This is a genomic window from Sphingorhabdus sp., assembly GCF_046292425.1.
Lineage (GTDB): Bacteria > Pseudomonadota > Alphaproteobacteria > Sphingomonadales > Sphingomonadaceae > Sphingorhabdus_B.
On record NZ_JBKBQV010000009.1, the window covers coordinates 1 to 56,059 of the forward strand.

57 protein-coding genes and 1 pseudogene (1 of these 58 cut by a window edge) are annotated in these 56,059 nt (G+C 56.1%); 23 read left to right on the plus strand and 35 right to left on the minus strand.

All coding sequences use genetic code 11. The features are described from left to right. The 3 genes from ACK4S7_RS03310 to ACK4S7_RS03320 all read left to right on the plus strand — a co-directional run. Positions 1-93 (plus strand): 30S ribosomal protein S20 (locus ACK4S7_RS03310; RefSeq protein ID WP_409644597.1); only part of this gene is annotated, 93 nt, incomplete at its 5' end. Positions 94-603: 510 nt separating this feature from the next. Then, on the plus strand, positions 604-1,968 hold the full coding sequence (gene dnaA, locus ACK4S7_RS03315) for a chromosomal replication initiator protein DnaA (RefSeq protein ID WP_409644529.1): 1,365 nt from the start codon (positions 604-606) through the stop codon (positions 1,966-1,968). A 197-nt stretch (positions 1,969-2,165) separates the two neighbouring features. Beyond that, the gene (locus ACK4S7_RS03320; protein ID WP_409644531.1) at positions 2,166-3,137 is read left to right on the plus strand and encodes an SH3 domain-containing protein; all 972 of its coding nucleotides are present in this window, start codon (positions 2,166-2,168) and stop codon (positions 3,135-3,137) included. A gap of 22 nt (positions 3,138-3,159) precedes the next feature. Here the strand turns inward: ACK4S7_RS03320 and ACK4S7_RS03325 are convergent, their stop codons facing one another. The 4 genes from ACK4S7_RS03325 to secB all read right to left on the minus strand — a co-directional run bounded on the left by ACK4S7_RS03325 (position 3,160) and on the right by secB (position 7,057). Next, a complete protein-coding gene (locus ACK4S7_RS03325; RefSeq protein ID WP_409644532.1) occupies positions 3,160-3,813 on the minus strand; it encodes a DUF4136 domain-containing protein in 654 nt (217 codons plus the stop codon). A 102-nt stretch (positions 3,814-3,915) separates the two neighbouring features. Then, positions 3,916-4,914 carry a tryptophan--tRNA ligase gene (gene trpS / locus ACK4S7_RS03330; protein ID WP_409644534.1) on the minus strand — a complete coding sequence of 333 codons (999 nt, stop codon included), beginning with the start codon at positions 4,912-4,914 and terminating at the stop codon, positions 3,916-3,918. Between the two features lie 5 nt (positions 4,915-4,919). Further along, positions 4,920-6,524 carry a murein biosynthesis integral membrane protein MurJ gene (gene murJ, locus ACK4S7_RS03335; protein ID WP_409644535.1) on the minus strand — a complete coding sequence of 535 codons (1,605 nt, stop codon included), beginning with the start codon at positions 6,522-6,524 and terminating at the stop codon, positions 4,920-4,922. 23 nt (positions 6,525-6,547) lie between these two features. After that, positions 6,548-7,057: a protein-export chaperone SecB gene (gene secB, locus ACK4S7_RS03340; RefSeq protein WP_409644537.1), complete on the minus strand. Its 510-nt coding sequence runs from the start codon at positions 7,055-7,057 to the stop codon at positions 6,548-6,550. 238 nt (positions 7,058-7,295) lie between these two features. Between secB and ACK4S7_RS03345 the strand changes: the two genes are divergently transcribed. Genes ACK4S7_RS03345 through ACK4S7_RS03355 form a run of 3 tightly spaced genes read left to right on the plus strand, consistent with a single transcriptional unit; the run spans position 7,296 to position 9,774 of the window. Then, a complete protein-coding gene (locus ACK4S7_RS03345; RefSeq protein ID WP_409644538.1) occupies positions 7,296-7,955 on the plus strand; it encodes a Tim44/TimA family putative adaptor protein in 660 nt (219 codons plus the stop codon). Positions 7,956-7,967: 12 nt separating this feature from the next. Further along, positions 7,968-9,212 carry a murein transglycosylase A gene (locus ACK4S7_RS03350; protein WP_409644539.1) on the plus strand — a complete coding sequence of 415 codons (1,245 nt, stop codon included), beginning with the start codon at positions 7,968-7,970 and terminating at the stop codon, positions 9,210-9,212. A 7-nt stretch (positions 9,213-9,219) separates the two neighbouring features. Further along, positions 9,220-9,774 (plus strand): Smr/MutS family protein, encoded by a 555-nt coding sequence (locus tag ACK4S7_RS03355; protein ID WP_409644540.1) that lies wholly within the window; start codon positions 9,220-9,222, stop codon positions 9,772-9,774. 9 nt (positions 9,775-9,783) lie between these two features. On the opposite strand, the gene dapE is transcribed toward ACK4S7_RS03355, so the two are convergent. The 4 genes from dapE to ACK4S7_RS03375 form a co-directional block, all read right to left on the minus strand. Continuing rightward, on the minus strand, positions 9,784-10,923 hold the full coding sequence (gene dapE, locus ACK4S7_RS03360) for a succinyl-diaminopimelate desuccinylase (protein ID WP_409644542.1): 1,140 nt from the start codon (positions 10,921-10,923) through the stop codon (positions 9,784-9,786). A 39-nt stretch (positions 10,924-10,962) separates the two neighbouring features. Then, the gene (locus tag ACK4S7_RS03365) at positions 10,963-12,303 is read right to left on the minus strand and encodes a hypothetical protein (RefSeq protein ID WP_409644543.1); all 1,341 of its coding nucleotides are present in this window, start codon (positions 12,301-12,303) and stop codon (positions 10,963-10,965) included. Positions 12,304-12,423: 120 nt separating this feature from the next. Further along, positions 12,424-13,893 carry a glycerol kinase gene (locus ACK4S7_RS03370; RefSeq protein WP_409644544.1) on the minus strand — a complete coding sequence of 490 codons (1,470 nt, stop codon included), beginning with the start codon at positions 13,891-13,893 and terminating at the stop codon, positions 12,424-12,426. After that, positions 13,890-15,419, minus strand: a complete 1,530-nt coding sequence (locus ACK4S7_RS03375) for an SLC5 family protein (protein WP_409644546.1) — start codon at positions 15,417-15,419, stop codon at positions 13,890-13,892. Before ACK4S7_RS03375 ends, ACK4S7_RS03370 begins: the two co-directional genes overlap by 4 nt. A gap of 46 nt (positions 15,420-15,465) precedes the next feature. On the opposite strand from ACK4S7_RS03375, the gene ACK4S7_RS03380 reads away from it, so the two are divergent. Continuing rightward, positions 15,466-17,685 (plus strand): alpha-galactosidase, encoded by a 2,220-nt coding sequence (locus ACK4S7_RS03380; RefSeq protein ID WP_409644547.1) that lies wholly within the window; start codon positions 15,466-15,468, stop codon positions 17,683-17,685. On the opposite strand, the gene ACK4S7_RS03385 is transcribed toward ACK4S7_RS03380, so the two are convergent. Then, positions 17,667-19,055, minus strand: coding sequence for a UdgX family uracil-DNA binding protein (locus tag ACK4S7_RS03385; protein WP_409644548.1), 1,389 nt, complete (start codon positions 19,053-19,055; stop codon positions 17,667-17,669). The genes ACK4S7_RS03380 and ACK4S7_RS03385 overlap by 19 nt on opposite strands. Continuing rightward, complete coding sequence (locus ACK4S7_RS03390) at positions 19,052-20,293, minus strand: putative DNA modification/repair radical SAM protein (protein ID WP_409644549.1); 1,242 nt, start codon at positions 20,291-20,293, stop codon at positions 19,052-19,054. The genes ACK4S7_RS03385 and ACK4S7_RS03390 overlap by 4 nt, the downstream gene beginning before the upstream one ends. Before the next feature lie 138 nt (positions 20,294-20,431). Between ACK4S7_RS03390 and ACK4S7_RS03395 the strand changes: the two genes are divergently transcribed. Both ACK4S7_RS03395 and ACK4S7_RS03400 read left to right on the plus strand, forming a co-directional pair. Then, a complete protein-coding gene (locus tag ACK4S7_RS03395; RefSeq protein WP_409644598.1) occupies positions 20,432-21,442 on the plus strand; it encodes a ligase-associated DNA damage response exonuclease in 1,011 nt (336 codons plus the stop codon). Then, complete coding sequence (locus tag ACK4S7_RS03400) at positions 21,442-23,010, plus strand: cisplatin damage response ATP-dependent DNA ligase (RefSeq protein WP_409644550.1); 1,569 nt, start codon at positions 21,442-21,444, stop codon at positions 23,008-23,010. Before ACK4S7_RS03395 ends, ACK4S7_RS03400 begins: the two co-directional genes overlap by 1 nt. Here the strand turns inward: ACK4S7_RS03400 and ACK4S7_RS03405 are convergent. The 5 genes from ACK4S7_RS03405 to ACK4S7_RS03425 are packed head-to-tail and all read right to left on the minus strand — an operon-like array spanning position 23,007 to position 29,383. Next, positions 23,007-23,876 carry an alpha/beta fold hydrolase gene (locus tag ACK4S7_RS03405; RefSeq protein WP_409644552.1) on the minus strand — a complete coding sequence of 290 codons (870 nt, stop codon included), beginning with the start codon at positions 23,874-23,876 and terminating at the stop codon, positions 23,007-23,009. The two genes, ACK4S7_RS03400 and ACK4S7_RS03405, sit on opposite strands and share 4 nt — an antisense overlap. Then, the gene (locus ACK4S7_RS03410) at positions 23,873-27,286 is read right to left on the minus strand and encodes a chromosome segregation SMC family protein (protein WP_409644554.1); all 3,414 of its coding nucleotides are present in this window, start codon (positions 27,284-27,286) and stop codon (positions 23,873-23,875) included. Before ACK4S7_RS03410 ends, ACK4S7_RS03405 begins: the two co-directional genes overlap by 4 nt. 52 nt (positions 27,287-27,338) lie before the next feature. After that, the gene (locus ACK4S7_RS03415; protein WP_409644556.1) at positions 27,339-28,076 is read right to left on the minus strand and encodes a DsbA family protein; all 738 of its coding nucleotides are present in this window, start codon (positions 28,074-28,076) and stop codon (positions 27,339-27,341) included. Positions 28,077-28,104: 28 nt separating this feature from the next. Then, positions 28,105-28,788: a thioredoxin domain-containing protein gene (locus ACK4S7_RS03420; RefSeq protein WP_409644558.1), complete on the minus strand. Its 684-nt coding sequence runs from the start codon at positions 28,786-28,788 to the stop codon at positions 28,105-28,107. Between the two features lie 43 nt (positions 28,789-28,831). Continuing rightward, positions 28,832-29,383 carry a DUF721 domain-containing protein gene (locus tag ACK4S7_RS03425; protein ID WP_409644559.1) on the minus strand — a complete coding sequence of 184 codons (552 nt, stop codon included), beginning with the start codon at positions 29,381-29,383 and terminating at the stop codon, positions 28,832-28,834. 10 nt (positions 29,384-29,393) lie between these two features. On the opposite strand from ACK4S7_RS03425, the gene ACK4S7_RS03430 reads away from it, so the two are divergent. From ACK4S7_RS03430 to ACK4S7_RS03445, 4 genes are read left to right on the plus strand one after another with little or no spacing between them, the layout of a single operon-like run. Beyond that, complete coding sequence (locus ACK4S7_RS03430; RefSeq protein ID WP_409644561.1) at positions 29,394-30,470, plus strand: A/G-specific adenine glycosylase; 1,077 nt, start codon at positions 29,394-29,396, stop codon at positions 30,468-30,470. Beyond that, the gene (locus ACK4S7_RS03435; RefSeq protein ID WP_409644562.1) at positions 30,467-31,768 is read left to right on the plus strand and encodes a serine hydrolase domain-containing protein; all 1,302 of its coding nucleotides are present in this window, start codon (positions 30,467-30,469) and stop codon (positions 31,766-31,768) included. The genes ACK4S7_RS03430 and ACK4S7_RS03435 overlap by 4 nt, the downstream gene beginning before the upstream one ends. A gap of 4 nt (positions 31,769-31,772) precedes the next feature. Further along, positions 31,773-32,642: an NAD(+) diphosphatase gene (nudC, locus tag ACK4S7_RS03440; protein WP_409644563.1), complete on the plus strand. Its 870-nt coding sequence runs from the start codon at positions 31,773-31,775 to the stop codon at positions 32,640-32,642. Next, positions 32,639-33,313, plus strand: a complete 675-nt coding sequence (locus ACK4S7_RS03445; protein WP_409644564.1) for a DsbA family oxidoreductase — start codon at positions 32,639-32,641, stop codon at positions 33,311-33,313. Before nudC ends, ACK4S7_RS03445 begins: the two co-directional genes overlap by 4 nt. On the opposite strand, the gene ACK4S7_RS03450 is transcribed toward ACK4S7_RS03445, so the two are convergent. Beyond that, positions 33,310-33,714: a DUF1489 domain-containing protein gene (locus ACK4S7_RS03450; RefSeq protein ID WP_409644565.1), complete on the minus strand. Its 405-nt coding sequence runs from the start codon at positions 33,712-33,714 to the stop codon at positions 33,310-33,312. The two genes, ACK4S7_RS03445 and ACK4S7_RS03450, sit on opposite strands and share 4 nt — an antisense overlap. A 24-nt stretch (positions 33,715-33,738) precedes the next feature. Beyond that, entirely contained in the window at positions 33,739-35,148 is a 1,410-nt protein-coding gene (gene mgtE, locus ACK4S7_RS03455) for a magnesium transporter (RefSeq protein WP_409644566.1), read from the minus strand. 155 nt (positions 35,149-35,303) lie between these two features. Here mgtE and ACK4S7_RS03460 point away from each other — a divergent pair, with 155 nt between their 5' ends. Next, positions 35,304-35,753, plus strand: a complete 450-nt coding sequence (locus ACK4S7_RS03460) for a peptidylprolyl isomerase (RefSeq protein WP_409644567.1) — start codon at positions 35,304-35,306, stop codon at positions 35,751-35,753. A gap of 63 nt (positions 35,754-35,816) precedes the next feature. Here the strand turns inward: ACK4S7_RS03460 and ACK4S7_RS03465 are convergent, their stop codons facing one another. Genes ACK4S7_RS03465 through pdxH form a run of 4 tightly spaced genes read right to left on the minus strand, consistent with a single transcriptional unit; the run spans position 35,817 to position 38,493 of the window. Continuing rightward, the gene (locus ACK4S7_RS03465) at positions 35,817-36,107 is read right to left on the minus strand and encodes a hypothetical protein (RefSeq protein ID WP_409644568.1); all 291 of its coding nucleotides are present in this window, start codon (positions 36,105-36,107) and stop codon (positions 35,817-35,819) included. 35 nt (positions 36,108-36,142) lie between these two features. Further along, positions 36,143-36,940 carry a PhzF family phenazine biosynthesis protein gene (locus ACK4S7_RS03470; protein ID WP_409644569.1) on the minus strand — a complete coding sequence of 266 codons (798 nt, stop codon included), beginning with the start codon at positions 36,938-36,940 and terminating at the stop codon, positions 36,143-36,145. After that, on the minus strand, positions 36,933-37,886 hold the full coding sequence (locus ACK4S7_RS03475; RefSeq protein WP_409644570.1) for a cation diffusion facilitator family transporter: 954 nt from the start codon (positions 37,884-37,886) through the stop codon (positions 36,933-36,935). Before ACK4S7_RS03475 ends, ACK4S7_RS03470 begins: the two co-directional genes overlap by 8 nt. 10 nt (positions 37,887-37,896) lie before the next feature. After that, the gene (gene pdxH, locus ACK4S7_RS03480; protein WP_409644571.1) at positions 37,897-38,493 is read right to left on the minus strand and encodes a pyridoxamine 5'-phosphate oxidase; all 597 of its coding nucleotides are present in this window, start codon (positions 38,491-38,493) and stop codon (positions 37,897-37,899) included. Between the two features lie 51 nt (positions 38,494-38,544). Between pdxH and ACK4S7_RS03485 the strand changes: the two genes are divergently transcribed. Genes ACK4S7_RS03485 through ACK4S7_RS03515 form a run of 7 tightly spaced genes read left to right on the plus strand, consistent with a single transcriptional unit; the run spans position 38,545 to position 43,652 of the window. Further along, positions 38,545-39,012 (plus strand): ABA4-like family protein, encoded by a 468-nt coding sequence (locus ACK4S7_RS03485; protein WP_409644572.1) that lies wholly within the window; start codon positions 38,545-38,547, stop codon positions 39,010-39,012. 56 nt (positions 39,013-39,068) lie between these two features. Continuing rightward, a complete protein-coding gene (locus ACK4S7_RS03490; protein WP_409644573.1) occupies positions 39,069-39,986 on the plus strand; it encodes a DnaJ C-terminal domain-containing protein in 918 nt (305 codons plus the stop codon). After that, on the plus strand, positions 39,979-40,935 hold the full coding sequence (locus tag ACK4S7_RS03495) for a YihY/virulence factor BrkB family protein (protein WP_409644574.1): 957 nt from the start codon (positions 39,979-39,981) through the stop codon (positions 40,933-40,935). The genes ACK4S7_RS03490 and ACK4S7_RS03495 overlap by 8 nt, the downstream gene beginning before the upstream one ends. A 14-nt stretch (positions 40,936-40,949) precedes the next feature. Further along, a complete protein-coding gene (fabI, locus tag ACK4S7_RS03500; protein ID WP_409644575.1) occupies positions 40,950-41,777 on the plus strand; it encodes an enoyl-ACP reductase FabI in 828 nt (275 codons plus the stop codon). Continuing rightward, on the plus strand, positions 41,777-42,112 hold the full coding sequence (locus ACK4S7_RS03505; protein ID WP_409644576.1) for a hypothetical protein: 336 nt from the start codon (positions 41,777-41,779) through the stop codon (positions 42,110-42,112). The genes fabI and ACK4S7_RS03505 overlap by 1 nt, the downstream gene beginning before the upstream one ends. After that, complete coding sequence (gene aroC, locus ACK4S7_RS03510) at positions 42,102-43,178, plus strand: chorismate synthase (protein ID WP_409644578.1); 1,077 nt, start codon at positions 42,102-42,104, stop codon at positions 43,176-43,178. The genes ACK4S7_RS03505 and aroC overlap by 11 nt, the downstream gene beginning before the upstream one ends. Before the next feature lie 9 nt (positions 43,179-43,187). Further along, the gene (locus tag ACK4S7_RS03515) at positions 43,188-43,652 is read left to right on the plus strand and encodes a cupin domain-containing protein (protein WP_409644579.1); all 465 of its coding nucleotides are present in this window, start codon (positions 43,188-43,190) and stop codon (positions 43,650-43,652) included. Here ACK4S7_RS03515 and ACK4S7_RS03520 read toward each other — a convergent pair. From ACK4S7_RS03520 to ACK4S7_RS03550, 7 genes are all read right to left on the minus strand, one after another. Beyond that, positions 43,645-44,307, minus strand: a complete 663-nt coding sequence (locus ACK4S7_RS03520; protein ID WP_409644599.1) for a glutathione S-transferase family protein — start codon at positions 44,305-44,307, stop codon at positions 43,645-43,647. The genes ACK4S7_RS03515 and ACK4S7_RS03520 overlap by 8 nt on opposite strands. Before the next feature lie 74 nt (positions 44,308-44,381). Next, on the minus strand, positions 44,382-45,002 hold the full coding sequence (yihA, locus tag ACK4S7_RS03525) for a ribosome biogenesis GTP-binding protein YihA/YsxC (protein WP_409644581.1): 621 nt from the start codon (positions 45,000-45,002) through the stop codon (positions 44,382-44,384). Then, positions 44,999-46,762, minus strand: coding sequence for a membrane protein insertase YidC (gene yidC, locus ACK4S7_RS03530; RefSeq protein WP_409644582.1), 1,764 nt, complete (start codon positions 46,760-46,762; stop codon positions 44,999-45,001). The genes yihA and yidC overlap by 4 nt, the downstream gene beginning before the upstream one ends. A gap of 34 nt (positions 46,763-46,796) precedes the next feature. After that, the gene (yidD, locus tag ACK4S7_RS03535) at positions 46,797-47,009 is read right to left on the minus strand and encodes a membrane protein insertion efficiency factor YidD (protein WP_409644583.1); all 213 of its coding nucleotides are present in this window, start codon (positions 47,007-47,009) and stop codon (positions 46,797-46,799) included. After that, positions 47,006-47,416, minus strand: coding sequence for a ribonuclease P protein component (gene rnpA, locus ACK4S7_RS03540; protein ID WP_409644584.1), 411 nt, complete (start codon positions 47,414-47,416; stop codon positions 47,006-47,008). The genes yidD and rnpA overlap by 4 nt, the downstream gene beginning before the upstream one ends. A gap of 23 nt (positions 47,417-47,439) precedes the next feature. Next, positions 47,440-47,574 carry a 50S ribosomal protein L34 gene (gene rpmH, locus ACK4S7_RS03545; RefSeq protein ID WP_125230634.1) on the minus strand — a complete coding sequence of 45 codons (135 nt, stop codon included), beginning with the start codon at positions 47,572-47,574 and terminating at the stop codon, positions 47,440-47,442. Between the two features lie 115 nt (positions 47,575-47,689). After that, complete coding sequence (locus ACK4S7_RS03550) at positions 47,690-48,031, minus strand: hypothetical protein (protein WP_409644585.1); 342 nt, start codon at positions 48,029-48,031, stop codon at positions 47,690-47,692. Positions 48,032-48,168: 137 nt separating this feature from the next. Here ACK4S7_RS03550 and ACK4S7_RS03555 point away from each other — a divergent pair, with 137 nt between their 5' ends. After that, positions 48,169-48,588: an acyl-CoA thioesterase gene (locus ACK4S7_RS03555; protein WP_409644586.1), complete on the plus strand. Its 420-nt coding sequence runs from the start codon at positions 48,169-48,171 to the stop codon at positions 48,586-48,588. Positions 48,589-48,660: 72 nt separating this feature from the next. Here the strand turns inward: ACK4S7_RS03555 and ACK4S7_RS03560 are convergent, their stop codons facing one another. From ACK4S7_RS03560 to ACK4S7_RS03590, 7 genes and pseudogenes are all read right to left on the minus strand, one after another. Further along, positions 48,661-49,428: a phosphoadenylyl-sulfate reductase gene (locus ACK4S7_RS03560; protein ID WP_409644587.1), complete on the minus strand. Its 768-nt coding sequence runs from the start codon at positions 49,426-49,428 to the stop codon at positions 48,661-48,663. Further along, complete coding sequence (locus ACK4S7_RS03565; protein ID WP_409644589.1) at positions 49,421-49,843, minus strand: DUF934 domain-containing protein; 423 nt, start codon at positions 49,841-49,843, stop codon at positions 49,421-49,423. The genes ACK4S7_RS03560 and ACK4S7_RS03565 overlap by 8 nt, the downstream gene beginning before the upstream one ends. Continuing rightward, positions 49,836-51,464, minus strand: a complete 1,629-nt coding sequence (locus ACK4S7_RS03570; RefSeq protein ID WP_409644590.1) for a nitrite/sulfite reductase — start codon at positions 51,462-51,464, stop codon at positions 49,836-49,838. The genes ACK4S7_RS03565 and ACK4S7_RS03570 overlap by 8 nt, the downstream gene beginning before the upstream one ends. Before the next feature lies 1 nt (position 51,465). Beyond that, the gene (locus tag ACK4S7_RS03575) at positions 51,466-51,762 is read right to left on the minus strand and encodes a DUF2849 domain-containing protein (RefSeq protein WP_409644591.1); all 297 of its coding nucleotides are present in this window, start codon (positions 51,760-51,762) and stop codon (positions 51,466-51,468) included. Further along, on the minus strand, positions 51,759-52,526 hold the full coding sequence (cobA, locus tag ACK4S7_RS03580) for a uroporphyrinogen-III C-methyltransferase (RefSeq protein WP_409644592.1): 768 nt from the start codon (positions 52,524-52,526) through the stop codon (positions 51,759-51,761). Before cobA ends, ACK4S7_RS03575 begins: the two co-directional genes overlap by 4 nt. Before the next feature lie 101 nt (positions 52,527-52,627). Further along, positions 52,628-54,063, minus strand: a pseudogene (locus tag ACK4S7_RS03585) (succinylglutamate-semialdehyde dehydrogenase). A 93-nt stretch (positions 54,064-54,156) separates the two neighbouring features. After that, positions 54,157-55,545 (minus strand): protein adenylyltransferase SelO family protein, encoded by a 1,389-nt coding sequence (locus tag ACK4S7_RS03590; RefSeq protein WP_409644593.1) that lies wholly within the window; start codon positions 55,543-55,545, stop codon positions 54,157-54,159. 37 nt (positions 55,546-55,582) lie between these two features. Between ACK4S7_RS03590 and ACK4S7_RS03595 the strand changes: the two genes are divergently transcribed. Continuing rightward, positions 55,583-56,059, plus strand: partial view of a glycosyltransferase gene (locus ACK4S7_RS03595; protein ID WP_409644594.1) — the start only. It continues 672 nt past the right edge of the window; the window shows 477 of its 1,149 coding nt (coding positions 1-477); its start codon is at positions 55,583-55,585; the stop codon falls past the right edge of the window.

Consider the following 56,059-nt stretch of genomic DNA (forward strand, 5'->3'; position numbering starts at 1 on the left):
CTGGCACGTGGCGTTTCCAAGGGCGTCCTCCACAAGAATACTGCTTCGCGCAAATTTGGTCGCCTCACAAAGGCGGTCGGCGGTCTCGCTTAGACCCAGCCCAACCGGCGGGATCATTCCGCCTCCAAGTTTCGAAACCCGCCGCATTCACGGCGGGTTTTTTTGTGAAATGTAACATTGTTTAACGGTGAGGATTTCCCGCGATTCGGGCGGTTCCTTCGTGCGAATTTATGGTAAAATTGCGCTAATTCAGTGGTTTATCATTTAATTAACGCATTTGCTCGCCTCTAGCCGAGTCAATGGCATTTATTTCAGTTTTTTTGCAGCCCTGCTCTTGATCGACTCGTTTCTTGGGGTCTAAGAAATGCTTTCCAGCAACGCATGACGACAGTCAGGCAATGCCTTACATGGAGAATTGAAACGTGGCGTTGGCTGCATTTGGAAACAAATGTGAGGCCATCCCCTGGTCGATCTGTGTCCGGTAGATAGCCTGCGGTTATGTAGTACTGGTTGGGGTGGAAAATGGGGGCAGGCAAGTTGGCCGAAGGCAATTCAGTATCGCAAAACAAAATAGGTCCATCGGCAGACGGCAGTGATGCCCTAATGTCAAAAGCTCGTTTTGATGCCGATTGGCATAATATCTCTTCAGGATTGCGTCGCGATTTAGGGGCACAGATTTACGGGCAATGGATTCGCTCCATAAGCTTGGGGGATTTTTGCGATCTGACCGGCACATTGGAGCTATTGCTGCCGTCGGATTTCTCTGCAAGCTGGGTATCGGATCATTATGCTGATCGCCTGCGTCTTGCTTGGTCAAGCACCAACAACAGCGTCAAACAGCTTAAAATCCGGACGCGGCCTGGTGCACCCAGGGTTGAATTGCTGCGTGCATCCAACAACGCAGAACGTGCGGTAGCGCAAGAGGCGAGCGAATCAATTGCACCGCGTGCGGCGCTTGACCCGCGAATGACTTTCGCAAATTTTGTCAAAGGCCAAACAAACGTGCTCGCTTTAAGCGCGGCAGAACGCGTTGCGTCGAAAGACAAGCCATTGTTTAACCCGCTATATCTTCAGGCGGCGACAGGCCAAGGCAAGACGCATCTGATGCATGCCATCGGGCATGCTTATGCCGAGGTTAATCCGAACGCTCAGATTCTGTACATGTCGGCCGAAAAATTCATGATGGAATTTGTGACCGCGATGCGGCGCAAGGAAGTCATGGAGTTCAAAGCAAGGCTGCGTGCGGTTGACGTTCTGCTTATTGACGATATCCAGTTCATCATCGGCAAGGTTTCGACGCAGGAAGAGTTTCTGCACACGATCGACGCTATCATCGGCGCGGGCAAGCGCTTGGTCGTTTCGGCTGACCGCGCACCTCAAGCGCTTGACGGCGTAGACCAGCGTATACTCTCGCGCCTGTCCATGGGCTTGGTCGCTGATATCCAGCCAGCCGACCTGGAGCTGCGCCGCTTGATTCTCCAACAGCGTCTGGCCAACATGCCCGAGGCGCAAGTCGGTGAAGACGTGGTAGAGTTTCTCGCCCGCACCATCAGCCGTAATGTCCGCGAACTGGAAGGCGGACTGAACAAGTTGCTCGCTTATGCTCAGTTGACTGGTAAACCAGTCACGCGGACATTGGCCGAAGAGCAGCTTAAGGATATCCTGAGCGCGTGCCGCCGCCGGATCACCATTGACGAGATTCAGCGCGCCGTGTGTGAATATTATCGCATTGACCGAAGCGAAATGTCTTCGAAGCGCCGGGCGCGCGCCGTGGTTCGCCCGCGTCAGGTGGCGATGTATCTCGCAAAGGTCATGACACCGCGCAGCTACCCCGAAATCGGACGCAAATTTGGTGGACGCGATCACAGCACCGTCATTCACGCGGTGCGCTTGGTTGAAGGCCTTCGCCAGCAGGACAGCGACATGGACAATGATGTGCGTGCATTGTTGCGCCAGCTCGAAGCCTGATTTTCCACCCCTTTTCAACAGGCTTTCCAGCGCTTATCCCCATGATGTGAGTCGGAAGGAAAGTAATGGGAAAAACGTGCGCATCATGTGGGTTTGCTAATCCAGAAAGCGCCGCCTTTTGCGCCAAATGTGGACATGCGCTGAAGCCTAAAGCTGCAAGACAATATTCCAGATCGGCTACAAAGCGGCACTGGCTGGTGCCGGCTGCTGCTATCGTTACATTGTTGATTATGGGCGGGTTCTATTTCTGGCTGTTTATTGCCGACGATATGCAACCGAGCGCTGATTCAGCCGCAACCAAAACGGAAGATGCCTCACAAGCTGGAGCGCAGATATTCTTTGCAATGACCGACGCGAATTTACGCGACAGGCCGACGACTACCGGCAGTAATATCTTGGGCAAATTGCCGCGTGGGTCGCAAGTCACGGGGACAATTCAGCCTGGCTCTGGTAGTGATGGCGGATGGCTTGAACTGAGCGACGGCAATGGCTTTGTCGCCCTTATCAACCTGTCGCAAAATAAGCCGCCGGTTCTCACCAAGTCATTAAATGATCAATCTTGGGCTGCGGATGGGTTGATTGACGTCTGGGCAACAACTTTGCCCGATAGCGATTTGCTGGACCGGGTCCGCGAAGGCACCAAGCTGACGCTGGTGGGGACCACGGCAGATAATTTTATCGAGGTGAAGCTTGACGGTGGCCGCTATGGCTACCTCGCCGACGCCACTTCCATATTGGCCCGGCTGGGCGGCAAGCCAATTTCCATTGGCTTTAATCCCCAAACCTGCGCATTTGCCGGCGAGATCGGCGCGGAATTCGCGAAGATTGGCGCGCAACTGCAAGCGCAGTGGCAGGCGTTGGAAGCGAAAGACTTCGCAGATGAAACAGCGCGGGAAAAAGCCTATGCGGCGATAGAAGGTAAAAGCAAATTTGTAAGGCTACGCCGTTCTTTCGAAGGATTGTCGCTGACAGGACTTGCGCAGCATTATGAATCGCAGTCGCTCTATTTCGATGACCCGCCCGCTAAAGTCATTGAAGTGTTTCGCGGACAAGGGTTTAATATCGGGCGCGACGGCCTGTTCCAATCAACAGAGCTATATGCGGGAATCACTGCGACGCGCGGCGAAGTCGCTGCCTATGGAAAAACCGAACTGGGCTGCGGCGTTTAGCGCGCAGCCCAGATTTTCGTGATTAGCGTTTTTCCTCGGGAGCGACCGAAATGCGCACGGTTTCTCCACCGTTGCCGGGAAAGCCGGTGAACATCGCCTCAACCAGATTTGGTACCAGATAGGGTAGCTTGTTCGACCGTGACTTTGCTTCAGCCTTGCCCTCGAACAAACGCTTGCCATCGCCGTTCCGGTCAATCTTCATATCCAGATTGGCCGTGTAGACAGTAAAGCTGTCGACGTCGTAGGGACGATTAAAGCCGCTGTAGAGAAACGGATCATAATAACCCACGACATAGCGTGCACCGCGACGTGTGCGCACGACATAAGGCCGGTAGAAACTGCCATATCCCCAATAAGGATCGTAGAATGGGTCCTGACGCACGATCGTTCGTTCTTTGCCCTGATCGACAGCATAATCGAGTACGACGGTCATGTCCGCATTTGCACCTGATGCAGGGACATATCCGATTTCCTGAAGCTCGTTTGCCACGAGAGCCGCATATTGGCCAAACTCAATTCCGCCAGCATTAGCAGGATTTGCTGCGCGAATGACGAAGGTTTGACCTTGTGGGGCCGGAAGCTCCTGAAAGCGCGAAACATCAGCGTTGAAAGGAGTGGCGCAAGCACTCAGCGTGAGCAACGCCAGCGGGGCGAGAAACATTGCGACCTTTTTCATCAATTAAATTCCTTAAGAATCGACCGGAGGCCGAGTGACTTATAACGTTCCTAGGCTACGATGGTTCAACTGAACTGCGGTTGAACGACAATATGACCCTGTTTAACGCAGCAGGCCAAGGGCTGCGTAAGCCGACTTTAATGTGGGTGCGCTTAATTCGCGCGCCTTGGCGGCGCCTTTGGCGAGCGCAGCGTCAATCTGTTCATGGTCATCCTTGAGCGCCGCAAAGCGCTCGGAAATGGGACGCAAATGCTCAACGACGATTTCCGCCAGTGCCGGCTTGAATGCGCCAAATCCCTGACCGCCAAACCGCGCCAACGTCTGGTCAACAGTTTCCTCAGCAAAGGCGGCGTATATACCCACAAGGTTTTTTGCTTCTGGCCGGCCCTCGAGACCATCCTGTTCCGACGGCAAGGGTTCGGGGTCGGTTTTGGCTTTCCTGATCTTGGCCAGGATCGTATCCGCATCGTCGGTCAAGTTAATGCGGCTCATATCGCTTGGGTCTGACTTGGACATTTTTGCATTTCCGTCACGTAAGCTCATGATACGTGCGGTTGCCTTAGGAATAATCGGGTCCGGCAACGTGAAAATCTCGGTCCCATTGCCGTAATCAGTATTGAACTTTTGTGCGATGTCGCGGGCGAGCTCCAGATGTTGTTTCTGGTCTTCGCCAACTGGCACGTGCGTTGCCTGATACAGCAGGACGTCAGCAGCTTGCAGAATGGGGTAAGTGAACAGCGCAATGCTTGCGCCTTCACGATTCTTGCCAGACTTGTCCTTGAACTGAGTCATGCGGTTCAGCCAACCCATACGCGCCGTGCCGGTTAACAGCCATTGCAACTCAGCATGGGCGGGGACCTGCGCCTGATTAAACAGGATCGCTTTATTGGTATCCAGCCCGCAAGCGAGCAAGGCGGCTGCCATTTCGCGGGTATTCGCAGTCAACTCCGCGGGTACATGCGGCATTGAAATGGCATGCAAATCAGCGAGAAAGTACAGGCATTCCATCTCGTCCTGCATTTTGACCCAGTTGCGGATGGCACCCAGATAATTGCCCAGATGGAGGTTGCCAGTTGGCTGAATGCCAGAAACGACGCGCATGTTTTTTACTCGCTAACAGGTGCCGCTGGCGTGGTGGCGCGCCGGCGGAAGAGGGATTTCAGCTCGTGGATCCGGTAGGCCCCAACAAGCAGTATGGAGAGCGCATATACCGCGCCGCCAACGCTCACCAATAGGGATAATACGGCAATTCGACGCCACAATCCCGAGCCAAGTTGATCCTCGATGAGTTCGTTGCCGAAAAACAGCGCAACGCCCATTGAAAATGCTGCCAACACAATTCGCCAGGTCTTTTGCTTCAGTCTGGCATCGACTTCGATGTGGCCACGCTTGCGTAGAGTGAACCACAACAATGCTACGTTAACCCAAGCGGCGATGGCTGTCGCCACACCGACACCGATATGCGCCAACGGCCAGATAAGAATGAGATTGCCGACAAGATTGACGAGCATTGACCATAAGGCCAGCCGCAACGGTGTTTTGGTGTCGCTTCGTGCATAGAAACCAGGTGTCAGCACCTTGATCAGGACATAAGCTGGAACACCAGCCGAAAACGCCATCAGGACGGCTGCCGTCCCGCGCGTATCGGCCGCCGTAAAGGCACCATGTTCGAAGATACCGTGGACAATAGGAATCGCCGATACAATTAAAGCCACGGTTGCTGGCATCGCGAAGAATAGCGCCAGTTCCACCGCGCGGTTTTGGGTGTCGGAGGCTGCCTTGCTATCCGCTCCTGCAATCTGGCGCGAAAGCGCGGGCAATATGGCCGTGCCGATCGCAATGCCAATTAGGCCAAGAGGCAATTGATTAAGCCGGTCAGCATAATAGAGCCATGACACGGAGCCTTCGGGCAGGAATCGGGCGGCGAGCGAGGTGGAGATCAGCAGATTGAACTGAATGGCGCCTTGTCCGATGGCGGCGGGTGCGATTAACGCCAGCATCAGTTTTACGTCCGGGGTCAAACGTGGGAAAGTAAGATTAAGATTAACCCCTGCCCGGTGACATGCCCACATTAGCCAAAGCAATTGCAACGCGCCTGAAACCGTCACCGCAATTGCTTGAGTGACAGCCGTTTCAACTTCCGTATCGCCGCGGAAGAATATCAGCGCGATGATCATGCAGATGTTGAGTAAAATAGGTGCTGCGGCATTTACCCAAAAACGGTTCAGCGAGTTTAATATCCCGCCGAGCAAAGAGACCAAAGATATAAGAGCGAGATAGGGGAAAGTGATGATCGTCAGGTGTCGCGCAAGCGCGAACTTTTCCGGTCCGCCATCAGGAAAACCGCCAGTCATGGCCCAAACCACCGGGCCTGCAGCTAACATCATCATAATTGTAAATACAACGAGAAACGGGAACAACACTGACAGCACTTGGCTAGCGAACGTGCGTGCGGCAATCAGGCCTTGGTCAGCTTGTTCGCGCTCGGCCTCGGTCATCTTCTTGTTAAAAAGGGGGACAAACACCGCTGCAAAGGCGCCTTCTGCGAACAATGCACGAAACAGGTTGGGCAGGCGCCACGCAATCAAAAATGCGTCGGACGCAAGCCCTGCGCCAACAAAGCGGGCCATTAACATGTCGCGCACAAGCCCAAGGACGCGGCTGACCAGCGTCAGCGCCCCGATGGTGATGCTGTTACGAACCAGGCTCATATGTTCACCTGGTGCTGCTAGCTTCAGGCTTCGCCGGCAGGCTGTGTCTCGGCCATTTGCTGTGCTTGGGACAGCTGCTGAATATAGAGCGCATTGAAATCGATCGGTTCAAGCACCAATGGTGGATAGCCTGCATCGCGCACTGCATCGGCAACAATCCGGCGCGCAAATGGGAACATCAGGCGGGGCGCTTCGCCAAAGAGAAATGGATGGGCCTGCTCGTCCGAGACGTTCCGCAGGCCGAACAACGTGCCGTAATCAAGCTCTACGGAGAATTGAACGCCATTGTCGGTCTCGGCCTTGATAACAAGCCGAAGGGCGACTTCGTGCACCTCGTCTGTGATGGCATTGGCCTGAATATTAACCTGAACGTCAATTTGTGGCGCGCCTTCCCAGTTGAAGCTATGAGGGGCATGCGGGTTTTCAACCGACAAGTCCTTGATATATTGATTCAACATTCCAACTGCAGGCGCAGTATCTTCGCCATTGGCTTTTACATTGTCAGAAACGATAGTACCTGTTTCGTCGGCCATGAGATGTCGTGCTTTCTTATTTGTTGCCGTGGTCGTTATGACGCGACCGTTGATGGCCGTCGCGCCTAGCAGGCGAGCCGTGAAAGGGCAATGATTGTTGCGCTTGCGCCAAGCCGCATTTTTCTTTGGGCAAAGCCCTTTGAAACCCGTATCATTAATGCTTATATGCTTTAATACTGGAGCCGGGCGAATAAATTTTGCACAGAACCGGCTGACATTTTTGCCGCATGGAGGCTTTGTGACGTTTACTATTGTATTGCTAGCTTTGGTTGCAGCTTTCCTGGGCCTTCGCCTGTATTCTGTTCTCGGAAAACGCACCGGGCACGAACAGGAGCCTGTGGCCCGACGTCCCATTGAAGCAAATACAACGCCATTGTTGCGGCAGCCATCAGTTGGCGGCGACGCTGCTACAACTTTGCCGGCAAATGACTGGGCAAACGTCGACATGGCCGCGCAAAGCGGCATCAAGGCAATTGCCAATGCAGACCGCAGCTTTGACCTTGGACTATTTGTAGAAGGTTCAAAATCCGCTTATAAAATGGTTCTTGAGGCTTATTGGAAGGGCGACAAGGAAGCTTTGCGTTTCTTGTGCGACGACGATGTCTACGAAAGCTTTGCCGAAGCGATCGATGGGCGCACGGCACGTGGCGAAACTCTTGAAAACCGATTGGTGCGTATTGATGAAGTTCGCGTCGTGGATGCAAGCTACGATCATCCGATGGCCCGTATATCGGTTCGGTTTGACGCTGACATCGCGGCAATGGTCAAGGATGCCGAAGGAAATATCATTGGCGGATCGATGACCGATGCTGTCGAAACGCACGATATTTGGACCTTCATGCGTGACGTGAAATCAGGCGGCCGTAACTGGAAGCTTGACGAAACCGACTCGGTCTGATTCATCCGGGCGATGAAACGCGCCCTTTTAGTTTTCGGTTTATCCGCCTTTTCACTTTCCGCCTGTTCAAGCGGGGTCATCCCGAATGGAGGCCCTGCGACATCGTCGGGACCATCCGCGCCTGCGCGCACTGTTGCGGACAAAGCTGCAAAGCCAATCCCTTCAACACCCGAAGCTACGATAGCCCCGCCAGTGCAGACCGGCGATGGAACAACTGCTGCGACATTGGGTGTCGTGCGTGGTCCACAAATTGCCGCACTACAAGTTGATGAGCGCAAGGCAAAGATCGCCATGGATAGCTTTAGGACAAGCTGCCCGGGCCTGGTCCGGCGTCTCGACAATAGCGGTTTAACTCAGGGAAGCGATTGGGTCGCAGCATGTGACGCCGTCAAGACCTGGACGGGCGATGCCGTTTCGTTTTTTGCAGCGCATATGGACGCGGTCCAGGTTGGCGATGGCAAGGCCTTTGCCACCGGCTATTTTGAACCTGAGATAGCCGGTTGCCGAACGCCCCGGCCCGGGTGCAATGTGCCAGTGTATAAACGCCCGGCAGACCTTATCGACGTAGATCTGGGGCTGTTCTCCGAAGATTTGAAGGGTAAAAATATCCGGGGTAAGGTGACCGGCACGAAACTTGTGCAATATGATGATCGGGCAGCTATTGAAGGCGGATCCTTGGCTGGGCGCGGTCTTGAGATCGCTTACGCAGCAGATGTTGTTGAATTCTTCTTTCTCCAAATCCAGGGGTCGGGCCGGCTAAAGCTTCCGGATGGCGGCGTGATGCGCATTGGCTATGAAAGCCAGAATGGGCGCGGATACACCGGCATTGGCAGGTTAATGCGTGACCGCGGTTTGATAACCGACGCGTCCATGCAAGGAATTGTCGCTTATCTTAAGGCGAATCCTGAAGAGGGCCGCAAGATTATGCAGGAAAACAAAAGCTATATATTCTTCCGCGAACTCACTGGCGCCGGACCATTGGGCGCGATGGGCTATCCTGTTGTGGGTGAGGCGAGCATTGCAGTTGATGTGAAGTTCATACCCTTGGGCGCACCTGTCTGGCTGTCGATGGACCGCGCTGAACCCAATGGCATCTGGATTGCGCAGGATACTGGCGGCGCTATCAAGGGCGCCAATCGTGTCGATACCTTCTGGGGTGCAGGCGACCGCGCGCGCGCAATTGCAGGTGGCATGTCTGCTCGCGGAGCAGCGCTGGTATTTTTGCCCAAGGCTGCGGTTGCAAGGTTAGGCCTGTAAAGCTGCCATGGCGCGGCATCTCGACAGCACGGAAAGATCGCTTTGGGGTAAGGTCATAGCCACCGTAAAACCGATGCATGGCGGAAAAGCGAAGCCGGTGCCTGTTGCAACCCCGACTGCCGATAGGGCCGCGCTGACAGAGTTTCTAAATACCAAGCCCAAGCCTGTCCCGAACAACGCAAACCCAAAACACGCAACCATCCAAAGCAAATTTACGCCTGTTCCGCACAATCTTGATGGACATTGGGACAAAAGGATCAGGCGGGGCAGCATCGTTCCTGATGTCAGCATCGACTTGCATGATGCTTCTTTGTCGCTGGCCTATAACCGCCTTGATGGTGCGCTGGAGCAGGCGATTACGCAGCGAATGAAGGTGATATTGCTGGTAACCGGCAAATCGCGCACGCATGACCGGGCAAGTGGTGAGGGCAGGGGCGCAATTGCTGCCGTTGTCCGCGACTGGCTTGCGGCGTCACGTCACGCCCGGCATATTTCGGCGGTGCGCAACGCCCACCCGCGCCATGGTGGCGCAGGCGCGCTCTACATTATTTTAAAGACTTAGGCCGCCAACCTAAGTCGCCAGCATTTTTAGCGCAACGCGCCTGTATATTTCCGTCAACGCCGATAGGTCGGCAATAGCGACCGCTTCATCCAGCTTGTGCATGGTGGCATTACAAAGGCCAAACTCGACCACTGGGCATATTTTTGTGAGGAATCGCGCGTCCGAAGTGCCACCTGTTGTTGATGCTTCTGGCGCGATCCCGACGACAGCCTCAACCGCTTCCGAAATAGCCCCTGAGAGCGCGCCAGGAGGGGTCAGGAAGGCCTCGCCAGAGATCATGGCGGTGAGTGCACCCCCACGGGCTTCGACAAGCTCACGGAGCCGCAAAACGAGCGCTTCACCGTTTTGCAAATCATTGAACCGGATTGACAACCGCGCTTCGGCCTTTGCGGGAATGACATTTGTCGCCTTGTTGCCGACATTCAGGTCGGTAATCTCGATATTGCTCGCCTGAAACCAGTCGGTGCCTTCGTCAAGCGTGATGGCTTCGATATCCGCCAAAATCGCGATTAGTCGCGGAATTGGGTTGTCTGCCAAATGCGGGTAAGCAACATGGCCCTGCGTTCCCGCGACTGAAATCCACATATTAACGGAACCGCGGCGGCCGATTTTCATCATGTCGCCGAGGCGGTTGACACTGGTTGGTTCACCAACAAGACAAAAATCAGGTATCGTCCCACGTGCTTGAATGTGCGTGATCAGCGCGCGTGTGCCGTGGATAGCTGGACCTTCCTCATCGCCTGTAATGATCAGGCTTATGGTTCCCGCATCGCTGGGGATGTCGTGCAACGCAGCGACAAAAGCCGCGATGCTGCCTTTCATGTCAACGGCGCCGCGCCCGTGCAAAAGGTCACCTTTAATCTCGGGCACGAACGGATTGCTGGCCCAGCCATTTCCCGGCGGCACGACATCGACATGGCCAGCGAAGGCAAAGTGATTTCCCTGAGCTTCGCGGATCGCGAACAGATTTTCTACCGGCGCCCCATGTGCCGGGTTGTCGTCGTCTTCGCCTGAAATGAATCGTTCGACGGTAAATCCTAATGGCACCAGCATATTCTGGAGCTCATCGAATACTGCGCCGTTGGCCGGGGTGACGCTTTCGCAAGCAATCAGTCGTTGGGCGTAGGCAAGTGCAAGGGCATCGGTCATTAATCCGACGCGTTACGGACTAACGTTCGTCAAAACAAGTCAGACGTCAGCTTTCCGAAGAGCCTTTTCCGTCAGCGCCGCATCACCCTGAACCGAGCCGATAATCGCCACGCTGCCATCTGCTTCGCGGCGACCGACGAACAGAATGAACTCGTCACCGGTGTCGGCAAATTCGCTCAGATCTTTTTTGCGTGCGGACCGCAGGCGGGGGCGCGGGTCGGTTGATGCTGGCGCGATTTGCAGGCCTGCGGCGACCTTCTTGGCACGGCGCTCCGCGCTGACGACGCCTTTCAGACCGCCGTCAAATTTGGCAAGGATCTCCGCAAGGCCTCCCATCGGAACCGCATTGCGCTGCGCAAATTGGAGCGCAGAGGCAAATTCGGTCAGTCTGGTTTTGTCATAGCTAGCGCCAAAAATCAGTTTGACGATGGGCGTAAACGGTGCGCGCTCCTGAACAGTCAGGCCAGCATCGCTCAACAGCTCCGCATATTCTTCGGGATTTTCAGCAGCAATTAGCGCAAAATCGTGCGCCTGACCAATCGCTTGATATAGCGCGTCGCGGGTGCGCTGGTCAGAATCGCGTGCTTCATCTGCAAATTGGCGGGCGATTTGAAGCCAATCGGCAAGGCAGGTTTTTTCTCCGACTGGGGTGTCCAACACGAGTTCCGGAACGTCAAAAGTCGGTTCCTCGTCGAGATTCGCAGGTGTTAGAGCTTTGAGTATATCCCCGGTGATTGGACCATTGTCCCACATGGGCGCATGCTCTTCACGACTAGGTACTGCCGCCAGCGATTGTTCGACCTCAAGCTGAAGAGCGACGTTTAAGTCGTCTGTAGCCACTTCTTTCCAGTTGATAACGCCGTAGATGAAATCGATGGTGTCATCGTCTGACGAATAAGGCATCAAAATACCCCGATACATGATTGTAATACCGAAGTTGTTTACAAACTCGGCTTCAAATCCAATCGGCGCACGGTTGGCGATAATTTGCAGATAGTGGTCAGTGATCCGCGACAGCAAAGAGCGGCTTGGCACTTCATCCAGATACGTAATGTTGGCAGTTAGTCCGCATTCCGCACGAAGTTTATCGCCGAGAAAATCGATGGATGGATTGTCTATCCCTGATGTAAAATCCAGTAACACGCTATAGTCGCGAAAGTCATCGATCGTGGCAGGATCAAGGTCTTCGATATTCGGATAATTTTTCCCCTGAAGCTGAGAGGTCCAGAAATTATGGGCGCGGACTTGCATCCGCCGTTCGTCACTGGAAATAACGGGAGGCGGTTCAATTGCTGCATCTTCATCATCGAAAATGGCATAGGCCGGAAACTCGGCTCCGATGTCCGATCCGAATGGTTCAAATCCTTGCACATTATCCATCTTTTGGTCCTACCGAAATCGTCCGCAATATTGTGACGACATTACCGTGCCTTCAGATGGTTAAGATGACGTAAATTTTTACATTAGCACGCAATTGAGCCTGTTAGATGCCGGTCTTGGTTAATGTTGCAGGACGCGGGCGAGTGCGTTGGTCCAACCGGATAAACGGACTTCACGGGCCTCTGGCTCAAGCATTGGAGCAAAGCGCGTAACCCCGCCGCGCATAATGGCGGCGTCTTCGAGCGTAGGGTATAATCCGCATCCGACTGATGCGAGCATGGCCGCGCCAAGCGCGGTTGTTTCCACAAATGCCGGTCGTTCAACGTCAATGGCAAGCATGTCCGCCAAATCCTGCGCCATCCAGTCATTTGCAACCATGCCACCATCAATGCGCAATTCGGCCCAGTCTGCGCCATCGGCGGCAAAGGCAGTTTTCAGGTCATAGGTCTGGTGGGCCATTGCCTCCAACGCCGCGCGCGCGACATGCGCCTTTGTCGCTGCAAAGCTAAGCCCGCTGATCGTGGCGCGCGCATCTGGCCGCCAATGTGGCGCGCCAAGGCCAGATAGCGCAGGCACCAAATAAACGCCTCCATTGTCCGCGACGCTGCGCGCCAATGGCTCGGTTTCGGCGGCATGCGATATCAGACCCAGATCATCGCGCAGCCATTGGACAAGGCTGCCCGCGACGAACACCGACCCTTCAAGTGCATAATGACGCTCACCATTCAATTGATACAAGATCGTCGACAGCAAACGGTGGCGCGACTGCCGCAGCGTGGTGCCTGTCTGCGTAAGCACGAATGCGCCAGTGCCGAACGTCGCCTTAGTCTGTCCGACCGCAAAGCAGCCTTGGCCTATGGTCGCGGCTTGCTGGTCGCCGGCCATGCCCGAAATGCGGATTGCGCCGCCGAAATGCTCCGGCAATGTTGTGCCAAGCTCGCCTGCGCAATCGGTGATCTCGGGCAGAATGTCGCGCGGGACGCCGAACAGATCCATTAACCCGTCATCCCAACCGCCGCTGCCAATCGCCATCAGCGCGGTGCGTGCAGCGTTACTGGCGTCGGTGATGTGGCTTCCTCCGGTTAAACGGTAGACCAGGTAGCTTTCGACCGTACCAACCGCCAAGTTTGCGCCAGCTTCCTTCAACTGCGGCCAATTCTCCAAAGCCCAGCCGATTTTCGAGCCGCTGAAATAAGGGTCAAGCAACAGCCCGGTTTTCGCCTGCACCACAGGCTCTTCGCCTTGATCCTTCATCGCGGCGCAAATGTCTGCGGTCCGCCGGTCCTGCCAGACGATGGCAGGCGCCAGCGGTTTTCCTGTTCTTTTGTCCCAGAAGACGATCGTCTCGCGCTGGTTGGTAATGCCGATGCTGGCGATACGATCTGCGCCACCGGCCTTTGCTACCATCGCCTGCGCGCAACTAAGCGTGAGGTTCCAGATTTCCTCTGCATCATGTTCGACGAGTCCGGGCTGCGGATAATGCTGGGTTAGCGGCCGCTGACAACTGTCCACTGCGCTTCCATCCGCCGTAAACAATACGGCACGAGTCGATGTGGTGCCCTCGTCGATGACCAATATATATTCGCTCATGCTTCTGCCACGCGCAATGCGCGTCCCTCCTTTGATAATATGAAAACGGCGCGGTTACCGAAAACCAGACGATTGACCGCAAGCGCCATAAGCACCGAGGTAACCAGCACAAAAACCATCACGTCAATATAATGCAGCCATGGCAGTCCGAAATGCTGATAGAATGTCTCACCAGCGAACAAGGTGTCGGGGCGGTACAGAACGAAATTATGCAGCGCATAAATGCCAACACCATAGATCAGCCCAAATATCGCCGCCCGCGCATCGACATTGTGAAACAGAAGCCCAGCGATGAACGCGGACAGGATCGGCATGGAGGAAAGGCCGTTGAGCTCTTGCAGCAGGTTGATGATACTGTTCGCGCCTGCGTAGAGCGGCACCAAGGCGATAGCGACAAGGCTTGCGCCGATACCCACCAAGCGGTTCAGCGTAATTGCGCTGGTCTTGTCATTGATGAATTTGCGGTGGAAATCGACAGTGTAGAGCGTAATCGTTGCATTAAGCACCGCCGAATAGGTTGTCAGCACAGCCGCCGCAATCATGGCGGCGAACATGCCACTGGTCCAGCTTGGGAGCACTTGGGCTACAACCATACCATAAGCCCGGTCGCCTACATCGCCGAAAAGTTTGAAGGCAACAACACCGGGGATGACGACAATTGGCGGGATGATGAGCACGCGGACAATTGCTGCAGCCATAACGCCCTTTTGCGCTTCGCGTACGGTCGGCGCGGCCAAGGCCTTTTGCGTAATATTCTGATTGGTTGACCAGTAGAATATCTGGATGAAAATCATGCCGGTGAACAATGTGTGAAACGGGATTGGAGAATCCAATCCGCCGACCATCGATACACGTTCGGTTGGAACGGCAGTAAACAGGTCGAAATTGACCGCAGCCAAAGCCAGGATGACCACCGCCATCGCCAGTCCCAATATGCCAACGCCGCTATAGGTATCGAGCACAGCAACCGCGCGTAGCCCGCCCAAAATCGCATAAGCCGCACCTACGACCGCAAAGATAACTGCGATAGCGATAACGGGGATTTCCGTGCCAAAGAGCGACTGCATAAACAGCGATCCACTGTAGATAACCGCGGGCAGATAAATGAAAACATTGCCGATCAGGAATAACGCCGAAATGACCGTGCGAATGCTTCCGCCATTATACCTTTTTTCCAGCAGTTCGGTGACTGTCGTGCAATTGTGGCGATAATAGATGGGGACAAAGACGAAGGCCAAGATCAGCAACCCCACAAACCCCGCCAATTCCCACCATGCAAGCAACAGCATCTGGTTGCCATTCATCCCCACCAGTTGATCAGTGGACAGGTTCGTCAGCGTGATCGCGCCGGCGACGAAAAACCAGTTCAGCCCGCCACCTGCCAGAAATATTTCTTTGTCGGTCTTGGTTTGATCACCCTTCGCATGGTTATGCCCGCGCACCTTAAGCCAGGTGAAAACGCCGATAAGCGCGGTCAGACTTACAAAAATGCCAAACTGGACAGCCGACTGACTGGCTTCGAACATTGCAATCCCCCCATCGCATCACGCGTCAGATTGCTCTGCGCTTTTGTTGGTTGCGAAACTAGAGCATGTGTTTGAAAAGGCAACGCGTCTGATGCGCGTGATTGATGCACCTGTGCCCAGGGGAGAAAATATTTTGCGCCACATCCGTTTCGATGCGCCCGACTGTTGCCTGATTTTGGCCTGCGAGAAGGGTGCGCCATTGTCGGTGCTGCATTGGGGCGCTGCCTTGCCCTTGAGCGTCAATGTTGCCGAGTTAGAGAGGCTGTCTATCCGGCAAGGGATGCACGGCGTGGCTGATGTGTCCTTGCCCTTGTCTTTGGCTATGGAGCCGGGGCTTGGCCACCCGATGTTCCATGGTCTTGCCGCGCATCGGGCAGGCAAGGATTGGGGCAGCCTGTTTGAGGTCGGCAAGATTGTGCCGCGCGAACATGGTGCTAAGATCATATGCCGCGATGAACGCACGCGCCTGGGTCTTGAATATGAGATTGAATTCGATGCGTTCACCGGTGTGCTGCGTATCCGGTCAACGCTAACTAACTATGGGGCAACCCCGTTTGATGTGAACGACATGATGACCGCATGCCTGCCGGTGCCGGATGCGATGACTGACATCATCGGTTTTACCGGGCGGTGGACGCAGGAGTTCACGCAAGAGCGCTTGAAACGCGATGCTGCAACCTATCTGCGCGAGAACCGCAGCGGACGGACGTCGCATTTTAGCTATCCCGCTATCTTGCTGGCTGCTGCGGATACCAGCGAAAGCGCGGGTGAGGCCTATGGCTTTCATCTGGCGTTCAGCGGCAATCATCGCCTCCGCGTGGACTCGCTGACCGATGGGCGGGTGTTGGCAAGCCTCGGCGCATTGCTTTTGCCTGGGGAAGTGCGGCTTGCGCCGGGGGAGGCTTATACCAGTTCTGAGATCGTAGCGGCCTATAGCGGGGCTGGCCTCAGCGCGCTCAGCCGCAAGTTCCATGACCATGTGCGGACCAAGTTGCTTCGTCCCGAAATGCGCGCCAAGCCCCGCCCAGTGCATTACAACACATGGGAGGCGGTCTATTTCGACCATGATGTGGCGAAGCTAAAAGAGCTTACCACGCGCGCGGCGGAGATTGGTGTGGAGCGCTTTGTTCTCGATGACGGCTGGTTCGGTGGCCGCCGCAATGACCAGGCGGGGCTGGGTGACTGGCATGTATCGGCGGACGTCTATCCCGATGGACTTGGACCCTTGGTTGAACATGTGACTGGCCTTGGCATGGAATTCGGGCTGTGGTTCGAACCCGAAATGGTCAACCCCGATAGCGACCTGTACCGCGCGCATCCCGACTGGGTTTTGGGCTTGGAGGGCGTGCAGCAGGTGCCGTTCCGGTCGCAGCTTGCGCTCGACATTAGCCGACCAGAAGTCGCGGATTACCTCTTCAATGCCATCGATGCGATTTTGCGCGACCATGCCATCAGTTACATCAAATGGGACATGAACCGGGACCTGAGCCATTCCGGCGGACAAGACGGCACGGCGCGCGCTTTTGCGCAGGTTCAGGCGCTTTACACGCTGCTTGACCGCGTCCGGAGTACGCACCCGAATGTTGAAATCGAAAGCTGTTCCTCCGGCGGCGCGCGCGCCGATATGGGCGTGTTGGCGCATAGCGACCGCGTTTGGACGTCCGACAGCAATGACGCGCTTGACCGCCAGGTTATCCAGCGCGGCGCAAGCTTTTTCCTGCCTTCCGAAGTGCTTGGTTGCCATGTAGGTCCAGCAAAATGCCATGTTACGGGGCGGCGTTTGTCGATGGAAATGCGCGCGGCAACGGCGCTTATGGGGCATATGGGGCTTGAGCTGAATTTGCTGACCGAGCGGGCGGCAGACCTTGATGTGCTCAAAAACGCCATCATTTTGCATAAAAAACACCGTGCTTTGCTGCATGATGGCGACCTATTCCGGATCGATACCGCGCCGCAATTGATAGCTAGCGGTGTCGTGGCACGTGATAAATCCGAAGCGATCTATTCGGTTGCTTATGTGGCCAGCGACGCAAAGGTTTTGCCGGGGCGTTTCAAGTTCGGTGGTCTTGATCCGGAGCGCCAATATCGTCTGCAGCTCATTTGGCCGACCAACTGGCAGGCGGTGAAAGGGCCATCCGCGATTGAAACGCTGAACCTGACCGGAGAGGGCGTTATGTTCAACGGCGCGGCGCTGATGCATAACGGATTGCAATTACCGCATGCATTCCCCGAAACGTGCTTGCTGTTTTACGTCGCCGCCATCTGAAGCGTTTCGATGCGCTCGCGCGCTTGCATGAGGTCCGCGACGAAGTTGCGGCGTTCCTGTGCGGCCATCTCCGCATCGGGAAGGCGCAGCAAATAGCTTGGGTGGATCGTCACCAAAACGGGCACGCCTTCCGTGCTTTGCAATATGCTGCCACGCTTGGCCGTAATCGCGACGTTGCGGCCCGTTAAACTGCGCGCTGCCGTGGCGCCCAAGGCGACGATCAGGTCGGGCTGCACCATTTCAATCTCGCGTGTCAGCCACCAGCGGCAATGGTTGACTTCGCCGACATTAGGCCGTTCGTGAATGCGCCGCTTGCCATCTGGTTTAAACTTGAAATGTTTGACAGCGTTAGTGACGTAGGCCTGCGATCGGTCTAGTCCGGCTTGTGCCAACGCAGCATCGAAAATTTGCCCTGCTGGCCCTACAAAGGGGCGCCCTTGCATATCTTCCTGGTCGCCCGGTTGTTCACCCACAAACATCAGTCTGGCCCGCTCTGGCCCTTCGCCAAAGACGATTTGCGTGGCTGGCGCGAACAAGGGGCAACGGCGGCAACGCACCGCTTCGGCGTGCAGCGACGCCAATGTATCCGCCACGGGTGCAGCAGTCTCTTTTTCGATCATCGCCAGTTCGCGGTTGCGCGCGGACTGGATCAGCTCGGAAACCAAGGCAGTCTCCGGCATATTGTGCCAATATTTCTTTGGCATCTCTTTCAACATCGCCTTCACCTTAAGGCGAGCGGGGTTAAAGATGGACCCGTAATAAGTCTTCCATTGCTCCTCGATGGCGTCCTCGGACGGCGCGTCTTCCTTGCGCGCAGGCGGCCCCTCCAGCAATTTGTCCTTGTCCCAATATATCGACAATTGCGGGGTGAGAATGGACCAGCGCATGCCAGCAAAACGGCGGACGAAGAACGATGCGTTGGTGCGGACGATATGATGTTCAGGTTCAAACCACGCGATATAATGCTCTTCACCATCTTCTACGATCCGCCGAAAACGAACGAAGGCGCGCATCTTGTGAATGTCCCGCCGCACGGTTTTTGCCATGATGTCGAGCTTGCGCAGCAGAGGATCGGCGCGGTCGCCCATGTGCCGCCGCCCCGCCTTTAGGTCGATGAGCAATTGAAACAAAAGGCCGAAACGTTCCGGGTCATTATGGCAAATCACGGCGCGCGACAGTTCAGCAAAACCCTTCGGCACGCCGATAGGAGCGGCCTCAATGGTGCTTTCTGGATTGGCAAACAGGTCAGTCCGCTGCACACCCACTTGCCATACTACATCGGCGGGCTTTGCGCCCAGACGCAGGAGGCCGCGGCACTGCGTGCGCCAGCCGTCAAAGTCATCTTCGCTCTCCAGTCGGGCGGTTATCACGCAAACAGCTCCAGCTGTTGGACCTTGGGCGCAACCGATGCGCGCAAATGCTCCATGTCGGTCAGCGCGCCGGGCGTCCATCCTTCCGCAGTGATAAAGGGTCGTATTTTCGTAACGGACACGGTGAGCCTGCCCACATCCTCAAGCCGCAACCGTCGCCAGCGCCGCGCCTTGACGATTGCGTCCACCGCTTTCGTGCCTAGCCCCGGCACACGCCACAATAAGGCCTTCGGCGCGCTGTTCACATCGATGGGAAACTGCGCGCGGTGCTTCAACGCCCAGGCAAGCTTCGGGTCGATATCGAGCGGCAGGTTGCCATCCGGCTCGGCCGCGTCCACCACCTCATGCGGGGCAAAGCCGTAAAAACGCATCAGCCAATCGGATTGATAGAGCCGGTGTTCGCGCATCAAAGGCGGGCGTTGCAGCGGCAAAACCGCGCTTGCATCGGGAATGGGGCTGAAGGCCGAATAATAGACACGGCGCAGGCCGAAGCGATCATAAAGTCCATTGGCGCGGCGTACGATGTCGCTGTCGGTCGCGGTATCCGCGCCGACAATCATTTGAGTCGATTGGCCCGCAGGCGCGAAATTGGGCGCGCTGCGATATTTCTTCTTCGCATCCCGCCCGTCGAGAATCGATTCTTTCAGGCCGCCCATCGCGCCTTCAATGCGCTCTTCCGATTTTTCCGGTGCAAGTTTTTGCAAGCCCGCACGTGTCGGCAATTCGACATTGATCGACAGTCGGTCTGCATGCCGGCCAGCAGCCTCGAGCAATTCATGATCAGCGTCGGGGATGGTCTTCAAGTGAATATAGCCGCGAAAATCATGGTCCTCACGCAAGCTGCGCGCGACCTCGACGATTTGCTCCATTGTATAATTCGAACTTTTGATGATGCCCGACGAGAGGAACAGCCCCTCAATATAATTTCGCCTGTAAAAATTGAGGGTCAGATCGACCACTTCCCTGGGCGTGAAGCGTGCGCGTCGGACGTTCGAGCTTTTGCGGTTGACGCAATAATGACAGTCGAAAATGCAGCTATTGGTCAGCAATATCTTTAACAAGGAAATGCATCGGCCATCAGGCGCGTAGGCATGGCAGATACCCATGCCTTCGGTCGAACCGATCCCGCCTGACTTATTGCTTGCGCGTTTCGCCGTTCCTGATGAGGCACAGGATGCGTCATATTTTGCTGCATCGGCAAGAATGGCAAGCTTTTCGGAAATTTGAATCTGCGACATTCGTTCTATATATGTTCTTGATGCGAGGCTGTCTATGCGCAATAAGTATATTTGGCGCGATTGGCCGAACATTCGCGTGGCCCGTCGGTTTACATCCCTCCCGCCACGCCCCATAACTGACGTTAGAAAGGGACAGTCATTATCTCCCGAACAGCTGCCCAACATTGGATAGAGCCGCACGCGCACGGCATTTATGTCAAGCCAGCGGACATGTGGATTGACCCATCACTCCCTGCCGAACGTGCGCTGGTAACGCATGGTCACGCCGACCATGCGCGCAGCGGTCACGGCGCAGTCTGGGCTACGCCAGAGACGCTTGCTATCATGGCGCTGCGTTACGGCACCGAAATGGGCACGCCAATGACTTATGGCGATGGCTTTGCGGCTAATGGCGTGAAGATAAGCTTTCACCCAGCCGGGCATGTTTTGGGTTCAGCGCAAATCCTGCTGGAACATGCCGGTGAGCGTGTGGTGGTGACAGGCGATTATAAGCGCCGCTTCGATCCGACCTGCGCGCCTTTTGAAGCCGTGGCTTGCGACGTCCTGATTACCGAGGCGACATTTGGCTTGCCGGTATTCACGCACCCGCCAATCGAGGATGAGATCGCGAAATTGCTCGCTGCGCGTGAGGCAAATGCGCAAGGATGCATTGTCGTTGGGGCCTATGCATTGGGCAAGGCGCAGCGAGTCATTGCTGAGCTACGGCGCGCGGGCTATGACGCGCCGATCTACATTCACGGCGCGATGCAGAAAATGTGCGATTTATACGCCGCGCATGATGTGCCTTTGGGCGAATTGATTTTGGCGACTGGCCTCGCCAAGGCGGAGATGCAAGGCGCGATTGTGGTCGCGCCGCCGTCGGCGATGAATGATCGCTGGGCGCGGCGACTGCCTGATCCGATTACCGCCATGGCGTCTGGATGGATGCGCGTGCGACAACGGGCGCGACAACGCAATGTCGAACTGCCGCTGGTCATTTCGGACCATGCAGACTGGACGGAGCTGACCGACACATTGCTTGAGCTTAGGCCAAACGAAACCTGGATTACACATGGACGTACCGATGCCCTTGGGCGGTGGTGTGAATTGCACCAGCTGAAGGCGCGTGCGCTCGATCTGGTTGGCCGTGAAGATGAGGATGAGGGCTGATGCAGGCTTTCGCTGCGCTCATTGACGGGCTGATCTACACTCGGTCCCGCGACCATAAGGTTAGGCTGATCGCTGACTATTTACGCGATACACCCGACCCCGATCGGGGATGGGCCTTGGCGGCGCTCGCAGGGACGCTGAGCATTGCGACGGTGAAGTCGGCGGCCATCCGATCAATGGCGGAGGATCGATTTGACCCCATGCTATTCCGCATGAGCCGCGATTATGTGGGCGACACGGCCGAAACGGTCGCCCTGATGTGGCCCGACGTCAGCGCGGATGTCGTGGCGCCCACAGTGTCAGAAGTCGTTGACCTGCTTAATAGCACAAGCCGTGCCCGCGCGCCAATTGTGCTAGCTGAATTGATGGACCGATTGGATGCCAATGGCCGTTACGCACTGTTGAAGCTGGCGACGGGTGCGATGCGCGTCGGCATTTCGGCGCGCCTCGCCAAAACCGCATTTGGTCAGGCCTTCGGTGTTTCCGTAGACGATGTCGAAGAGGTATGGCACGCCATTCGCCCGCCTTATACCGAACTGTTTGCGTGGGGCGAGGGCAGATCCGAACGGCCCGACCCTGCCGACAGCGCGTTTTTCCGGCCCTTTATGCTTGCCCATCCGTTGGAGGATGGAAGCGTGGATCTGGACGACTTCGCGGCTGAATGGAAATGGGACGGCATCCGCATCCAGATTGCGTCGACGGGCGGGGAAACGCGGTTGTTCAGCCGTGGCGGCGATGAAGTAACTGGCGCGTTCCCCGAAATCGCCGCCGCATTCAAGGGCTTTGGTGTCGTAGACGGAGAATTGCTTGTGCGGGGCGAAGTTCAGGGCGGGGAGGCCGCAAGCTTTAATGCCCTGCAGCAACGTCTTGGCCGCAAGAATGTGACCGCCGCGATGCAAGCCGAATATCCGGTGTTCGTTCGCCTTTATGACATATTGTTCGACGGAACGGAGGATTTACGCGCGATGCCGTGGACAACGCGGCGTGACCGGCTTGAATTGTTTGCCGCAAATCTTGACGCAGTGCGTTTTGATCTGTCGGCGATCATCGAAGCACGCGATTTCGACCATCTGGGGGAGATGCGGGCGGCAGCGCGTGAGGCAGCGATTGAGGGGGTAATGCTGAAGCGGCGCGATTCACCTTATCTCGCTGGCCGCAAGGTCGGCCTTTGGTACAAATGGAAACGCGAGCCGCTCGTGGCGGATTGTGTGATGATGTATGCGCAGCGCGGCAGCGGGAAAAGGTCTTCTTATTATTCGGATTATACCTTCGGCTGCTGGACGCCCGACGGCACGTTGTTACCCGTTGGCAAGGCCTATTCAGGGTTTAGCGACGAAGAATTGAAATGGCTTGATCGGTTTGTGCGCAACAACACCGTCGCGCGTTTTGGCCCAGTCCGCGAAGTCGAAAAATCACTGGTGCTTGAGGTCGCCTTTGACGCGGTGCATGAATCGAAACGGCACAAATCGGGCATCGCCATGCGTTTCCCGCGCATCTCGCGCCTGCGCCGCGACAAGCCAGCGGATGAGGCAGATACGATCGCCAATTTGCGCGCGATGATTGGTTAGAGAAACGCCCGCACGTCGGCCATGAAGCGGTCGAATTGGTCATGATGCAGCCAGTGTCCGGCATTTTCATATTCGACGACCTTGGCGGTTGGAAAATGCGCAATACGGCCGTCTTTTTCGGGATTCGATGCCCAGCTATTGGCGCCGTACATCAACAGCATCGGACAGGTTATCGACTGCCATATCGCAAGCAGATCCTCACGCGGCATATCAAAAATCGCCCAGATGTTAAGGTAATTGTCGAACTTCCAACTCCAGCTTCCATCTTCGTTGCGGCTGATGCCGTGCACGGTCAGGTGACGGGCTTGCTCATCGCTAAGATAACTATTCTCGGTTTTCATCCGTTCATAGGCAGCTTCAATGTTGGGATAACGTTTCGGCGTCCGGCCAGCAGCATTGCGCTTGTCCTCAATCCACTGCCGAAAACGTTTCTGGATGCCGATAGCATCACGCTCTGCCTGCATCTTGGGCGAGAGCCCAAGCCCTTCAATGTTGACCATCTTGCGCACATTTTCGGGGAACAGCCCCGCATAGCGAGTCGCGATGTTGCCACCCATTGAATGGGCAATGATGCTAACCGGGGCGAGGTTCAACTGATGGATTAGTTGCGCCAGGTCATAAACAAATCCCGCCATTTCATAGGTGCCGTCGGGCGACCAGGCGCTGTCGCCATGACCGCGTAAATCAGGCGCTATTATGTGCCAGTCACGGCGCAATTCCTCGGCTACCCAGTCCCAGCTGCGTGCGTGGTCGCGCCCGCCATGGACCAAAAGCAAAGGCGGCGCGTCGGGGTTGCCCCAATCGACATAATTTAGCCGAAGGCGCTGCGAGATAAAGCTGTTGGTGATGGGGCCATGCAAAGTCATTCGGCAGCCAGTAATTGCTCTGCGCCCCCAAGGTCAACCGATACCAGTCGGCTTATTCCCTGCTCGACCATTGTGACACCAAACAAACGGTGCATCCGGCTCATGGTCACGGCATTGTGGGTGACGATCAAATAGCGCGTATCTGTTTCCTGCGTCATTGCGTCCAGCAAATCGCAGAAACGTTCGATATTGGCATCATCCAGCGGCGCATCGACCTCGTCCAGGACACAAATCGGGGCTGGGTTGGTAAGGAAAAGCCCGAAGATCAGCGCGACCGCCGTGAGAGCCTGTTCACCGCCCGATAGCAAAGTAAGCGACTGAAGCTTTTTGCCAGGAGGCTGCGCGAAAATTTCGAGGCCAGCTTCCAACGGATCGTCGCTGTCGATCAAGGCCAGGTGCGCTTGCCCGCCGTTAAACAAGGTTGAAAACAGGCGACGGAAGTGCCCGTCCACTGCTTCAAACGCCGTTAAGAGCCGCGCGCGACCTTCCCGGTTCAGGCTGCCGATGGAGCCGCGCAGGCGGTTGATGGCGAGCGTGAGCTCCTCGCTCTCTGCTGCGCCTGCGCTTTGCTGTGCTTCCAGCTCGGCGAGTTCGTCTGCAGCTATGAGGTTGACCGGACCAATGCGCTCGCGTTCATTTTGCAGGCGGTCGAGCCGGTTGGATTCGACGCCCGCATCCTCCATCGTGTCTTCATCAAAGTTCAGTTTTTCGGGCAGAAGAGGCGGCGGACACTCAAATCGCTCGCCCGATATTCGGCCCATTTCGACACGGCGATGGTCCTGATTTTCGGCGCGGGCTTCGGCTCCGGCGCGCGCTTCGCGGGCAACAGACAGGCGCTCAGCAGCTGCCGCTAGTTCGGTTTCGAGTGCGCGCAGTGTCGCTTCTTGCGCCTTCTCTGCGGTTTGCAGGCCCGCGAGCTTGTCGGCCAATTGCTCTTTGTTTGCCCGCAACGTCGCAATTTCGCGGGCGAAGATTTCCGGCCTTCCCGCCATGGCTTCCTGCTCAGTAGCGATATCAGCGCTGCGTTTGTTCATTTCCGCGATCCGGCGCTCAGCTTCACCAGCACGTTCCTGCCAGCCGCGGATTTCGGCCATCGCCACGGCGCGTCGTTCGCGGCTTTGCGATATGCGTTGCTCAAGTGCAGACAGGTCCGCCTGATTACGCGCCAACAGGTCGCGGGTTGCCTCATGTGCCTTAGCGAGGCTTTGCACGAGGTCGGCGTGATGCGACCCATCAGGCAAGGTATGCCGTGCGGCCTCAGCCACTTTGCGCTCTGCCTCTGCGTCGGCCAAGTCCTGCTGTGCCGCCGCCATCCGGTCGCCAAGCGCTGCCTTTGCTGATTTCAGCCGCGTGAGGGCATCCTCGGCTTGATCGACCGTGCGCAATGCCTGCCGCAACTGGCCTTCGGTCGCCACCCGCGCCGCCGCCGTCGCACGCAAAGTATCCTGCGCCGCTGCGATAATGTCGGCCATTTGCGATAGGCGTTGAGCCTGTTGGTCTAACGCGGCTTGCGCAGGCGCTATAAGCGCATCCAGTTCCGTCAGGCGGTTGGCGCGGACCAGTTGTTCTGCGATCGTCGCGCCATCGCCATCGGTCGCAAAGCCGTCCCAGCGGCGAAGTTTGCCTGACAAGGTTACGATGCGTTCGCCGGGCGAAAGCTCTTGGCCATCGTCCCTTTCGAACACGCGAACCATAGAAAGCCGCGCAGCCAGTTCGGGTGGAGCATCGACAAAATGGATCAGCGCATTCTCCTGCACTTTGCCAAGTGCATTGGTTCCGCCAAGCCAGCGTCGACCAGTGTCACCGCCGATGCCTGCGTCCGCATCATCGCCAAGTGCAGCAGCCAAAGCGCGTTCATAGCCGGGTTTGACCGAAATGCGGTCAATTGCCTTGTCGCCACTGCCTTTGTTCAATGAACGCTGCAACGCGCTCTGTTCCGTCAACAATGCGGCTAGTTCGGCCTTGGCACTTGCGATTGCCACCTGCGCCAGATCACGCGCGGATATCAGTTCGGAGCGACGGATCTCTGCTGCTTCGTGCGCAGTGGTGTCGTCCTGCAATTGCTTCTGCAATGTCTGCACATCCGCATCCGCTTGGCTTTTGGCGGAAACAAATTCCGCCTCATTACCTAACGCATCCTGTTCCGCGTTTAGCCGTGCGCAAGCTTGCTCCGCACGTTGTAGCCGCATCGTGGCTGCCGCAAGCGCGGCGTCCGCAACGCGCAGTTCGGCATCGGCACGCGCTTGCTCGGCGGACGCATTGGCCAAAGCGATTTCGCTTTCGCGCGCCTGCCGCTCCGCATTTTCAGCGGTGCGCTGCAGGGCAGGGCGCTCCTCCTCTTGCGCTTTGATTTGCTCGGCAAGCTTGCTGCTTTCAGCCTGTAGCCGGGCTAGCGCATCGGCTGCATCATGCGTCAACTTGCCTTCACGCGCGCCATCGTCTGCCATGCGGGCGGCCTGCGCCGCGAGGTCGGATTGGCGCTGGATTATCCGTTCATGCTCGCCAGTCAATTGCACAAGCCTGTTCGACAGGTCATTGGCCGCATCCCGCGCTGCCATCGCCACCGCGCGGGCATCGGCGAGTTGCCGTACGGCCTCTTGCTGTTTGTCCGTCAAGACACGTTGCGCAACCGCTGCATCCTCAACTGCTTTCGCCGCTGTGTTGGCCTCGGCGCGCGCTACATCGGCGGCGGCTTTGGCCTCCCGCCAACGCACGAAGATCAAACGCGCCTCCGCCTGAAGAATGTCCTTGGTCAGCGTGCGATATCGCTCGGCCTGCTTGGCCTGGCGGCGCAACTGGCCCGCACGGGCGTCCATATCGGCAAGGATGGTTGCCAGCCGCGCCAGATTGCTCTCAGCCGCGCGAAGCTTCTGTTCGGCATCTTTGCGCCGGACGTGAAGGCCGGAAATGCCGGCTGCTTCCTCGAGCATCTGCCGACGTTCCTGCGGCTTAGCCGAAATGATTGCGCCAATGCGGCCTTGGCTGACCAGTGCCGGGGAATGCGCGCCCGTAGCCGCATCCGCAAAAATAAGTGCAACGTCCTTGGCGCGCACATCGCGCCCATTTGACCGATAGGCTGAACCTGCGCCCCGCTCAATCCGGCGAGTGACTTCCAGTTCTTCATCGGTGTCGTTATCTGCGCCATTTTCGCTGCGTTCCGCCAGTATCGTCACTTCAGCGAAATCACGTTGCGGGCGTGAAGCGGTGCCGGCGAAGATCACATCCTCCATGCCTGCGCCACGCATCGACTTGGCGCTGCTTTCGCCCATTACCCAGCGAATGGCCTCTAGAAGGTTCGATTTGCCACAGCCATTAGGGCCAACAATGCCAGTGAGCCCGCTCTCGATCCTAAGTTCAGCGGGCTCGACAAAGCTTTTGAAGCCGACGAGTTTCAGCTTCTTTATACGCAAGGGGCCACCCCCGTTGCAGGTGAGACGTAGTCATGGCCCCCCCGAGCCATATTTAGCGTGCGCCGGCCTCGACCAGCTTGCTTTTCACCTGAACCCACGAGCTGGCGTCAAGTTTTGCGCCATTTAGCAGGAAGAAGGGCGTGCCGGTCACATTATCATCCTTTGTGCCACGCTCGGTTGTTTTGATAAGGCCATCAATCGCAGCTTTGTCGGACAAGCATGCTTTTGCTTGATCTTCGCTAATCCCGCGTGACTTGACGAATTCGATGAGGCCCATTTTGGTACCTAGCAAAGTTGCAATCTGCTCTGGCGACATTTTTTGCATCGCTTGCTGGTCCGCTTCCGTCACTGTGCTGATTTTGCCAAGCCAGCTTTGCTGCTCGGTATATAGCTGATCAGTCAGCGGGAAAAACGCTTCGGGGCCGCTACACTGCGCCAACAGGAAGCCGGGGACATCCTGAATGCCATGGACGAGGAACGGTCGAAATTCCATGGACACGGTGCCGTCATTAACGAGTTTGTTCAGCTCATCTTTAGATTGGGCGTGGAATTGCGCACAGCCGGGGCAGGTGATTGCGCCATATTCTACAAGTTTGAGCTTCGCGTCTGGATTGCCCATCTGATAGCCGCCAAATTCAGTTTTGGTGACCACATCGACCCATGCTTTATCTGCCGGTGCTGCAACCTTGGCAAGCGGCTCACCTTTTGGTGCTCCAGCTGTGTCGGCGCTGCCGCAGGCCGTAAGCGCCATTGCAGCAACCGTTGAAATAATAATTGTCTTTATGCGCATGTGATATCCTTCAGTCTGGGATGCCGGTTTACTTCATTACCGCCTTTAACTCGGCAGTGTTATGGATATGATCTTGCAAAACGCCGTTTACCAAGAATGACGGCGTGCCCCTGACGCCGAGCGCCGAACCGGCTTCAGTCATGTCTATGATAGTTTTTAGCGCAGCTTTATCCGCCAGGCACGTCTTGGCTTGAACCGGTGTAATACCGCGTTGTTGCATTATTGGGGCAAGGCCGATTTCGTTAAAGGTGCCAACCATGAAGCCGGTATAATCCTGCGCTTTCAGTTTTTCCTGCGTGGCCGCGCTAATATTTTTGGCGTTGCCTAACCAGGTTGCCTGAGTTGCGAGCAAGTGCCGTTGATTACCAAAAAACTTCGCTTTGCCGCCACAGCGCGCCAGCATGGCAGCGGTCAGGTCAACCGGGTTGAGCACCAAGTTACGGATTTCCAGACTTGCTTTCCCGGTTGCGACAAACTGCGTCTTGAATGCGGGCGCTTCCTTCATTTCAAATTCCGCACAATGCCCACAGGTGTAGCTAAGATATTCAACTACCTTGTTTGGCGCCGCCGGGTTACCGACGATATGCGCGCCCTTGTCACTGACTGTGACGGTAGAAAGCCATTTGCTGGGCACAGGTGACGCCGATAGTGTAGCCGATAGCGCCGCCGTGCCGACGAAAAGTACCCCGAAATAATTTTTTAGACGCCACATTGCCTGGACCTTACCCTTCGAAACCGTTCGTGCGCATCTGGTATCACTCGCCCCCTTTGGCAAGGCTTTTTGCGAGGCTTTCGAGTACGGCGAAGAGTTCAGGGTCGCCGATTTCGCGCAAGGATTCGCCCAATTCCATTGGCACAGGCTTCAACATCGGCGCTGCCGTTGGTTGGCGCACCTTGGTCTTAACAACTGGCCCCTGACGGACTTTAACCCGTGCGACTGCGCCATAGCCGAAAAAGCGGTTCACGCGTTCAATGATTTCGGGAAGGACATGCTGAATCATGGTGGCGTGCGCGCCCTCCACCGTCAGTTCGAGCGTACCATCGGATTTTTTGCCAACCGGAAAGCGAATGGCCTCAGGCGCGGAAACAGCGGCATAACGCGCGCCAACGATTTCGTCCCAGCGGCTGACGACCGAGCTTTGCACAAAACCGAATTTACGAAACGCGGCACGGCCGATATCGGGCATAAGCGACGACACGGACTTTGCCTCCCCACCGCGCGGACGCTGGAACGTCTTGGGCGTTGGGGCTTTTTTGGTGCCTTTTGGCAGCGGTGGTGACTTGCCTTTGTCCATTGCGTCATCCATGCCATTTTTCATGCCAGCCGTCCAACAACCCGTCCATAAATCTGGGGATATCGCGAAGGCCTTGCTGGCGCATTATGACAGGCACGCGCGCGTTTTGCCATGGCGTAAGCCGCCGGGTAAGGGGTTTGCCAACCCTTATCATGTCTGGCTGTCGGAAATCATGTTGCAACAGACAACTGTTGCAGCGGTGGGTTCTTATTTCCACAAGTTTACGCAGATTTGGCCGGATTTTGCGGCGCTAGCCGCTGCCGATGATGCTGATGTCATGGCGGCATGGGCTGGCCTTGGCTACTATGCCCGGGCACGTAATCTGCTTAAATGTGCGCGAGTTGTTGTGGCGGAGCATGATGGCCGTCTCCCGGAGACTGAGGCCGAATTGCTCAAATTGCCGGGCATTGGCCCGTACACCGCTGCTGCCATCGCGGCGATTGCGTTTGGGAAAAGAGCCGTGGTGGTGGATGCCAATGTCGAGCGTGTGGTGTCCCGGTTGTTTGCGATTTCGACGCCCTTGCCGCAGTCAAAGCCGCTTATTCGCGAGGCTACCGAAAGTATTACGCCCGACAACCGCGCCGGAGACTTTGCGCAAGCAATGATGGATCTTGGTGCTGGCATATGTTCCGTACGGGCGCCGTCTTGTCTTGTTTGTCCGGTTGCTTTTGCCTGTGATGCGTTGCGGGTTGGCAACCCTGAAGTTTACCCAGCCAAAATGCCGAAGGCCCCAAAGCCGCAACGGGCAGGGCGAATTTATTGGATCGAGCGGGACGATCATGTCTGGCTGGTGCGCCGTCATGACAACGGCCTGCTGGCAGGCATGCGTGCATTGCCAGACGACCGGTGGACGGCGCGACTGGACGGTCATGCCACCCCACCCGCGCCTGCTGAATGGCGAAAATTGCCAGTGCAAGTGTCGCATGTTTTTACGCATTTTTCGCTTCTGCTCGACATTGCCGTTACGTCATGGCCAGCGGGCACAAGCGACCCGGGCGAAGGCGAGTGGTGGCCGTTGAAATCGCTCGACAAGGCCGGTCTGCCGACCGTATTCAGAAAGGCAGCGGAGGCGGTAATAAACGCAGGAGAGAAAGTATGAACGTGCAGGATAGCGGACGGGCAATGATTGACCGGCGTGGGTTTTTGGCTTGGAGTGGCCAACTGGCCGCAGTTGGTGCCGTTGGCGCATTCGTACCCGGGCAGGCCTGGGCACGTGCTGCAGACTTGTATCCCACAATCCGCACCCAATTCCAAAGCTATGTATCTTCTGGCAAGCTTCCCGGCGTTTTGGCCACCATTGGCCGTGCGGCCGGTATGCCGGATGTTATTGCGGTTGGAACACGAGGGCTGGGCGAAACAACGCCAGTTGATATCGATACATTGTGGCGCATCTATTCGATGACAAAGCCGGTGACCGGCATTGCCGCGATGATCCTCGTGGACGAAGGCAAAATGAAGCTCGATCAGCCAATAGCAGATTTTCTGCCGGAATTTGCCAACATGACGGTGCTTACTGATCCGGACAACAGCTTGAAAGCGGTGCCAGCCAAAACGCAGATTACCCTGCGCCATCTCTTGACGCACACGGCGGGGCTTGGATATTCGATTATTACCAAGGGACCATTACTTCAGGCCTATCTTGATAATGGTATTACGCCGGGCATTGTCAGCCGTTTTCCGATTCCCGGCCAGCCAGCAAGCGCGCCAACCCCGGACCTCAAGACATTTTCTGAACGTTTGGCAAAGCTGCCATTGATTGCGGAACCCGGCACGAAATGGAGTTATTCGATCTCGCTCGATTTGCTTGGCCGCGTGATCGAAGTTGCCAGCGGTATGGATTTCGAGGCGTTTTTGACGGCGCGCATTTTTGAACCGCTGAAAATGAACAGCAGCTATTTTCAGGTGCCCAAGTCGGAGACCAAGCGCCTCGTTTCCAACTACGCTCCGGTCAACGGCATTTTATTCCCGATCGACCCCGCCCCTACAAGCATCTATCTGGACAAACCAGCCTTTGCCTTTGGTGGTGCTGGGATGGTGTCGTCGGCGCGGGATTACGACCGTTTCCTCAACATGCTTGCCAATTATGGGGAGCTTGATGGCGTCCGCGTCATGTCAACCGCAACCGCTAAGCTGGCCATGTCCGATTTGCTGCCAGCGGCGGTGTCAACCGATGGCACATTTGCTTCAGGCGCTGGCTTTGGCGCCGGTGGCCGCGTGGGTAAGGGCGTTAATGACGGTGTATATGGCTGGGGCGGCGCGGCCGGTACCGTGGCCTTTGTAGATCCGAAGCGCAAATTACGCGCCGTGTGCATGGCGCAATATATGCCAAGTGACGTCTATCCGTTCCATCAGGACTTCGCCAAATGGGTCCTGCAGGACCTCGGGTTGCCAGCCTGATCCGATGATGGCTCCGGGTTTTACGGGTTCACCGCTCGACCGCGCTGACCGCGTCCGCAATGATGCAGAGGCCTATGGTGTGTTGCTTGGCGATTGGCGCGCGCGGGTATTGGGCCTTGACGGGCTTGACCCGCGGGTCAGTGACTCAGGTGGCCTTCACTGGCATTCCTTTGCTGAGCTTGAGGGTTCGGAAGAACTCATTCTCCTTGGCCTTTCCGACGGCAAGCCGCATTTTGTGGCATTGGTTGAGGCGACTGGGGACGCATTTCGGTCGCCAGCAATCTGGCGGGCGTTGTCGATGTTGCCCGCCGAGGATGCCGCGATCTACGGCACCGCGCGCAGCCTGATTGAATGGCATAACGGCCACCGCTTCTGCGGACGCTGCGGCGACGCGACCATGTTGTTTCGCGCTGGATGGGGACGGAAATGCGGCAACTGCCAAAAGGAACATTTCCCGCGCACAGACCCGGTTGTTATCATGCTTGCCGAGTTTGAGGGCAAGGCATTGGTCGGGCGGCAGTCGCGCTTTCCCCCCGGCAATTATTCGGCGCTTGCCGGCTTTCTGGAGCCTGGCGAATGCATTGAGGAAGCCGTCCGCCGCGAAATCCACGAAGAGGCAGGCGTCACCTGTGGCGCGGTGCGCTATGTCACCAGCCAGCCATGGCCTTTTGGCGGATCACAGTTGATGATTGCTTGCACAGCCGATGCACTGGGCGATGAGCTAACGCTCGATACCACCGAAATTGAAGACGCCATGTGGGTCAGCAAGGACGAAGCAATGGCTGCCTTGGCAGGGGACAGCGACCGCCGTTTCAACGCGCCGCCACCCTTTGCCATTGCGCATAGCCTATTGCGCCATTGGGTATCGCAATGAGTGCCGAGGCCGTGCCGCTGCGCATAGACATCGTGTCAGACGTTGTCTGTCCGTGGTGCATTATTGGACTGAAGCAGGTCGAAAAGGCGCTTACGCTTGTCGGCCAGGAAATCGCCGCTGAAACCCATTGGCATCCATTTGAACTGAACCCAAATATGCCGCCCGAAGGCGAAGATACCGCCGAGCATATCGCGCGCAAATATGGCAGCACGCCCGAACAAAGCCGCGCCAATCGGCAGCGGCTTTCCGGCATTGGCGACAGCGTAGGTTTTGCCTTCAACTATGGCGATGGCATGCGCATTTATAACACGTTCAATGCGCATAAATTGCTGACCATCTTTGGCAGCGAACGGGGATGGCGCGCGCAGACAGCGCTGAAAACGGCTTTGTTCACCGCCTATTTTCAGGACCGCCGCGATGTGAGTGATGTCGAAACGCTGTGCGATATCGCCGAAGCGCAAGGCATGGATCGCGCAGTGGCTTTGGCTTGGATCAACGACGCCGCGCTCACCACCAGCGTGCGCGCAGTAATGGCGCATTGGACCGACCAGAATATCACCGGCGTTCCCGCTATCATCTTTGATCAGAAATATATGGTCCCCGGCGCCCAAAGCGCCGAGACCTTCGCCGATGTAATCAACAAGGTGTTGGCCAAGCGCGAAGCGGCTTAAACCAGCCCCATTTTCATCAGTTCGCTCAGCATTTTGGGCGACATTTCGTCGCGGCCGTCGGTCTCGACCGAATCAAGATCAGGCGGCGCATTGGCTTCTTCGAGATACCGCCAGCCCTGATGTGCGCGCTTTGGTGTCGAGCGCACGGCGATCAAGCGCGGTTCAATGCGAATCCAATGACGGCCAGCGCCATTTTCCATGAAGCCAATGATTGGGCTTCTGCCGATGATGGTGTGAGTGTGAATCCAATAAAGCGAGCCGCCCGCCATTTCCTCGACCCGCTTTGGAAGGTAACGGGTGGTAAGGCGCACCTCGCCATCTTGGGCGTAAGCCGCAAGACGCTCACGCAAATGCTTCGGGCTTTCCGCTCCAAAAGCGATCTTGGTCATGTTCAATGGCATGGACGCTATTTGGGTGCCGGGCCGTTAACCGGCAAGTCCGCTGAAGACGGCAAGTCCAAGAAAAATGAGGAAACCCATCGAATCGGTAATCATCGTCACGAAGATGGAGCTTGAAACCGCAGGGTCCTGATCCAACCTATCAAGTAATACGGGAATGGCGACGCCTGATAATCCGGCAAGTGAAATGTTGCACAGAATCGCCGCCGCAATGACACCGGCCAAAAGCCAGTCGCCGAATATCACGCCAGATCCAATGCCGGCTATGACAGCGATGGTGGCGCCAATGAGCAGGGCCACGCGAATCTCGCGCCAAATTGACCGCATAGTGTTTGACTGGGTGAGCTGGTTGGTCGCAAGCGCGCGCACTGTAACAGCCAAGGTCTGCGTTCCGGCGTTGCCGCCAATTGACGCGACGATTGGCATCAGGACGGCCAAGGCAACCATAGTTTCGATGGCAGCACCAAATTGGGCAATGATGAAACTCGCCACCATCGCAGTACCTAAATTTGCGATCAGCCATCGCACACGTGCCTTGTAGCTTTCGGAAATCGGTTCGTTGATATCTCCTTCGCCAGCACCTGACAGGCGCAAGATATCTTCGTCGGCTTCTTCCTGAACGATGTGGACGATGTCATCGGCCGTGATAACTCCGACCAGCCGACCTGCAGCATCAACCACGGCCGCCGAGATCAGCGCGTATTTCTGGAAGCGTAAGGCCACCTCTTCCTGATCCATGTCGACCGGAATGAGCGTCTGTTCATGCATCATGATTTCGCTGACCGGCACCTTGCGCTCGCTGCGCATGATCCAGCTTAGCTTGCATGTGCCGACAGGCTTATGCTGAGGGTCGACCACGAAGACTTCCCAGAATTCGGTGGTCAAATCCTGATGGTCGCGCAAATAATCGATGAGCTGACCAACAGTCATATGCTCCGGCACCGCAACCAGTTCGCGCTGCATGATTCGGCCAGCGGATTCGTCGGGATAGGACAGCGCGTCCTCAATGACGGCGCGGTCCTCGGGATCAAGCTCGGCTAGGACCTTTTGCTGGTCCTCGGCCTCCATATCCTCAATGATTGCAACAGCGTCGTCGGTATCAAGTTGTCCGGCGAGTCCTGCAACCTGGGCCGCTGGCAGGGCGTCAATAATATCCTCGCGGACATAATCATTGACCTCGGCCAACACCTCGGCGCTCATGAGGTCGCCCAGACTAATGGCGAGTATTCCGCGCCGTTCGGATGGGGTCAGTTCGAGAAGGTCGGCAATATCGGCTTCGTGAAGCGGCTCGACCAGCCGGTAGACTTCGTCCAGATCGCCCTCTTCGACAGCATCCAGAACGCGATCGACATAGTCGCGGGTGAGGCGATTGTCTTCATCGAGGGTTTCAACGATTTCGGGGTCGATGATGTCCGGGTCGGCAATGTCGCTGGTCATATGCGGGCCTCCCGTTATCAATCTGGAACCATATATTAAGATTGGCCCCCTCCTACGCAGACAGCTTCAAAATGCAATGATTTTGGCTTTGCACGCGTGCGATGGTTCCACTAGGGCAGCCGACATCCATTTCCCAAGCCCGAAGGAATATCAATATGGCCGACGAAACACTTACTCTCTCACTCGACAGCGGCGACGTTGTTATCAAGCTGCGCCCTGATCTGGCACCAAACCACGTTGCCCGTATCAAGGAACTAGCTGGCGAAGGATTTTACGATGGCGTGAAGTTCCACCGCGTCATCCCTGGTTTCATGGCGCAGGGCGGTTGCCCCAATGGCACTGGCATGGGCGGTTCGTCCAAGCCAAACCTGAAGCAGGAATTTAACGCTGAACCACATGTCCGCGGCGTATGCTCGATGGCGCGGACGAACGACCCGAATACTGCCAACAGCCAGTTTTTCATCTGCTTTGACGATGCAAGCTTCCTCGACCGTCAGTACACGGTCTGGGGCCAGGTGGTCAGCGGCATGGAGCACGTCGACGCTTTGCCCAAGGGTGAGCCGCCCGCAAACCCAGGCGTGATCCGCAAGGCAACAGTCGCTTAATGAAGCAAACGCGCGGGAGGCCAGTCGGTCCCCCGCGCGTCTTTAGCGCTTACGCTGCTGCGATTATTCGCTATCGCCTTGCGCCGGTTCTGGCGGACGCATCGCGTCCATCGCGGTTTTCAGTTCGACGAGTGTGATCTTGTCGTCTTTGTCCGTATCAATATTTCCGAAATACTGAACCAATGGTCCCTGTGCTTCGTTCTTTGCAATGAAGCCGTCTTTATTGGCATCCAAAAAAGCGAAAATCTGTTCCGGCTGAGGTATGCCGCCGCTTGGCGGAGCTGGCGGTGTGTCTTGCGCCATTGCGGCTGGTGACAACATAAGCGCCGACAAGACGGCAAGTGATTTCAACATGGATGATCCTTTAAAGAATGGAATGTCGTTGATGGTCAGCGCAAGCTGAACATACCCTTTACTACCGTAAAACAGTGGCCTGACAACCACACTCGTTCGCCTTCAACGTTACATCCCAGATAGCCGCCGCGGGCCGACGCTTGATAAGCGGTGAAACTGTCTCGGCCAAGCTCGTTGGCCCAATAGGGCGCGATGACCGCATGCGCGCTTCCCGTGACGCTGTCTTCGTCGACACCAGCGCCCGGCACGAACACGCGGCTGACAATGTCAGTGTCATCTCCGCGCGCGGTGGCTGTGAAGCTGTCATCACCAAGGGTTGCAAGTGCCTTCATATCAGGCCTGAGCGCCAATATTTCTGCTGCCGTGGCGTAGATGAACATATTATAGCCGTCGGGGTTGCTGCGCATCGATAAGGGATTGCCGCCCATGGCAGCCATCATCGCGGGATTGTCGACTTGCTCTGTCGGAATCGCCGGCAGACCCACTGCGTAGCCTGGCCCGTCACGCCGGACTTCCAATATCCCGGCCTTGCGTGTGCGAAAAGTTACTCGGTCAAACGAGGGGTTTTCGGTCAGTATGATATGGCCACTTGCCAACGTCGCATGGCCGCAAAGGCGAATTTCAACTTCTGGCGTGAACCAGCGGAGTTCATAATCCGCAGCACCTGTATTGTCGGGCACATAATATGCGGTCTCCGCGAAGTTATTTTCTTCGGCAATTGCCTGAAGCACCGAATCTTCAAGCCATTCGTTTAGCGGCATAACCGCCGCCTGATTGCCTGTGAAGGGGCGGTCAGCGAACGCATCCACGTGGAAATAGGGTAGGTCAGTCATTGGGTTCCTCCTCACGCTCGATGGTTTCGGACGGGATATAGCCCATCTCATCCTTATGCCCCTCTGGGTCTGGGTGGATCAGGACTTCGACGCCGGGAAATTCGTCCATCAATGCCTGCTCGACCTCATCCATGATGCGGTGTGCCGCCGCGACCGTCATGTTGGGATCGACCCAAACATGAAATTGGCAGAAATCATGCGCGCCACTTGAACGCGTCCGCATGTCGTGAATACCGCGCAGTTCGGGGTGGCGAAGCGCGACTTCAATGAAACGCTCCTTTTTCTCGTCAGGCCATTCGCGGTCAAGCAATTGGTCGAGCGCTGTCCGCGCCGCGCGATATGCACCCCACATCAACCATGCCGCAATCGCAATGCCGAACAAGGGGTCGGCTCCGCGTACATTCAGCATGGTGTCGAGCACAATCGCGACGATCACGGCAACGTTGAGCAAAAGGTCGCTCTGATAATGTACATGGTCCGCCTGAATCGCGACCGATCCCGTTTTACGGACCACTTGCCGTTGATACGCAAGAAGGCCCAATGTCGCGACAATCGCAATTACGGAAACGCCAATGCCATATTCGGGATGCGCGGTCTGTTCCTGCTCGCCCAAGCGCACGATGGCGCGCCACGCGATCAGGATGGCCGATACGGTAATCAACGTGACTTGAAACAGTGCGGACAATGCTTCTGCCTTGCCATGGCCAAAGCGGTGGTCATCATCGGCTGGCATGGCCGCATAGCGAACGCTGAACAAGGTCAGCAAAGATGCTAGCACGTCAAATCCTGTGTCAGCCAGCGAGGCGAGCAGGGCGACCGACCCGGTTTCTGCTGCTGCAAATATCTTAAGCGCAAGCAGGAAAAGCGCGACAGCCACGCTGGCGATGGCCGCACGTTTGGTCAGCTCACCATGGGCATGGTGATCGTGGCTATGCCCGGCGCTCACAGTCTATCAGTCACGGATATAGCATGCCGGTTTTCCAGCTATCGCCATCGCGTTCATATAACCATCGCTCGTGCAGCCGGAATTCGCGGTCTTGCCAGAATTCAATACGGGCCGGGCTTACCATCCAGCCGGACCAATGCGGCGGACGAGGGACATCTTGGCCTTCAAAGCGCGCCTCAACGTCGGTAAAGCGGGCCTCAAATGTCGCGCGGTCGGCAAGTGGGCGCGACTGATCCGAAGCCCATGCGCCAAGCTGCGAATTTCGTGATCGCGTTGCAAAATAGGCGTCTGCTGTTGAGTCATCTACGGGCCTCGCCACGCCCTCAATGCGGATTTGCCGCCGAAGTGATTTCCAGTGAAATAGCAAGGCGACTTGCCCGTTTTGAGATAATTGTCCGGCCTTGCGACTTTCAAAGTTGGTGTAAAAAACAAAGCCGCCTTGCGTGCCCAAGTCGCGGCCATGGCCTTTTAGCAGCACCATCCGGACCGACGGCTGACCATCGGCGCCCGAAGTCGCCAGTGCCATCGCATTGGAATCGTTTATTTCGGTAGTTCGCGCTTCGGCAAACCATTCGTCGAACAGGCTAAAAGGATCAGGTCTTTCCATAGCTGTCCGATAGGCTAGACTGATGCGGGTTAAAAGGGGTTAGACAATAAAATGAATTGGGAAACAATATTCGGCATCGCCAACCTATGGGCTTTGCTCGGCTGGGTGATTTTGGCTTTTGCACCAAAGCGTGAAATCGCTGTCCCATTTGTGTTTTTTGCAGGGTCGGTGTTGCTCGCATGTCTCTATGCTGGTCTCATCATTCCGTTGATGGCTGGCTTAATATCGGATGGTGGCCCAGCTGGTCGCCCGCCCGCTGACTTCACAAGTTTGTCAGGCGTCATGGCACTTTTTGATTCCCCCGGTGGCGCAACCATCGGCTGGATCCATTATCTTGCCTTTGACCTGTTCGTTGGCATTTGGATTGCCCGCAACGCCGATGCGCACAATATATCGCGCTGGCTGCAGGTGCCGACATTGTTCTTCACCCTGATGGCAGGACCGATTGGTTTGCTGCTATATCTCCTGTTGCGCCAGTTTGTAGGGGAAAAACCGGAATATGCTCTGCTTCCAAGTTGACTTGGAGCGCTGTAATACCAATGTAAGACGGGCACTAAAAGTAAACAGGGACAACAATGGCAGATCCTTATTCCATATTAGGTGTTTCCAAGGGAGCGGACGACAAAGCGATCAAAATCGCTTATCGCAAGCTGGCAAAGGAATTGCACCCGGACAAGAACAAGGACAATCCGAAGGCATCGGAACGGTTTAGCGAAGTAACACAGGCCTATGACCTTTTGTCCGACCCGAAAAAACGCGGTCAATATGATCGTGGTGAAATTGACGAAAACGGACAGCCACGTTTCGCGGGCAATCCATTTGGCGGTGGCTACACGCAAGGCGGTCCGGCGGGGGGCAATTTCGACTTTGGCAGCGGGGGAATTGACCTTGGTGATATCTTCGACGGCTTGTTTGGCGGAGGTGGTGCGCGTCCCGGCGGTGGGCCCGGACCGCGCCCACAGCAGGCGCCGCCACCCAAAGGGGCAAATATAGCCTATGAACATCTTGTGTCCTTCACCGATGCCGCCACGCTGACGCCGCAACGCATTATGCTGGGTGATGGCAAGATAGTGGAATTCAAGCTGCCTGCGGGCATACTGCCTGGTCAGCAAATTCGCATTCCGGGAAAAGGGCAGCCTGGCCCCGGCGGCAATGGCGACGCTATGGTAACGTTGAAGATTGGCAAGCACCCGCATCTGGTGCGCGATGGTGACAATATCCGCATCGATCTGCCCATCTCGCTCAAGGAAGCAGTGGTCGGTGGCAAGGTTAAAGTGCCAACGGTCGACGGTGCAGTGATGCTGACCGTGCCGCCGCGCACCAACTCCGGGGCAGTGCTTCGGATCAAAGGGCGCGGGTTTTCAGCCAAAAGCGGTGCACGCGGCGATCAACTTGTAACCTTAATGATTCATCTACCGACAGATCCAGCGGAACTGGCGCGACTGGGTGACGTTCTCTCGGACAGTTCAGTCCGGGAGAATATGCGTGTCTGAAATCTCACCACTGTCACCGGAGGCGCGCGCACAACTTCCGGCGACAAAGCTAGCCCATGAAAGCGAAGCGAAATGGTTCGCCCGACTTGGCCTGCCCGGGCAGGTCATCGAGGTGGTTAAACGAGTCGCGGTCGGTGTATATAGCGACGGGTTCATTCACGCGGGTAATTTCGCCTATCTGTCCTTGGTATCTTTGTTCGCATTTTGCGTGGTGGCTGCGGCTATCGCAGGAGCTTTAGGGCAAACCGAGTCAGGGCTCGCGCTTATTGAAGCATTTTTCAGGACGGTGCCACCAAGCGTCGCAACTACGCTTCAAGGGCCCATTGAGTCTGCCATGACTGCACGCTCTGGGCCCTTATTATGGTTAAGCGCCGGGGTCAGCCTCTGGACCGCGGCAAGCCTTATCGAGACGTTCCGCGACGTCTTGTATCGATCCTATGGCGCAACCCCAAGCCGGGCTTTTTGGCATTATCGCTTGGGTTCGCTTGGGGCGATAATAGCATCAGTGGTGCTCGCGATGATCGCATTTTCCGCGCAAGTTCTGGTCACCGCTGCAGAGGAGCTTGTATACCGCTACATTCCAACGGCCCAGACCGTCTCAAGCTATTTTGCGTGGGGACGGATTATTCCCTTTGTTACTTTGTTTGTGGCGATTTATGTGATTTTTGCTGGCCTTACGCCCTCCAAATACCGTTCGCCGGACTTTCCCAAGTGGCCTGGGCCGGCATTGGTAAGCCTGTGGTGGCTGGGCCTGACGGCTTTGCTGCCGGTATTTTTGTCCAGTGTAAGCAACTATGATCTTGCATATGGCAGCTTGGCCGGTGTGATGGTCGCGCTGATTTTCTTTTACTTGATTGGCCTTGGGTTGGTAACGGGTGCGCAGTTGAACGCGGCGCTGGCCAATGAACATGAAAATGGACTAAAGCAGGCGCGAGATAAAGTTACCTGACGAATGAGGATATTATGACCGGATTGATGGCTGGCAAACGCGGGCTGATTATGGGGCTTGCGAACGACAAATCGCTTGCTTGGGGTATTGCGAAGCGCCTGCACGCGGAAGGTGCCGAGTTGGCGTTCAGCTACCAAGGCGAAGTCATGGAAAAGCGGGTGCGGCCATTGGCGGCGCAGCTTGGATGCGACTTCCTCATTGATTGCGATGTTGCTGACATGGCAAATCTCGATCGTGCGTTTGAAACGCTGGCGGACAAATGGCCGACGATTGATTTCGTTGTCCATGCGATCGGTTTCACCAATAAAGAGGCACTGCGCGGCAAGTATTTTGAGGTGGGTCTTGAAGATTTCCTCATGACGATGAACATCAGCGTCTACAGCTTTACCGCTGTTGCCAAGCGCGCTGCCGCGATGATGAAGCCTTTTGATCCAGAAACCGGCGAAGGCGGCGGATCGTTACTGACGCTTAGCTATTATGGCGCTGAAAAGGTCATGCCGCATTATAACGTCATGGGTGTTGCAAAAGCTGCGCTGGAAACATCGGTCAAATATCTGGCAAATGATGTTGGCCCACAAGGCATTCGCGTCAATGCGATTTCGGCTGGTCCGATCAAGACACTGGCAGCTTCGGGCATTGGCGACTTCCGCTATATTTTGAAATGGAATGAACTGAACACGCCGCTCCGCCGCAATGTCACGATCGACGATGTCGGCTCTTCGGCGGTCTATTTCCTGTCAGACCTCGCAGGAGGTGTTACAGGCGAAATACACCATGTCGATGCTGGTTATCACACCGTCGGCATGAAGCAGGAGGATGCTCCTGATATTGCTGTATCCTAATGATAGCGGGGCATAGCAACGAGCTGGTTTTATTGCTCACGGGCTGTGCCTTGCTAGTTGGGTTGCACGGATATTGGCACGCCCGACGCTATTGGGAGGGCCTGCCGCCAATTCTGGATGCATTTGTATCGATGGCTGGGTTTGTCGCTGTCATAGGTGCGTTTGTTTGGGCAGGCCGTGTTGGTGGAGCATATGGTCATCCACACGCCGCCCGCGTGCTTGCTATCGCCATAACGCTTATTATTGTCCGTGCAATCCGGACGTGGATAGGCAAGGAACAGGTCCGCTATCGTTCGGTCCATATGAAGAAAACGGAAACAGCACATGAGCTTTAATATCTTCGGTCGCGTGTTTCGTTTTACGACATGGGGTGAATCCCACGGGCCTGCACTTGGCGCTGTGGTCGATGGCTGTCCTCCCGGGCTTGCGCTGTCCGAGGCGGATATCCAACCATTTTTAGACAGGCGCCGCCCGGGCACGTCCCGTTTTACAACCCAGCGCCAGGAACCCGATGCCGTACGCATATTGTCCGGCGTGTTTGAAGGCCGCACGACAGGCACGCCGATTTCGCTGATGATCGAAAATGTGGACCAGCGGTCAAAGGATTATTCCGACGTTGCCAAGGCGTATCGCCCTGGACATGCCGACTATAGCTATGATGCCAAATACGGCTTTCGCGACTATCGCGGTGGCGGGCGATCGAGTGCGCGTGAAACCGCGGCACGAGTCGCAGCTGGTGCAGTCGCTCGCGCGGTTATTCCGGACGTCGAAATAATGGCTTATGTTGCCGAGATCGGCGGCGACGCCATCAATCGAGATAATTTTGAAGTTTCGCAAATCGGCAAAAATCCGTTTTTCTGTCCCGACGAGGCAGCAGCCGGTCGCTGGGAAAAAATGGTCGATGAAGCCCGAAAGGCCGGTTCGTCGCTTGGCGCGGTTATCGAATGTGTCGCAACTGGCGTACCCCCCGGCTGGGGCGCGCCGCTTTACGCTAAGCTGGATAGCGAGCTTGCCTCTGCAATGATGAGTATCAACGCGGTTAAGGGCGTCGAAATTGGTGCTGGCTTTGGCGCTGCCCGCTTGCGGGGCGAAGAAAATGCCGACCGGATGCGACCAGCCACCGAAGGGTCAAACCATCCAGAATTTTTGGCCAACAACGCCGGCGGGATCGCAGGGGGCATTTCAACCGGGCAGCCGGTGCTGGTACGCGTTGCTTTCAAACCAACATCCTCCATCCTCACGCCTGTCGAAACTGTCACTCGCGAGGGCGACGCAACCGACATCGTCACCAAGGGGCGCCACGACCCTTGTGTGGGCATCAGGGGCACGCCAGTGGTCGAGGCAATGATGGCACTGGTCTTGGCTGACCAAAAGCTGCTGCACCGCGCGCAATGCGGCTAGGCGATCGCGATGCCCAAAATAGACATAGAGGCCATCACGCAAAGCAACGAAACAGGATATCCGGCCCCTTATAATGCCGAAGTCGAAGGGCGTTGGTGGCGCCGTCTGGCGCCGGAAGCCGGGCTTACAAAGCTGGGTGCAAGCCATGTGGTGCTTAAACCTGGCGGATGGTCATCACACCGGCACTGGCACCGTGGAGAGGATGAGTTGGTAATCATGCTGTCCGGCGAGGCTGTGCTCGTGGAGGATAGCGGCGAGACCATTTTGCAGGCGGGTGACGTTGCAGCGTGGCCGGCGGGTGTGCCGAACGGGCATCATCTGATCAACCGCAGCGTTCAAGACTGCGTTTTTGTCGCCATTGGCGCGGGGGATCGCACTGCGGGCGGTGTTTATGCCGATATCAATATGACATTTAGTGAAACTGGTTATTTCCGAAAAGACGGTACGCCTTATTCGGCGGAGCGGATCAAGTAGCGGCGCTTTCAATCCGTTCAATCGTCCATGGCTCCTCCGCAGCTCCGGCATACCATTCTTCCATCCATGGATGTGCCATTATCGCTTCGACGTAGGCCTCTGCGAAGCCCGGTAAAGTGAAGCCGTACGTCACAAAACGGGTTACGACGGGGGCGAGCATGATGTCCGCGGCGCTAAAGGTGCCGAATAGATATGGTCCATCCTTACCAAAGCGTGAGCGGGCCTCTGCCCAGGTCTGCAAAATGCGGATTGCGTCAGTGCGGGTTTCTTCGGAAACGGTTACGTCGGTAAATGTCTTGCGCGTGTTCATCGGGCATTCGCGACGCAAGGATGTGTAGCTGCAATGCATTTCGGCAGCCATGGAACGCGCCATACCGCGGGCAACTTCGTCTTTCGGCCAATATCTGTCGCGCCCGACCTTGTCCGCAAGAAAATCGATGATAGCAAGGCTGTCCCAAACAACGGCCTCCCCGTCCCACAAGATCGGGACTTTGCCGGAAGAGGGCGCAAGGTCTTCTTCACGCTTGCGTTCGTCCCAGCCTGTTTCAAACAAAGGTACGGTAATTTCGTCAAAATGCAGGCCGGATTGCTTCGCCGCCAGCCAACCGCGTAGCGACCAGCTCGAATAGGCTTTGTTTCCAATGATCAGTTTCAAGGTCATGCGACCTTTAATGGCGGCTGTTTGCGATTGTGTCGAGGGGGCAGAGACGCAAAGATTGCGAACCCTATTTACGAAGCCACTGCTTCAAGGACCGCCCCACGCAGTTCCTCAATACCGCCGCGCTTTTCTGCGGAGGTGACTGAGAGGTCAGGATAAGCAGCGACATGCTTGCGCAGCTTTGTCAACGTATCTGCTTCAACCGCGGCCAGGTCGCTGGCCTTGATCTTGTCTGTCTTCGTAAGCACGATGCGATAGCTTATTGCCGCATTGTCCAGCATGGACATAATGTCATGATCGACCTCTTTTATACCATGGCGGCTGTCAATTAAGACGAACACGCGTTTCAACACCACTCGTCCGCGTAGATAATCATTGATCAGGTAGCGCCACTGCTGGACCGTTTTGACCGGCGCCTTGGCATAACCATAGCCGGGCATATCGACGATCCTAAACACCGCAGGGTCGCCGACGTCGAAGAAATTAAGCTCCTGCGTGCGGCCCGGCGTGTTCGACGCCCGCGCCAGATTGTTACGGTTAACAAGCGCATTGATGAGGCTCGACTTGCCGACATTGGACCGTCCAGCAAAGGCAATTTCGGGCACCGTCGGTTCAGGCAGAAATTCAAGCTTCGGCGCTGACTTTAGAAAGCTGATTGGCCCTGAGAAGATTTTTGAGGTCGTCTCAGTCACGCCTTCGCCTTTGCCTGTGCTTTTTCTTCGGCATCCTTTGCCATCTGTTCACGCAATACCGGGTGCCGCGAGTACAGCCACTTTTGTTGCGCAATCGACACCAGGTTCGACATGACCCAATACAGCTGCAGACCAGCGGCGAAAGGGGCCATGATGAACATCAGGAACCACGGCATCACTGCAAACACCTGCTTCTGCACTTCATCCATCGGCTGCGGATTGAGGCGCTGCATCAGCCACATCGTCACGCCAAGCAAGATAGGCAAGACGCCGATGGCGATGAACGATGGCGGATCAAACGGCAAAAGGCCGAACAGGTTGATTGGTGTCAACGGATCAGGCGCGGACAAGTCCTTCAGCCACAGCACGAAGGGCTGGTGACGCATTTCAATCGACAACAGCAGAATTTTGTAAAGCGCAAAAAAGATCGGAATTTGCAACAGGATCGGAAGACAGCCCGCGAGCGGGTTTACTTTCTCTTCCTTATACAGCTTCATCATTTCCTGCTGCAAACGCGGCTTGTCGTCCTTCCAGCGTTCCTGAAGCGCCTTGAGCTTGGGCTGCACAGCCCGCATTTGCGCCATTGACGCAAATTGCTTCTGTGCGACAGGATACATGAACAGGCGAACAATGATCGTCAGGCCAATGATCGCGACGCCAAAGTTACCAAAAACGCCGAACAGCCAATGCAGGATCCAGAAGAACGGAATAGCGATGAACCAGAACCACCCCCAGTCAATGGCGTAATCCAGATAAGGAATGCCAAGGCTCTTTGAATAGCCATTGAGAACGGCCATTTCCTTCGCGCCGGCAAAAAGGCGGGAATTGGTCTCAAGTGCTGCGCCAGCGGCGACGCTCGTGTAACGCGTTGGAATGACCTGCGCCTGATACACATCGCCGCTTGCGCGGAATTTTGCAGATACGGGTGTTTTCTGATCAGGAATCAGCGCGCCGAGCCAATATTTATCGGTAAAGCCAAGCCAGCCGCCAGTGCTGGTAAAAGAGGTTTCACCCTTGTTTTCTTCGACATCGACATAGCCCCAGTCATAATTGGGTTTGTCATCAAATACGCCCATAGGGCCAATGTGGATGTGGGTGAATATTGAGCCGCCTGAAGTGGCGTCTGCAGGCTTGCCAGTGCGACTGAGTAGCGCAAAGTTGGCAATTTCTGCTGGCGTCGTCCCGCCATTCGTAAACCGCTGTTTTGCGGTAATCATGTAATTTTTGTCAATCGACAAAGCGATTTCAAACCTCTGGCTTTGTGCGTTGGACCAGCTCAAAGTTACAGGGGTCGATGGCGTCAACTTATTGCCGCTAGGCGTCCACACCGTTTTGTCGTCTGGTGCCGTGATGCCTGTGCCGGCCCAACCAAAGCGCGCAAAATAGGCATTCTTGGTACCAGATGGCGCAAAAAGGCGAACCGGGGCCGAGTCCTTGGCGAGTTCCGTGCGGTGGGTAAGCAGCACGAGATCGTCGATTTTTGCACCCTCAAGATTGATTGAACCTTTCAGCTTGGGCGTATCAACGAGGATCCGGCCCGAGGACTGAAGCGCAGTACCAAGTGGCACAGATTGTACCTTGGCGGGCGCGGCCTCCACAGGAACGTCAGACGTCGCCGCACCTGCAGGGGTGGTCGATGACTTCGCCGTGGTGGTAACAGGAGCGGGGGTAGGAAAGAAATAACTGGCGACATATGGCCAACCGAACAGGATGATGCCCGTCAGCAATACTGCAAAAATCAGGTTGCGTTTATCGTCCACGTCTAAAATTCCCCGTTAATCCGTAAGTTGAGCGTCATGGCACCGGGTCATATCCGTGCCCACCCCAAGGTTGGCAGCGCAATAGCCGTTTGATGGCCAGCCAGCCACCCTTAATTGCGCCATGCTTTTGAAGCGCCGTAATCGCATAAGCCGAACAGCTCGGACTGAACCTGCATGTCGGCGGCAAAATGCGCGAAGGTCCGATCTGCCATCCCTTTGCGATGAGGATGAGGAGCTTGGCGATCATCTTGACCGTCGCCTTGAACCCGTCAAATGACGATTATCGCCTGTGCCGGCATCGACCGGCCCCGCACTCGGGTCTTGGCATAATTTGCCCAACGCTTTTACCATATCGGTCCGCAATTCGCCAAAGTCACGTTCAATCCCGCTATCGCGGCCAATGAGGATGTGATCGGCGCCTGCCTTGCCTTTTTCGGCAAGCATTTCCTGCGCCAAGGCACGAAAGCGTCGGCGCATGCGGTTGCGGACGACGGCGTTGCCGACCTTCTTGGTAATGGTAATGCCCAGCCGAATTTCGGCGCTCTCGTCTTGCCTGTCCCTGACAAGCAAAACAAAACCGGGAGTTGCATATCGCTTCCCCCGGTTGGCAGCCAGAAAGTCTGACCTTTTTTTGATGACGCTGTAACCGCGCATGTCGCGGCTCGCCTGCTCGGTAATTAAGCCGACAGCTTCTTGCGGCCGCGTGCGCGACGTGCGTTCAGGATATTGCGGCCAGCAGCTGTGGACATGCGGAGACGAAAACCGTGGCGACGGGCACGCACGAGATTGCTCGGCTGAAAAGTGCGCTTCATGACTGTAATCCTTAAATTTTTTGCGTCTTGAAATGAAAATGGCCGCCGAATCTGTCCAGCGACCGTTTCTGTTGCAGTGGCCGATACGGTCAGGAAGGTGAAAAGTCAACACGGGTCAAGGCATTTTGATGTCAATGTCGTCGCGACGGAAGATGTGCATGAAGTCGCCCTTAATATCCGGAAAGGGCGGCCGATGCGTGACTTTGCTTCGCCGCATCGCCCAATTGGCCCAGTTGGCATATTCGGGGTGGATGCGTGCCAGGCGCGCATAACGTTTCTTCGCCCATAATGAATTTTTCAGAATCAGGGCAAGCCCAATAGGCAAAAGGATGAGCGGACCCGGCCCGGGAAGCGGTCCAAGTAATGGTGATCCCAAAACAATTAACCAGCCAAACATCAGCATACACCAACGGAAGGCATTGGTTTCGCGCCAAGATTTGCCTGCAGGTTTCGCCATAAAGAAGATGTGGGGCAGGGACAGCCTGCGTGCAAGTGATGCCGCGCTCGGCTGACCGCGTTTTATTGGCCAATTTGTTCACTTTTTTGTCTCAAACGGGCTGTAATTCGCGGCAAGACAGACTATGTTGGAAGAACATGACAAAAGCACTCTCCCACCTTCACCATATTGGCGTATTACCCGCTGACATCGATTTTATGGGCCATGTGAACAACGCCCGCTATCTGAATTGGGTTCAAGATGCGGTCTTGGCGCATTGGAACAAGCTGGCTCCGCCGGAGACCGCGGCGAAATATCTCTGGGTCGCGCTCAAGCATGAGATTACTTACCGCAAGCCAGCATTTCTGGATGACCAGGTAATCGCTTCGGTCGTGCTCGAAAAGGTGCAAGGCGCGCGGTCATTTTATGACACGGTGATCAAGCGTGGCGAAGACGTTCTTGCCGAGGTCAAGTCTAGCTGGTGCTGCATCGACGCAGAAACCTTGCGTCCTGCGCGGATTGCAGCGGATGTGCAGGCATATTTTTTCCAGAAGGATGAGCCGAAGCTCATTTTATAGTGCAAACCACAGACGCGCGGTCGTCATCCGCCTCCCGCTCCGGGATGACCTTATGTGGTAAAGTTATAGTCTTCAAAAAATAGGATCGTCCGCGCCGCCGCCAATCGGCGTCACGTTGTGAATCCCACATTCGACCTTGTCCCAGCCCTTCCAACGCCCTGACCGCGGGTCTTCGCCCGGAGCGACCTTAGTGGTGCAAGGCGAACAGCCTATCGAAGGATAGCCAAGCTCTACCAGCGGATGCGCAGGCAAGGCGTGCTCGGCCATGTAAGCTTCTATTCTGGCTTTATCCCAGTCAGCGAGCGGATTGACCTTCAACCGGCCGCCCTCAATCTCAAATCGGGGCAGTGCCCTGCGCGTCGAGGCCTGGAATGCCTTGCGCCCCGTGAACTGGGCATCGAAACCGGCTAAGGCTGCATTTAGTGGCAGCACTTTGCGAATTTCGCAGCAACCGTCGGGGTCATATGACCAGCGTAATCCCGTTTCGTCCTTTTGGCGCAGCAAGATCGTGTCAGGTGCCAAGATGCGAAGGTCCGACAAGCCGAGCATCGTGCGGAGTTCCTCCCGATAGGTAATTGTCTCGGGAAAATGTTTGCCGGTATCGAGAAACAGAACCGGGGTGGAAGGCGCAATGCTGGCAATCAGGTGCAGCAAGACGGCGCTTTCTGCCCCAAAGCTGGAGACAACGGCGGCATCCCCCAACATGTTTTCGCGTAACAAGACAGTCAGCATCTCGACCGTGTCACGCCCTCGAAACATGTTATTCAGGCGAACAGCATCGCCCTCGGTATAACGCGGCGCGGTATTGATACGGTCGGCGATGCGCACATCGTCAGCCATGACGAAGTTTCCATACCGGCACACCGGCATCGGCAGCCGTCTGATACACATGGTCGTATGTCGAAAGTGCACGCGCGACGGCTTCTGGATTTAGCGAGGCTTCTGGCGCAAAGCTGTCAAAGCCGCAGCGACGCATGAAGGCGATCTGGTCAACCAAGACGTCGCCTTGGGCCCGCAGCTCGCCCTTATACCCTGCCTCACGCAATATGCGTGCCGAGCTGTAGCCCCGGCCATCGCGATATTTGGGAAAGGCAACTTCAATCAAAGTTAGCCGGTCGAGGAAAGGGATCAGCGCACGTGCATCGTCATCCGGCTCAAGCCGAACCGCAGTTGCGTTCGATTGGTCCAGAAACGCGTCGAGCGTTACTGACGGCTGTTCCGTGACTTCATCGGAGCGATAACGAAATTCAACCATAGATCGCCTCCTTAAATGGATCGAGTCCGACACGGCGGTAGGTGTCGAGGAAACGTTCATCGCCTTCACGTAAAGCCTTGTAAACTTCGGTGGCCTTTTCGACCGCGTCTACTACGCCGTCTTCGTCAAAGCCGGGACCAATGATTTTTCCGATGCTCACATCTTCGGCACCCGATCCGCCAAAGGTCAGTTGGTAATTTTCCACACCTTTCCGGTCAACACCCAGGATACCGATGTGACCAGCGTGGTGATGTCCGCAGGCGTTAATGCAGCCCGAAATTTTCAGCTTCAGCTCCCCCAAATCCCTTTGCCGGTCCATGTCGGCAAAACGCGTCGCAATCTTCTGTGCGACGGGTATTGAGCGGGCATTGGCAAGGCTGCAATAATCAAGGCCCGGGCATGCGATGATGTCACTTATCAGATCCAGATTGGCGTCCGCCAAATCGGCAAGACGCAGGCCCTGCCAGACAGCATACAGGTCCCGCTTTGCCACATAAGGCAGCACGATGTTCTGGGCATGGGTAACGCGCAGTTCGTCAAAGCTGTATTTTTCCGCCAGATCAGCCATTACGTCGATCTGCGCCGACGTCGCATCGCCGGGAATCCCGCCAATTGGTTTCAGACTGATATTGACGATGGCATATCCCGCTTGTTTGTGGGGTTTGACATTTTGGTCAAGCCATACGGCGAAATCGGGATCACTGCGGTCCGGTTCAACATCGGGTGCATTATACGCAGGTGGCGCAAAGAATGCGCTGATACGTTCAAGCTCAGCCAAAGGCGGATCGATGCCCAAAGTTTTCACATGCGCGAATTCTTCTGCTACCTGGCGACGATATTCGTCCGCACCAAGTTCGTGGATGAGGATTTTGATTCGCGCCTTGTAGATGTTGTCGCGCCGTCCGTAGCGATTGTACACGCGCAGACACGCCTCCAGGTAACTTAACAAGTCTTCAGCTTTAACAAACGGGTTGATCTCTGGCGCGATCATCGGCGTTCGGCCCATACCGCCGCCTACAAACACACGCGCGCCCAGTTCGCCATCCTGCTTTACCAACTCAAGGCCGATGTCGTGCAGACGCATTGCTGCGCGATCTTCGGACGAGGCGATCACCGCAATCTTGAACTTGCGGGGCAGATAGCTGAATTCGGGATGGAAGGTTGACCATTGGCGCAGCAATTCTGCCCATGGACGCGGGTCAGTGACTTCGTCAGCGGCCGCGCCGGCATATTGATCGGACGAAATGTTCCGAATGCAATTGCCGCTGGTCTGAATGGCGTGCATTTCCACTGTGGCAAGCTCTTCCAGAATGTCGGCACATTCCTCCAGCTTGATCCAGTTATACTGGATATTCTGGCGTGTAGTGAAATGCCCATAATCGCGGTCATATTTGCGCGCGATATGTGCCAGCATCCGCATTTGTCGGGAATCCAGCGTTCCATACGGAATCGCGACGCGCAACATATAGGCATGCAGCTGTAGATAGAGGCCATTCATTAGCCGTAACGGTTTGAACTGATCCTCGGTAATGTCGCCTGCAATGCGGCGGTTCACCTGGTCGCGGAACTCCGCAACCCGCGCGTCAACAATTGCTTGGTCATAATGGTCATATTTATACATGTCAGATTATCCAGTCGCCAGCCGCAGGGTCGGCGGGCTTCAATGAGAGGTCAGTGCGCACAGTGGGTCCAAGTGCGCGGATCCGGTCCTTGATGTGCGCTGGGCGAGGACCGTCTTCGGTGGAAACAGCGTCGATGATATAGGGAGCGTTGACGCGACGTGCGCCTTCCTCTGCATGCAGGATCGCCTCGCCATGTTCGCCGACGTCAGCAGCGTCCTCAACGTGGATCGACCAACCATTTCCTGTCCACCAGGTCACAGCACCTGATCCCAGATCATTTCCCGTCAATAATTTCACGCAATCTTCTCCGCCTGTTTGGCAAAATGGACAAGCCGGTCTTCGGCATCGGATTTCAGGACGACATCGCCGACAATGATGATCGCTGGCGACAACACGCTCTCACGCGCAATCATGTCGCCCAAGTCCGTCAATATCGTACGCATAGCGCGTGCATCTGGCCGTGTGGCGCGCTCTAGTACCGCCACTGGGGTATCAGGCGACAGCCCGTCACAGATGAGCTTCTCGGTAATGTCCGCAGCAGTCGCAATGCCCATGTAGATGACAAGCGTTCGGCCTTTACCAGCAAGGCCGGCCCAGTTCTGGTCTGTCAGTCCTTTGCACTGGCCAGCGACAAAGGTGACGGCGCTTGCCGCGTCGCGGTGGGTGAGTGGTAACAACGTCGCTGCTGCCCCACCCATCGCGGCTGAAATGCCGGGAACAACCTCTACATCGATGCCAGCGTCGCGACAGGCATCGGCCTCTTCGCCGCCGCGTCCGAAAATGAAGGGATCGCCGCCTTTCAGCCGCACAACCATGTGGCCAGCTTTTGCTTCGCGAATGAGGATGTCGTTGATTCCGTCTTGCGGAACCGAATGGCGTGACCGGCTCTTCGCGACGGAAATAAGCCGCGCCGCAGGGTTAATCAGCGCCATGATGGCGGCGTCAACAAGGCCATCATGCACTACGACCTCGGCAGTCGATATCAGCCGGACAGCTTTAACAGTGAGCAATTCCGGGTCGCCTGGGCCAGCACCCACCAAATATACGCGTGATTTTTCCATAATGTCATCATGGTCAGCCGCATCGACATCATCAAATCAGGATAAGTTGGCCGTGGATTAGAAGAACTTTACCGATGCCGAAAGTGTCGCAACGTTTGATTTCATTTCGCGCCAATGAGCGCTGCGGTCTCGTCATCCCGAAGCCCGATGCCGATAACCGCTCTCGGAATGTCGTTCTCCGCAGAAATCACGGGGTATGCGCAATAATCTGCTGCATAATGCGCGCCGGGGCGATGGTTGCCTGATAGGCCAATTCCGCCCAAGGGTGCTGCCAAAGAGACGCCAGTCGTTGGTGCATTCCAATTGACGACACCGGCCCGGCTATTGGCCCAATAATGCTCATATTGCTCAACTGTGCCGCCCAGCAATGATGCCGATAGTCCAAAGCGGGTATTGTTCGCCTCGGCAATTGCGGCTTCAAAAGTAGGCACGCGAACGACCTGAAGAAGTGGCCCGAACAGCTCAATGTCTGGTCGCTCCGTCAAGTCCGTTACATCAATGATGCCTGGCGTGAGAAAAGGCCTGTCCGCAACCGGTGTGGTCATTTGTCTTATCGGCTGCCCACCAAGGCCTATCAGTGCCAAATAACTCTCGACCAGACCGTCACGGGCTTCGTTATCGATTACCGGCCCCATGAATGGAGGGGGCTGGTCATGTGGATGGCCCACCACAAGGCGGTCGGCAATTCTTACCACTTCCGAAATGAGTGGTTGATAAATTTCCCGTTTGACAATCAAGCGGCGGGCGGCCGCGCAGTGTTGGCCCGCGTTAAGGAACGCCGATTGCACAACCAAGACGGCGGCGCTGTGGATGTCCTGCGTATCCCAAACGATAATGGGATTATTCCCGCCCATTTCCAGTGTCAGTATCTTATCGGGCCGGTGGGCAAACAGACGGTTAAGCGCAAGACCGGTATGTGCAGAGCCGGTGAAAAACAGACCGTCAATTCCTGCATGAGCGGCCAAATTCTTGCCGGTTTCCGGCCCGCCTTGCGCGACACGCAGCACGCCTTCGGGAATACCAGCCATGTGATAATATTCAGCCAAAAGAGCGCCGACAGCAGGTGCTTTTTCCGAAGGTTTGAATATTATCGCATTGCCTGCGATTAACGCAGGAATGATGTGGGCGTTCGGCAAATGGGCAGGAGAATTATAAGGCCCAACGACGGCGAGAACGCCATGCGGTTTGTGGCGAATGACGTTCTCGTGCCCGATTTGCCTTCATGCTTTAACTGGCCAGTGCGATCGGCGTAAGCGCGGACGGAAATGTCGATCTTGCCGACGAGCAGCTCAACTTCATTGCGTGCTTCCCAGAGAGGTTTGCCCGTTTCGCGCGCGATCAGATCAGCGAATTTCTCGAAATCAAGGCGGACGCGGTTCGCGAAATTGCGCACCCGTTCAATGCGGTGAGCGACCGGCTCGGCGGCCCAGGCCGGCCACGCCGCACGCGCAATCTCGATTTCGTAATCGACATTGCTAGTGCTCCCGCGCCAGACCTCCGCGCCAGTGGCCGGTTCGAGTGAAATCAATTCAGGCAAACTTTGCTTTCCGCTGGTTATAACCACCCAGTGGAAGCCGGTTGGGGCCAAATCATTTTATAATAGGTAAATATGTCGTGTAAAATCTTGTGCTTAGATGGCATCCTCATGCGCCTGTCCCATTGCCCGAATGGCGGATATCTTACGCTGGAGGGGTTGCCAATCGTCCTGGTCAGCAATCGCATTCCAGATATTTTCGACCTCATTTATTAACATCGAGCATATGGGACCGTCCTTCCAGTAACTGCCGGGACGTGAATCGATTCGGGTATAATCTTGCAGTTGTTCGCGGAAGGCCAAATGATATTCTCCCTGCGTTTCAAAGGCGTCCGTTTTTCCAGATCGATGGGCAAAGAAGAACTGGTCAATCGGAATTTTTTCCCGGGACATCGCACGCTCTGCTGCCTCAACCAAAAGCCTGTCCTTTTCGGTACCGCGCGAACTGACGCCCAGCCGCCATAAAAAGCGGCGGATGACAGCCTGCTGGTAGAAGTGGGGAAATCGTTCCAGTGCCGAAATAAGTGGCGGGGCATCCGACACCAATCGTAATGCGACGGCAAGCTGTCCCAGGTTCCAATGTAACGCTTCTGCCTGTCGGCCAAATGCATACAGCCCGGACTCGTCGAAATATGCCGCGGTGAATTGCGGGTCCCAATACTCTGAGAAACGCCACGGACCGTAATCAAAACTTTCGCCAGTGATATTGATATTGTCGGTGTTCAAGACGCCATGGACGAAGCCGGCCACCATATAAGATGCGGCGAGATCAGCGACACGTTCAACAGCTAGTTCAAGCAATTGTGCTGCCGGGTTTTCAGACGGAGCGACATCATAAAGCTGCGTTAGGCAGTATGCGATTAGCTGGTGCATGAACGCCGTGTCGCCCTCTGCGGCCACGCGCTGGAAACTTCCAATGCGGATATGGCCGTGACTGAGCCGAACCATGACAGCAGAGCGGGTTGGCGACGGCTCATCGCCGCGCATCAATTCCTCGCCGGTTTCAATAAGAGAAAATGTTTTGGATGTGTTGACGCCAAGCGCCTCTAGCATTTCGGTCGCCAAAATCTCTCGCACACCGCCTTTCAGCGTCAGGCGCCCATCGCCCCTGCGGCTATAAGGTGTTGTCCCTGACCCCTTTGTCGCCAAATCAAGCAATCGGCCATTTCCGTCACGAACTTGTCCAAACAGAAAACCGCGGCCATCGCCGATGTCTGGATTGTACACGCGAAATTGATGGCCATGATAGCGCAGCGCAAGCGGCGCGGGCATATTGTCCGGCAGTGGTTGAAAGCGGCCAAAGTGCCGGACCCAGGTTGCGTCGTCATACGCCGCCATCCCAATTGTCGCCGCCCAGCGATCGTTGCGAAACCGCAAAATTGTCTCTGGGAAATCCGCCGGCCGGACGGGGTCACCAATTTTTGCGCCGAGACTGGCGATTTGTGGATCAGGACGGTAGGGGGATGCGATTGGTTTAATATGCATCTATCGCATCTGGGCGGTGCAACAGGGAAAGGCAAGTATGGCGGCGGTCCGCATTTTGCATTTGCACAGCAGTTTTAACGTCGGCGGTCAGGAATCGCGCACGGTTCGTCTGATGAATCATTTCAGGGATCAGGCGGTGCACACCGTGTTGTCGGCCGTCGATGACGCCTTTGATGCTGCGGACGCCATCGACCGCCGCATCGAAGTCAGTTTCCCAAAAGATGCAGCGCCTTTGCTCGCTGGTAGGCCGGGCATGGGCCGATATCGGCGCTTGGCCGACTACATGAAAAAATTCGATCTTGTGTTAAGTTATAACTGGGGTGCGATGGACGGCGTGATGGCGCACACTCTGTTCATGCGCAGCATGCATTTGCCGCCACTGATCCATCATGAAGATGGTTTCAACCATGATGAGGTCGCCCGGCTTAAATGGCACCGTAACTGGTTTCGTATTATTGCGTTGCAGCGCGCGAACGCTATTGTGGTGCCATCTAAAACGCTCGAACAGATTGCC

Excerpts from the sequence above, each read along its gene's own strand:
- dnaA (WP_409644529.1), top strand. The coding sequence starts at position 604 with ATGTCAAAAGCTCGTTTTGATGCCGATTGGCATAATATCTCTTCAGGA.
- ACK4S7_RS03325 (WP_409644532.1), bottom strand. The coding sequence starts at position 3,813 with ATGAAAAAGGTCGCAATGTTTCTCGCCCCGCTGGCGTTGCTCACGCTG.
- trpS (WP_409644534.1), bottom strand. The coding sequence starts at position 4,914 with ATGCGCGTCGTTTCTGGCATTCAGCCAACTGGCAACCTCCATCTGGGC.
- murJ (WP_409644535.1), bottom strand. The coding sequence starts at position 6,524 with ATGAGCCTGGTTCGTAACAGCATCACCATCGGGGCGCTGACGCTGGTC.
- secB (WP_409644537.1), bottom strand. The coding sequence starts at position 7,057 with ATGGCCGACGAAACAGGTACTATCGTTTCTGACAATGTAAAAGCCAAT.
- ACK4S7_RS03350 (WP_409644539.1), top strand. The coding sequence starts at position 7,968 with ATGAAACGCGCCCTTTTAGTTTTCGGTTTATCCGCCTTTTCACTTTCC.
- ACK4S7_RS03355 (WP_409644540.1), top strand. The coding sequence starts at position 9,220 with ATGGCGCGGCATCTCGACAGCACGGAAAGATCGCTTTGGGGTAAGGTC.
- dapE (WP_409644542.1), bottom strand. The coding sequence starts at position 10,923 with ATGACCGATGCCCTTGCACTTGCCTACGCCCAACGACTGATTGCTTGC.
- ACK4S7_RS03365 (WP_409644543.1), bottom strand. The coding sequence starts at position 12,303 with ATGGATAATGTGCAAGGATTTGAACCATTCGGATCGGACATCGGAGCC.
- ACK4S7_RS03370 (WP_409644544.1), bottom strand. The coding sequence starts at position 13,893 with ATGAGCGAATATATATTGGTCATCGACGAGGGCACCACATCGACTCGT.
- ACK4S7_RS03375 (WP_409644546.1), bottom strand. The coding sequence starts at position 15,419 with ATGTTCGAAGCCAGTCAGTCGGCTGTCCAGTTTGGCATTTTTGTAAGT.
- ACK4S7_RS03390 (WP_409644549.1), bottom strand. The coding sequence starts at position 20,293 with ATGTCGCAGATTCAAATTTCCGAAAAGCTTGCCATTCTTGCCGATGCA.
- ACK4S7_RS03400 (WP_409644550.1), top strand. The coding sequence starts at position 21,442 with ATGCAGGCTTTCGCTGCGCTCATTGACGGGCTGATCTACACTCGGTCC.
- ACK4S7_RS03405 (WP_409644552.1), bottom strand. The coding sequence starts at position 23,876 with ATGACTTTGCATGGCCCCATCACCAACAGCTTTATCTCGCAGCGCCTT.
- ACK4S7_RS03415 (WP_409644556.1), bottom strand. The coding sequence starts at position 28,076 with ATGCGCATAAAGACAATTATTATTTCAACGGTTGCTGCAATGGCGCTT.
- ACK4S7_RS03420 (WP_409644558.1), bottom strand. The coding sequence starts at position 28,788 with ATGTGGCGTCTAAAAAATTATTTCGGGGTACTTTTCGTCGGCACGGCG.
- ACK4S7_RS03425 (WP_409644559.1), bottom strand. The coding sequence starts at position 29,383 with ATGGATGACGCAATGGACAAAGGCAAGTCACCACCGCTGCCAAAAGGC.
- ACK4S7_RS03430 (WP_409644561.1), top strand. The coding sequence starts at position 29,394 with ATGCCAGCCGTCCAACAACCCGTCCATAAATCTGGGGATATCGCGAAG.
- ACK4S7_RS03435 (WP_409644562.1), top strand. The coding sequence starts at position 30,467 with ATGAACGTGCAGGATAGCGGACGGGCAATGATTGACCGGCGTGGGTTT.
- nudC (WP_409644563.1), top strand. The coding sequence starts at position 31,773 with ATGATGGCTCCGGGTTTTACGGGTTCACCGCTCGACCGCGCTGACCGC.
- ACK4S7_RS03445 (WP_409644564.1), top strand. The coding sequence starts at position 32,639 with ATGAGTGCCGAGGCCGTGCCGCTGCGCATAGACATCGTGTCAGACGTT.
- ACK4S7_RS03450 (WP_409644565.1), bottom strand. The coding sequence starts at position 33,714 with ATGCCATTGAACATGACCAAGATCGCTTTTGGAGCGGAAAGCCCGAAG.
- mgtE (WP_409644566.1), bottom strand. The coding sequence starts at position 35,148 with ATGACCAGCGACATTGCCGACCCGGACATCATCGACCCCGAAATCGTT.
- ACK4S7_RS03460 (WP_409644567.1), top strand. The coding sequence starts at position 35,304 with ATGGCCGACGAAACACTTACTCTCTCACTCGACAGCGGCGACGTTGTT.
- ACK4S7_RS03465 (WP_409644568.1), bottom strand. The coding sequence starts at position 36,107 with ATGTTGAAATCACTTGCCGTCTTGTCGGCGCTTATGTTGTCACCAGCC.
- ACK4S7_RS03470 (WP_409644569.1), bottom strand. The coding sequence starts at position 36,940 with ATGACTGACCTACCCTATTTCCACGTGGATGCGTTCGCTGACCGCCCC.
- pdxH (WP_409644571.1), bottom strand. The coding sequence starts at position 38,493 with ATGGAAAGACCTGATCCTTTTAGCCTGTTCGACGAATGGTTTGCCGAA.
- ACK4S7_RS03485 (WP_409644572.1), top strand. The coding sequence starts at position 38,545 with ATGAATTGGGAAACAATATTCGGCATCGCCAACCTATGGGCTTTGCTC.
- ACK4S7_RS03490 (WP_409644573.1), top strand. The coding sequence starts at position 39,069 with ATGGCAGATCCTTATTCCATATTAGGTGTTTCCAAGGGAGCGGACGAC.
- fabI (WP_409644575.1), top strand. The coding sequence starts at position 40,950 with ATGACCGGATTGATGGCTGGCAAACGCGGGCTGATTATGGGGCTTGCG.
- ACK4S7_RS03505 (WP_409644576.1), top strand. The coding sequence starts at position 41,777 with ATGATAGCGGGGCATAGCAACGAGCTGGTTTTATTGCTCACGGGCTGT.
- aroC (WP_409644578.1), top strand. The coding sequence starts at position 42,102 with ATGAGCTTTAATATCTTCGGTCGCGTGTTTCGTTTTACGACATGGGGT.
- ACK4S7_RS03515 (WP_409644579.1), top strand. The coding sequence starts at position 43,188 with ATGCCCAAAATAGACATAGAGGCCATCACGCAAAGCAACGAAACAGGA.
- yidD (WP_409644583.1), bottom strand. The coding sequence starts at position 47,009 with ATGATCGCCAAGCTCCTCATCCTCATCGCAAAGGGATGGCAGATCGGA.
- rnpA (WP_409644584.1), bottom strand. The coding sequence starts at position 47,416 with ATGCGCGGTTACAGCGTCATCAAAAAAAGGTCAGACTTTCTGGCTGCC.
- rpmH (WP_125230634.1), bottom strand. The coding sequence starts at position 47,574 with ATGAAGCGCACTTTTCAGCCGAGCAATCTCGTGCGTGCCCGTCGCCAC.
- ACK4S7_RS03550 (WP_409644585.1), bottom strand. The coding sequence starts at position 48,031 with ATGGCGAAACCTGCAGGCAAATCTTGGCGCGAAACCAATGCCTTCCGT.
- ACK4S7_RS03555 (WP_409644586.1), top strand. The coding sequence starts at position 48,169 with ATGACAAAAGCACTCTCCCACCTTCACCATATTGGCGTATTACCCGCT.
- ACK4S7_RS03560 (WP_409644587.1), bottom strand. The coding sequence starts at position 49,428 with ATGGCTGACGATGTGCGCATCGCCGACCGTATCAATACCGCGCCGCGT.
- ACK4S7_RS03565 (WP_409644589.1), bottom strand. The coding sequence starts at position 49,843 with ATGGTTGAATTTCGTTATCGCTCCGATGAAGTCACGGAACAGCCGTCA.
- ACK4S7_RS03570 (WP_409644590.1), bottom strand. The coding sequence starts at position 51,464 with ATGTATAAATATGACCATTATGACCAAGCAATTGTTGACGCGCGGGTT.
- cobA (WP_409644592.1), bottom strand. The coding sequence starts at position 52,526 with ATGGAAAAATCACGCGTATATTTGGTGGGTGCTGGCCCAGGCGACCCG.
- ACK4S7_RS03590 (WP_409644593.1), bottom strand. The coding sequence starts at position 55,545 with ATGCATATTAAACCAATCGCATCCCCCTACCGTCCTGATCCACAAATC.